The following is a 55,121-nucleotide window of genomic DNA, read 5'->3' on the forward strand; positions in this document are numbered from 1 at the left end:
GCCGATGGCTACGACCGCACCGGTTCCGCTACCTTCGCCGCTGATGGCTACGACCGCACCGGTTCCGCCAGCATCAGCTGATTGATGCACCTGACACCACAGCCCGGCCTTGGCCGGGCTTAGTCGTTTCTGGCCAGGGGAAAACACCCACAGCGTGGAACGCTCAAGGGCCAGGACGCTGGAATTGGGCGATTGCGCACTGCACTATGACGCCCTTAACCCGCCCCAAGCAGGAACCTTGAGCCATGCCCGACGATATCCACTTTTACCAACCTGCCCTGGGCCACGGCCTGCCCCACGACCCGTTCAATGCCATCGTCGGCCCGCGCCCCATCGGCTGGATCTCTTCCCAGGATCGCGAGGGGCGCCTGAACCTGGCGCCCTACAGCTTCTTCAACGCCTTCAACTACATTCCACCGATCATCGGTTTCTCCAGCGTCGGGCGCAAAGACAGCCTGAACAATATCGAGCAGACCGGCGAGTTCGCTTGGAACCTGGCCACCCGACCTCTAGCCGAGCAGATGAACCAGAGCTGCGCCGCAGTCCCGGCCGAGGTAAACGAGTTCGAACTGGCCGGCCTGACCCCCGTGGCGTCGAAAGTCATCAGCGTGCCCCGGGTAGCCGAGAGCCCGGTGTCCTTCGAGTGCAAGGTCACCCAGATCATTCAATTGCAGCGGGCGGACAAGGAACTGGTGCCGAGCTGGCTGATCCTCGGCGAAGTGGTCGCCGTGCATATCGCCAAGTGGCTGCTCAAGGACGGGATCTACGACACCGCCGCGGCAGAGCCGATTCTGCGCGGCGGCGGGCCGGCGGATTACTTCCAACTGGGGCCAGAGGCTCTGTTCAGGATGCACCGCCCGGGGGCAGTCAAATAGCGCTTGGACTCAGTAGCTCTTCCAGCTCAATTCGCCGTCCTGATCGACGTCGGTCAACTGTTCGAGTTGTTGTGCGGCAGCCTGGTCGGCGTCATGCGCCGTCTTGAATTTCTGCTCATCCAGGACTTTATGAAAGCGTGGTGCGCTTGATGCGCCGAGAGCCTTGACGGCGATGGCGGCGCTGTATCCCCCCTCCCCTGGAACCACAGCGGAAACTGCTTCGTAGTGTGCAAACTCTTTGCGTGCCATGTTGCGAGTCCTGGCCAATGAAAAGTCGGCCATTCTAAACCTTCAACTGGCCAGCTTGTGCACCGGCGCCTGCTGTAGTTGCGGATATTCGCCATGGGCTTGCAGCGCCGACACGGTACTGAAGGTATGAAAATCCAGGCTGTTGACCACCAGGTCCTGCACCAGCTCGGCAAAGATCGCCATGGCCGGGGAATTGAAATAGGCCGTCATCGCCTGCTGGCTGCTCCAGAAACCGGACACCAGCCACAGGTCGGCATCGCACTGCGAATGCTGCAGGGCAAAATGCAGGCAACCACAGGCCTGGCGGGACGGTTCGATCAGGCTGCTCAAGCGCGCACCCAGCTCCTTGGAACGCCCGGCCCGGGCTCGGACAAAGGCCATGTGACTGACGGGAATATGCGTGGACATGTGCGACCCTCCCAGGGTGTTGTCGAGGCAGCCATGGGACGGGCTGCGACAGGATCAACGATACGGGGCAGGCCCTCGCGCGCGTTAGTCGATTTCTGCCGTTGATTTGCCCAATCCTGCGACAAGCCCTTTGCTCCCTCCCCGACTCCGCGCCATTGGGCAAAAGCATGACAACGGTGTTTCAAGCAAGTGAAGCTCAGGAGCATCGGCTGATCTTGCCTATCGCGCGCGCAAGCAGCAGGATCAGGCAAGTTTTACGCAGGATTCGCCTACCCGCGCTTCTTGCACAAACTTAAGCTGTGCCGACTGCAAACACTCGGAGGCTGCCCCATGCCATCACTGGAAACCCCGCCACCGCCCCTGGCCCCGGAGATGGAACGGCAGCGCGTGGAACTGGCCGCGATCATTGCACGCAACACCGCCGAGGACGGCAGCTACGCCACGGCCATCGACTCGTTGTTCGTCTCGCGCCACAGCAGCTCTCATCAATTCGGTTCGGTGCTGGCACAGCCGGCGCTGTGCATCATGGCCCAGGGCCGCAAGGAAGTACGCCTGGCCGATGAAAGCTACAACTACGACCCCTTGAATTACCTGGTGGTCTCGGTTTCCGTCCCCCTGAGCGGCAAGGTGGCGATCGTTTCACCAGAGGAGCCGATCCTGGCCCTGCGCCTGGACATCGACCCCGGGGAAATCAATGCATTGATTGCCGATGCCGGCCCCATCGGCGTACCCGCCCGGCCTACCGGGCGCGGCCTGTACGTGGAGCGCCTGGACCCGGCGATGCTCGACGCGGTGTTGCGCCTGACCCGCCTGCTGGACACCCCGAAAGACATCGCCATGCTCGCGCCGCTGGTACGCCGGGAAATTCTCTATCGCCTGCTGCGCAGCCCCCAGGGCCACCGCCTGTATGAGATCGCCACCGCCAACAGCCAGGGCCACCGGGTCAACCAGGCCATCAAGTGGCTCAACGGTAATTTCGTGCACCCGTTGCGCATCGATGATCTGGCCCGGGAGGTGAACCTGAGCGTCTCGACCCTGCACCACCGCTTCAAGGCCATGACCGCCATGAGCCCGCTGCAGTACCAGAAACAGTTGCGCCTGCAAGAAGCCCGGCGGCTGATGCTGGCCGAGGGGCTGGAGGCTTCGGTAGCGGGCTATCGGGTGGGTTATGAAAGCCCGTCGCAGTTCAGCCGCGAGTACAGCCGCTTGTTCGGCGCGCCGCCGTTGCGGGATATGGCGCGCCTGCGGGTGAGCAACTGAGGCCTGCCTAACGAGCGCGGATCACATGCTTGATTTCCTGAAAGGCCTGTAGCCCCCAGGGCCCCAGTTCACGACCGATGCTGCTCTGCTTGTAGCCGCCCCACGCCGTCTGGGGAAAGATCACCTGGGGCGCATTGATCCACACCAGACCGGCCTGCAGGGCATTGGCCACTTGCTCGGCATGCGCTGCATCCGCTCCCACTACGCTGGCCACCAGGCCGAACTCGCTGTCATTGGCCATTTCGATGGCCTGCTGCTCGTTGCTGAAACTGCGCACGCAGAGCACCGGGCCAAAGATCTCCTCACGCCATAGCGCACTGTCCAGCGGCACCTCGGTGAACACCGTGGGCTGGATGAAATACCCCTGCTGCAAGCCGGCCGGGCGGCCACCGCCGCAGACCAGCTTGGCCCCCACATTCAAGCCTTCCTCGATATGGGCCTGCACCCGCCGGTATTGCGCCTGATTGACCAGCGCGCCCATTTCCACCTCCGGGTCGAACGGGTCGGCCACACGAATGGCTTCGGCCCGGACCTTGAGGCGCAACAGGAACTCATCGGCCAACTCATCGGCCACCAGCACCCGGCTGGTGGCCGAGCACATTTGCCCGGCGTTGAAGAAGCCGCCGCCACAGGCCAGCTCCACCGCCAGATCCAGATCGGCATCCGCCAGCACCAGCAACGACGACTTGCCCCCCAGCTCCAGGCTCACGCCCTTGACGGTTTCCGCCGCGCGTTGCATCACCTGGACCCCCACGGCGTTGCTGCCGGTGAAGGAGATTTTCGCCACTCGCGGGTCGGCTGCCAGGGGCGCGCCCACCGCCAGGCCGGTGCCGCAGACCAGGTTGAACACGCCCCGGGGCAAGCCGCTGCCGGCGATGATTGCCGCCAGTTCCAGCTCCGGCAAAGGGGTGACTTCGGAGGGCTTGAGCACCACGCTGCAACCGGCGGCCAGGGCCGGAGCGAGCTTCCAGGCGGTGGTGACCATGGGGAAGTTCCACGGCACGATCAGCCCGACGATGCCACAGGGCTCGCGGCGCAGACGGGCACTGAAGGCCTCGCTGGGCAGTGCCACGTTGGCGTCCTGAGCGGCATCCAGGCCTTCGGCCAGCCCTGCGTAGTACTCGAAGGTGGCAATCACATCGTCCACATCCATGGCGGCCTCGAACTGCGGCTTGCCGTTGTTGCTCGACTGCAGGTGCATCAGTCGCTCCCGGCGTTCGGCCACCCCGGCAGCAATCCGCCGCAGGACCGCGGCACGTTCAGCCCCGCTGCTGTGCGACCAACGCGCAAGGCCGGCGCTGGCAGCGCACAGCGCCTGCTCCACGGCCTCGGGACCGCCACCGGCAACCTGGGCCAGTACGCCCTCGGTGCTGGGGTTGATCACCTGCAGATGCTCGCTGCCCGCCAACCATTGGCCGTCGATGTACAGCCCGTTCAACAGGGGGTGCGCGCTCATGCCTGTACTCCTTGGGTCCAGCGGTTCTGATCGACCTCTATCAGGGTCGGGCCCTGGCGATCCGCCGCCGAGCGCAGCGCCGCGCGCAGTTGCTCGACGCTGTCGATGCGCTCGGCGGCGCAACCCAGGCCCTTGGCCACGGCAATGAAATCCGGGGTGTAGATGTCGACGCCCACCGGCTCGATGGCGCGATTGACCATGTATTTCTTGATCTCTTCGTAGCCCTGGTTATTCCACAGCAGGACGATGATCGGGGTGCGAGCCTCCACCGCGCAGGCCAGTTCCGAAAGGGTGAACTGCAAGCCGCCATCGCCGATCAGGCAGGCCACCGGCCGTCGCTGGCTGGCGTGCGAACCGCCGCCGAGCCAGGCGCCAATGGCCGCCGGCAAGGCATAACCCAGGGTGCCGTACCCGGTGGAGGAGTTGAACCAGCGTCGTGGCTGCTCGGGGTTGAAGGTCAGGTTGCCGCTGTACACCGGCTGGGTGGAATCGCCCACCAGGACAATCTCCGGCAGTTCCTGGACCACGGTCTGCAGAAACAGGGTCTGGGCCTGGGTCGGGCCGTCCCAGAGCTGGCTCAGCTCACTGCGCAAGGCGGCGGCGCGGACCTGGCCCCAGTCGCTGCGACGCGCTGCCAATTCCAGCCCGGCAAGTTGCGCCAGCAGCGCTTCGGCAGCGATCCGGGCGTCGGCCACCAGTGCCACTTTCGGCGGATAGTTGCGCACGGTCTGGTCGGCATCGATATCGATACGCAGCAGGGTAGCGGGAATCTCGAAACCACCGGCGAAGGTCACGTCGTAATCGGTTTCCGCCAGCTCGGTGCCAATGGCCAAGACCACATCGGCCTCGGCCACCAGGGCCCGGGTCGCCACCATGGACTGGGTGGAACCGATCAGCAGCGGATGCGCCGAAGGCAGCATGCCCTTGGCATTGATGGTCAGGGCCACCGGCGCTTGCAACAGCTCGGCCAGGCGGGTCAGGGCCGGGGCGGCATCGATGGCGCCCCCGCCCGCGAGAATCAGCGGCCGCTTGGCACTGGCCAGCAGTTGGCTCATCTGCGCGACAGCGGCCGGGGCGGCGCCGGCGCGGGCGATCTGCACCGGCTCGCTGGTCAACAGGTGGTCGGCGTCCTGGACCAGCACATCGAGGGGAATCTCGATATGCACGGGGCGTGGGCGCCCGGCCTGGAACAGGGCAAAGGCCCGGGCCAGCACCGCTGGCAACTCGTCGGCACACATCAGGGTGTGGGAAAACGCCGCCACGCCACTGACCAGCGCACTCTGGTTGGGCAGCTCGTGGAGCTTGCCGCGCCCGCCCCCCAACTGGCTGCGGGCCTGCACGCTGGAGATCACCAGCATGGGAATCGAATCGGCGTAGGCCTGGCCCATGGCGGTGGTGATGTTGGTCATGCCGGGGCCGGTGATGATGAAGCACACACCGGGCTTGCCGCTGGTTCGGGCGTAGCCGTCGGCCATGAAGCCGGCGCCTTGCTCATGGCGCGGAGTCACATGATGGATGGGCGAACGGGCCAGGCCGCGATACAACTCCACAGTGTGTACCCCGGGAATGCCGAACACCTGCTCGACGCCATAACCTTCCAGTAGCTTGACCAGTACTTCACCGCACGTCGCCATCTCATCGCCCTTCTTATTGGAGGAAAACCGCACGTCGGCCACAGGCTGGAAAACGCCTGCGGGCGCCGATATAGGGGCTATTGGAACGGTGGGCCTGTAGCCGCAACAATGGATAAAAAGTCATACTAGCCATGTCCCCACGTCATGCCTCGGCCAGCCATGAAACGCCTTCCTCCCTTGCCCGCGCTGCACACTTTTCTGATCACCGCCCAGTGCTGCAACTTCACTCGCGCCGCCGAGCAGTTGCACATCACCCAGGGAGCGGTAAGCCGGCAGATCGCCGGGCTGGAAAGTCACCTGGGCTATCCGTTGTTCCTGCGCCAGGCCCGGGGCCTGAGCCTCACCGCCGAGGGGCTGGAATGGCTGCCACGGGTGCAGCAGGTGTTCGAAATGATCAATGGCGCGGTGGACGAGATCGGCGGCCAGAAGCGCAACCTGCGGCTCAAGGCCCCGACCTGCGTGATGCGCTGGCTGCTGCCGCGGTTGCTGCAGTGGCAGAAGGAGCGCCCCGATGTGCCAGTGCAACTGACCACCACCATTGCCCATGGCGTGGATTTCGGCCGCGAGCCGTTCGACGCCGCGGTCATGTACGGCGCGCCACCGGCACCGACCCTGGGCTCGCGACACCTGTTCAATGAACAGCTGACTCCGGTCTGTTCCCGGCCCCTGCTGGAAGGCCCGGTGCCGCTGACGAGCCCCAGAGACCTGCAACAGCACCTGCTGCTGCACCCCTCCCATGATCAGCGGGACTGGCAGACCTGGCTCAAGGCCGCTGGCACGCCCCTGGACACCCTGGGCAAGGGCCAGCACTTCGAGACCCTGGACCTGGCGATGTCCGTGGCCTCCCAGGGCACAGGCGTGGCGATTGGCGACTGGGCATTGATTGGCGATGACCTGAGTGCCGGGCGGCTGGTCATGCCCTTTGAATTGAAGGTGCCGACAGGGCAGGCGTATTACCTGGTTTACCCGGAGCGCCCGGGGCCTTCGCCGGCCCTGCAGGAACTGCTGGACTGGCTGGTGGAACAGGCCCGGCAGCGCTGAAATACCGGCAGGCAGCGAAAAGCCCCGCGAGGGGCCTTCAACGCTTGCCGGAACAACCCGGTAGCCGCCTGCAGCAGGCGGCTAACGGGTCAATCGGCCAGTGATCAGTAGCCGACGGTGAAACGCTGACGGCTATGGGCGGGCTTTTCCACCTCGTCGAGCATGGCGATGGCGTAGTCGGCAAAAGTGATCCAGCTACGGCCCTCTGCGCTGACCAGCAGGTCGTCCTGGCCCAGGCGGAAGTGCCCGGTACGCTCACCCTCGACGAACTCCGCCGATGGCGAAAGAAAGGTCCAGTCCAGGTCCTGCTCCTTGCGCAGGGTCTCCAGGTACACCCCGCCGGCGCTGGCTTCGGCCTTGTATTCCTCCGGGAAGCCCGGGCTATCGATAACCTTGCTGCCACCCGGCAGCAACAGCGAACCGGCACCGCCTACCACCAGCAGGCGCTTGACCCCGGCCTTTTTCACCGGGTCGATGATGGCATTGGCAGCGATGCTGGAAAAATGCGCCGCGCTGATCACCACATCGTGACCGGCCACCGCCGCTTGCAGCGCGGCACTGTCGGCCACATCCACATCGCGGCTGACCACGCCGACACGCGAACCGATCTTCGCCGTGTTGCGGGCGATGGCGGTCACGCTGTGGCCGCGACGCAGGGCTTCTTCCAGCAGTTGGCTACCGGCACGGCCGGTGGCACCAATGATTGCGATCTTGCTCATGACATGTCTCCAGTTGGCTAAGAGAGTACAGAGGCATCCGCCCCCACAAGGGAGTGGGTCAAACCGTTTTCACCACTTCATTTCGCCCTTGGCGACCTTGGCGCTCAGCTCCAGGGAGCTGTCCTCGCCCAGGTCCGGGTAACGCTTTTTCATGGCCGCGATCAGCTCGGCGGAATCCTTGGCCTTGGCGGTTTCCTCGTCGAAGGCCTTGATGTAGTCCGCGGTGAAGTGCACCGGGGCCAGGGAACGCGCGCTGTCACCGAGGAAGTGCCCGGGAATCACGGTCTTGGGTTGCAGGCTGTCGATGGTCTTGAGGGTAGCCAGCCAGTCCGCATGGGACTGCGGGGTCTGGGTATCGGCCATCCACACGTGGATGTTTTCCGCGACCACCACGCCACCGACCACCGCCTTGATCGACGGGATCCACACAAAGCTGCGGTCCGGCTGCTTGCCGTCCAGGCCAATGACGTCGAGCTTCTGCCCTTCCAGGGTCAGGCTGTGGCCCTTGAGCACGCCCGGCACGATGGTCTTGGCCGGTACGTCGGCGCCCATTTTCGGGCCCCAGAACGCCAGCTTGCCATCCACCGTGGCCTTGATGTGATCCACGGTCGGCTGCGAAGCCACCACCTTGGCGTCGGGGAAGGCGGCGGTCAGGGTGTCGAGGCCGAAGTAGTAGTCTGGGTCACCATGACTGATGTAGATGGTGGTCAAGTGCTTGCCGCTGGCGCGGATCTTGTCCACCAGTTGCTGTGCCTGGGACTTGCCGAACTGGGCGTCCACCAGGATCGCGTCCTTCTTGCCGCTGACCAGCACCGAGGTCACCGGGAAGATTGCGTTGGCGCCCGGGTTGTAGACATCCAGGCTCAGGGTCGGCTCGGCGGCCGCGGCATGGGCGGCAAAGCCCAGGGTGGCAGTGGCCAGCAGCAAGCGTTTGAGTGAAGTGAATCCGATCATGAGGGCAGCTCCGGCATCTGTTGGCTGGGTTGGGATGGACAGAGCTTAGTTGCCAGACTCGTTACAAAAAATGCGATGCTTGAACATAGTTTGTTTCTGAAAGCGGGCAAATCATGGATCGTCTCCAAGCAATGCGGGTCTTCGTCACCGTCGTCGACCTGGGCAGCCAGTCGGCCGCCGCCGATCACCTGGACCTGTCGCGTCCGGTGGTGTCACGTTATCTGGCGGAATTGGAGGACTGGGTCGGCGCCCGGCTGATGCACCGAACCACGCGCAAGCTCAGCCTGACCGCCGCCGGCGGTGAGATCCTGCCCCGCTGCCGGCAGATGCTGGAGCTGTCCAGCGACATGCAGGCCGCGGTCGGCGAGCCGGACGATGCACCCCGCGGCCTGCTGCGCATCAGCGTCAGTACCTCGTTCGGCCAGTCGCAACTGGCGGATGCCGTGGCCGACTACGTCAAGCGCTACCCGGGGGTCAGCATCGACCTGCAGATGCTCGATCGCACGGTAAACCTGGTGGATGAACGCATTGACCTGGCGATCCGTACCAGCAATGACCTGGACCCGAACCTGATCGCCCGGCGCCTGACGGTCTGCCGCTCGGTGATCTGCGCCTCGCCGGCCTATCTGCGAGAGCACACCGCGCCCCAGCGGGTGGAGGAACTGAACCGGCACAACTGCCTGACCCACTCCTACTTCGGCAAGAGCCTGTGGCATTTCGAACAGGATGGCGAACAGGTATCGGTGCCGGTGCAGGGCAACATCAGCGCCAACGAGGCCAGCACGCTGCTGCGCACCACCATGGCCGGCGCCGGGATCGCCATGCTGCCCAGCTACCAGGCCGGTGAGTACATCAAGCGTGGAGAGCTGGTACGCCTGCTGCCCCACGCCGAACCGCGCACGATGAACATGTACGCGGTCTATGCCTCGCGCAAGCACATGCCGGCGACCTTGCGCAGCATGCTCGACTTCCTGGTCCTCAGGTTTCCCCAGCAACCGCTCTGGGATGACGGTTTGTAGATAGATGCACGGCGCTGGCCGGGCTGCTCGATCCAGCTGCTGAATACCCTGCCAAACAGGCCGGGCAAGCCCCCGCAACTGACCTATGCTGATAACAGTACCCCTTTAAACCAAAGGGGTATGGGTTCAGAGGTCGTTGCCATGAACGTCAAGACAAGAAGGTACCTGGCCATCTTCATGACCTGCACCGTGACCCTGGCGCTATACGGTACTGCCGCTTATCGCGTGGAGCAGGCGCGCATGCAACCGCGCAACTACGCCAGTTGCAACCTGGAACGCTGCATGCCCCACAACGCCACCTTGAACGCCCTCAGGTGAGCGTCAGCGAATCGGCGTCCCCGGCCTGATCGGCCTTCAGGCGGTCGCGAAATACCTTGGGCGAGATCCCCTCCCGGCGCCGAAACAGCCGGGTGAAGTTGGTGGGGTCGGAAAACCCCAGGTCCGCGGAAATCTCGTAGATGGTCATCCCGGTGTAGGTCAGCAGCCGCTTGGCTTCCAGTAGCTGGCGTTCGTGCATGATCTGCAGCGCCGGCTGCCCTGCCAGTTCACGGCAGGTGCCGTTGAGGTGCGACACTGAAATGCCCAGCTTGTGGGCCAGGTCCTCGACCTTCACATGCTCGCGGTAATGGGCTTCCACCAACTGGATGAAGCCATTGAAATACTCACGGGCCCGCTGGGGACGCCGGCTGGCACTGCTGCGCTGCAACGCCTGGCGCCCGACCCAGACCACAATCATGCTGACCAGCGCATGCATGAGCATTTCCCGAGCCGGCTGCTGCCCCTGGTACTCCTGCTGCAAGGCGGCGAACAAACCGTTCAGGTACGCCTCGTCTGCCCCCGTCGGATATCCCTCGGGCCTGGCCAGGGTATTTTGCCCCTGCCCCAGTTGGGTTTGCAGATGGCTTACCAGCGGCGCTGCCAGCGTTACCACATAACCTTCTATGTCTTCGGAAAACCGGAAGCCATGGACCGACAGCGGCGGCAGGACCTGGACCATCGATTTGTCCAGCAGGGTACGCTGGCCTTCGATCTCCAGTTCCGCCTGCCCACGGTATACAAACAGCAACTGGCAGAGGTCGGCATGCCGATGGGGCTTGATTTCCCAATGGTGCTCGCGGCTGCGCTGGCTGATGGGCTCGCAATGAAGCAGGTCCGGGGTGGGCCAGTCCAGGCTCTCGCCATAGAGCTTGAACACCGGAATCGACGCAAGGGCAGGCTTGTTCATCACTACAGTCCAGGCCTCAGTGTGACGGGCGACGGGGGCGCCAGCGGGCGAACCATCAGACAACCGCCAGGGCTCTTCGATAAACGAATACGCCCAGGCGAAATACAAGCAACAGCAACATCAATGGACATTGACCGGGCCGGTGTTCAGAGCACCAGCCCAGTGCCGGGCACTATACAGAATGCGTCCCATTACCAGCTAATTCCCGCCGAATAATCTGCGTTTTCGTCTGGCCGCCCAGGTCTTCACAGAGCATCGTTCCCATCAGTTAAGCCCAGATGAAAAATCCCCGGAGACTTCCTTGTATGGCTATCTAGTAGGCTCCTATCTAGTACACTGAAGCGCACTTCCACCGGCCTTGCTCCGCCGGGTCAATCTCTGCCCGCAGGTTCTTTCGTGACCCACTTCCAACAGCCCGTCTCGCCCAAACCGGCCATTCGCAGCGTGCTGATCGCCCTGATGCTGGCGATCTTTCTCGGTGCCCTGGACCAGACCATCGTCGCCGTCTCCATGCCGGCCATTTCCGCCCAGTTCAAGGACGTCGGCCTGCTGGCCTGGGTGATCTCCGGCTACATGGTGGCGATGACCGTGGCAGTGCCCATCTACGGCAAGCTCGGCGACCTCTACGGCCGCCGCCGCTTGATGCTGTTCGGCATGGGGCTGTTCACCCTGGCCTCGCTGTTCTGCGGCCTGGCACAGAACATGGAGCAACTGGTGCTGGCGCGGATTATTCAGGGTATCGGCGCCGGCGGCATGATCTCAGTGAGCCAGGCCATCATTGGCGACATAGTTCCGCCTCGGGAGCGCGGTCGCTACCAGGGCTACTTCAGCAGCATGTACGCAGTGGCCAGCGTCGCCGGCCCGGTGCTGGGCGGCTACATGACCGAATTCCTTTCCTGGCGCTGGGTGTTCCTGATCAACCTGCCTCTGGGCCTGGGCGCCTGGTGGGTGGCGCATCGCACTCTGATCGGGCTGCCGGTGCCCCAGCGCAAGCCGATCATCGACTACCTCGGTACCGTGCTGATGATCATCGGCCTGACCGCCCTGCTGCTGGGTATCACCCAGGTAGGCCAGGGCTATTCCTGGCGCAGCGCCGAAGTGCTCGATCTGCTGGCCATCGCGGTTATCGTCCTGGCGCTGTTCGTCTGGCATGAGCGCCGGGCCCGGGAACCCCTGCTGCCGATGCACCTGTTCACCAACCGCAACGCGCTGCTGTGCTGGTGCACGATCTTCTTCACCAGCTTCCAGGCCATTTCCCTGATCGTGCTGATGCCGCTGCGCTTCCAGAGCATCACCGGCGCCGGGGCCGACAGTGCCGCCCTGCACCTGCTGCCGCTGGCCATGGGTCTGCCAATGGGCGCCTATTGTGCCGGGCGCCTGACCTCGGTCACCGGGCGCTACAAGCCGATGATCCTCAGTGGCGCGCTGCTGATGCCGCTGTCGATCCTCGGCATGGCCCTGGTGCCGCCGCAGTCGGAGCTGCTCAGCGGCCTGTTCATGCTGCTCTGCGGGATCGCCGGCGGCATGCAGTTCCCCACCTCCCTGGTGGGCACGCAGAACTCGGTGGAGCAACGGGATATCGGCGTGGCCACCAGCACCACCAACCTGTTCCGCGCCCTCGGCGGGGCGGTGGGCGTGGCGCTGATGTCGGCGTTGCTGCTGGCCTTGCTCCAGGATTCCAGCCTGGCCCATCTCGGTGGCGCCGGGCTGATGGTTGAAGGGCACTCCGGCAATGCCCTGCTGGAAGGCCTGAACGCCGCCCCCGGCCCGGCGCGGGACGCCTTGCGAGCCGAGTTGCTGACGACCTTCAAGCATCTGTTGCTGGTCAGTGCCGGGGTATCCCTGCTGGGGCTGGCAGCGGCGATCGCCATGCCCAATCGCCTGCTGCGCGGTCGTGAAGACAAGGCGCGTTAACCCGCCCCGGGTCCTGTAGCCGCTTTGGTCGAAGCGCTCCAGCCTTTGCTGAAGCAGCCTGCGGCAGCGGCTGCAGGGCAGCATGATCAAGGGCTGTAGTAGCCCACCGCAACCAGCAGATTCCCTACCTTGCGCAGGTAGGCGTGCTTGTCCTCCACCTTGCCGGTCACCGGGTTCTTCCAGCGGTATTGGTATTCGCCCTGATCCTCGCGAGCCATGAGCGCCAGCATCGGCTCGCCCACCGGCTTGCCTTCGGGATCCCTGATCTTGGCGAAGTCGGTGTTGAGCAAACGCAGGTTGGTGCCATGGGCCAGGTAGCGCCGGCTGTCCATGTCCACCACGAACACGTACAGATCGTCTTCAAGAAAACCGCCCTGCAACTGGTTGATCGCCTTGAGCGTGCCGTTGCGGTCCGTGCTCAGGGCCGTGGCTGCCCTCTCCAGCAATGCCCTGGCCTGCTCGGCCGACGCCCGGGGCTGGTAGTAACCCACCGCCAGGATGCGTTCGCCGACCCGCTGGAAATACACATGCTTGCGCTCGATCTTGCCGTCGGCCCAGTTCTGCCAGCGGTACTCGGCCTGCTGGATGCCATTGCCCTCGGGCGTCTTCAACGCTTGCTTGAACGCCTTGCGCAGGTCCGGCCCCAGGACTTGCGACACATCACGGCCAATCAACGCCGACGAGGGACCGCCACTGGCCAGCATCACGCCTTGGGTATCCACCACGAACACATAGCGGTCGTGGTCGACGAACTCGCCCTGGCGGCTGAAGGCAGCGAATGCCTTGTCGCCCTGATCGTGGTAGTAGCCCAGGGCCTTTTCCAGCAGCGCCCGGGCCGCCGCGCCATCATCCACCGACGGCGCCGCCTGCAGCGGGCCCAAGCACAACAGCAGCAGCCAGGTATTTCCAAGCCACAGTCTCATCGCCCGCTCCTCGTTCGTGTTGGCGTTCGAAGAGCGTAGACGGCTGCAGGATATGCGGAAACATTCAGCACACGGGGGGTGAACCGACGCCTTCCCACGCCAGGCGTGGGAAGGCGGCCCCCATCAAGGGCGGGTGTTGATCTGCTGCTGCAGGTTCTGGATCTGGCTTTGCAGCGTGTTGATGTTGCGGGTCACCTGGCCGCGAAAGGCGTCGAACTCGGCAGTGCTGGCACCGTTTTGCGCAGCGGCGGGACGGTTGTCCTGCTGGCTCTTGAGCACGATCAGGTCCTGTTCCAGACGCTCGATGGCGGCGCTCGGATTGCCCTGTTTCTTCAGCGTGGCCAGGTCGGCGCCCAGGCTCTTGAGCTGGGCATCGACCTTGCCGTTGTCGGTCTGGGCGCTTTTCAGGCTCGCCAGTTCACCGCTCAAGGCTTTCACCTGGGCCTGCAACTGGCTGTTGGCTGCTTGCTGCTCGGCGGTCTGCGCGCTCATCTGCGCCAGGCGCTTGTCCAGATCGGTGGCCTGCCCCGCCACGCCCTGCTGCTGTCGGCTCTGGTCCTGCAGGCGGCTCTCCAGTTGCTTGATCTGCAGCTTCAGCGCTTCGCTGTCGGTGGTGACATTGGTCTGGCTGGCCACCACCTTGCCGGAGATGTCCTGCAGGCGTCCGGCCGCTTCCTCACTGATCCTGGCGAAGCTTTCCTGGGTCGCCACCAATTGCTGTTCCATCAGCGAAATCTGCTGGAAGCTCCACCAGGCAAGGCCGATGAAGGCAAAGAACAAGGCGCCCACCAATGCCCAGAGCGGGCCGGTGCTGGGGCTCTTGACCTTGACTACCGGCGTGCCGCGCGAATGCACGGAGGTACGCTCGCGGGCAGCGCTGGTGGTGGGGAAGACATCGTCGTCGAGAGGATCGGCGCGCAGACTGGGAACGTCGTCGAAGTCATCGTTTGCATCGTTACGCATGGGGCAACCTTTGTGAAACGCGGTGGTGGCTGAGTGCGGCGAGTATAAACCGCTAATCCGCCCGGCCAATGGACCGGGCCGGGCAAACTCGGTTCAGTCTTTGGTTTCAGCTTATGTCCTGGGCTTTCCACCAGGCGCAGAACTCATCCAGGGCCGCCCACAGGCTGACCTTGGGCTCATAGCCGAGATAATGCCGGGCACGGCTGATATCCAGGGTGAAATTCTTGTTCATGACCTGCATTCCCAGGCGCGACAGAGTCGGCTCCGGCCGCCCCGGCCAGAGCTTGCAGACACCTTCGTTGAGCGCCGCCACGCCATAAGCCAGGCCGAAGGAGCGATAACGGGTGACTTGCGGCACCTGCATCTGGCGCATCACATAATTGACCACATCCCACAAAGGCACCGGTGTGCCGTTGCTGATGTTGTAGGCCTTGCCCAAGGCCGAGCCGCTGGCGTGCAGGCTGCTGAACAACGCCTCGTTGAGGTTGTGCACACTGGTGAAATCGACCTTGTTCAGGCCGTTGCCGACAATGGCCAGGCGGCCCTTGCGCTGCATCTTCAACAGCCGCGGGAAGATGCTCATGTCGCCGGCGCCGGTGACGAAGCGCGGGCGCAGGGCAAGCACTTCAAGGCCGAACTCCTGGGCGCCGAAGACCTTTTGCTCGGCCAGGTACTTGGTGGCCGCATAAGGATGCCGGAAGCGCTTGGGCACTTGTTCCTCGGTCAACCCCAGGTGATCCCGGCCGTCGAAGTAGATCGAGGGCGAAGACAGGTGCACCAGCCGCTGCACCCGCTGCTTGAGGCAGGCTTCGACCACGTTCTCGGTGACCAGCACATTGCCCTGGTGGAAGTCCTGGTAGCGCCCCCACAAGCCCACGGCACCGGCGCAATGCACCACGCTGTCGACGTCGCGGCACAGCTCGCGCACCAGATCGGCATCGCTCAGGTCACCCTGAACGAACTCAGCGCCACGGCGCACCAGATGCTCCACAGCTTCGGCGCGACGGCCATTGACCCGCACCTCCAGGCCCTGCTCAAGGGCAAAGCGGGCGAAGCGCCCGCCGATGAAGCCGCTTGCGCCGGTAACCAGAATCTTCATGAAATATTCCTAAGAAAGCAGTGACGAGCTACGAGCTACGAGCTACAAGCTGCAAGTTAAAAATCAGTGCGCAAGCTGTCTACTTGCAGCTTGTCGCTTGACGCTTACGGCTGCTCCCAGGGCACCAGCCATTGTGCCGACAAACGTGCCAAGTGCTCGGTGAGCAGCCCCAGCAATTGGCCGCCGTTGCGCCAATGATGCCAGTACAGCGGCACATCGATGGGTTTATCCGGCAACAGCTCCAACAGCAGGCCTCGCTCGAGCTGCTCGCGGACCTGCAACTCGGGCACCAGCCCCCAGCCCAGGCCGGCCTCGGTCAGGCGAATGAAGCCCTCGGAAGACGGGCACAGATGATGCTCGAAAGCACCGTCCACGCCCAGGGAAGCCAGGTAGCGATGCTGCAGGAAATCGTCGGGGCCAAACACCAGCGCCGGTGTGCGCGGCAACTGCTCGGCACGCACGCCCTGGGGAAAATGCCGGGCGATGAATTCCGGGCTGGCCATGGCCCGGTAGCGCATGGCCCCCAGCAGCAGGCTGCGGGCCCCGGCCACCGGGCGCTCGCTGGCACAGACGCAGGCCGCCACTTCCCCGGCGCGCATGCGCTTGAGGCCGACGGTCTGGTCTTCCACCACCAGGTCCAGGAGCAGATGGTGCTCGGCGCAAAAATCGCCCACTGCGCCAGCCCACCAGGTGGCCAGGCTGTCGGCGTTGAGGGCGATGCGCAAGCGCTCCGGCAGGCCCTCCTCGTCCAGGGCCGGCACCAGGCTTTGCAGGTCGCGCTCCAGCAGGCGCACCTGCTGCACATGGTTGAGCAGGCGCCGGCCGATTTCCGTCGGCGCTGGCGGCGTCACCCGCACCAACACTGGCTGGCCGACCCGGGCCTCCAGCAGTTTGATCCGCTGGGAAATCGCCGACTGTGACAAACCCAGCACCTGGGCCGCCCGCTCGAACCCTGCCTGCTCGATCACTGCGGCCAAGGCCGAGAGCAACTTGTAGTCGAACATCAGTTTTCCTAATGAGAGATCAGTAATATTGGTTTTTCTTATACAACCTGGGCCGGGAAAATAGCCAGCGTAAAGCCTCAGCAATGCCTCTTCGTTCAAGGATTCCGTTCATGGCCGGTGAAACCTCCCTCGCAACCCTGCTGCGCAGCATGAGCCCGCAGCTCAATGACGGCGAGTACGTGTTCTGCTCCCTCTCCGACCGCAGCCTGCTGCAGGACTGCGAAGTGCTGGGCAGTTTTCGCGAGCGCGAAGGCCTGACCGTGATTCTCCCGCGCCAGCAGGCCGAGCGCCTGGGCTTGGGCTTCGACTATGTAGCCGCCTGGATCACCCTCAACGTGCATTCGGCGCTCGAAGCCGTGGGCCTGACCGCTGCCTTCGCCGGGGCCCTGGGCAAGGCCGGGATCAGTTGCAACGTGATCGCCGGCTACTACCACGACCACCTGTTTGTCGGCCAGGCGGATGCCGGGCGGGCCATGCAGGTATTGCAACAACTGGCCGCCGGCGAGGAGCAATAACCATGTGGCAAAGCTATGTGAATGGCCTGTTGGTGGCCTTCGGCCTGATCATGGCCATCGGTACTCAGAACGCTTTCGTCCTGGCCCAGAGCCTGCGCCGCGAGCACCACCTGCCGGTGGCGGCACTGTGCGTCACCTGTGATGCGCTGCTTGTGGCGGCCGGCGTGTTCGGCCTGGCCACCGTGCTCACCCAGAGCCCGATGCTGCTGGCGGTGGCACGCTGGGGCGGCGCGGCATTCCTGATCTGGTATGGCGCCCAGGCATTGCGCCGGGCCTGCTCGAAACAGAGCCTGCAGCAGGGCGAAGGACAGACCGTGCGTTCGCTGCGGGCGGTGATGCTCAGCGCCCTGGCGGTGACCCTGCTCAACCCCCATGTGTACCTGGACACGGTGCTGCTGATCGGCTCGCTGGGGGCCCAGCAGACCGAACCGGGCGCCTATGTGGTGGGGGCCGCGAGCGCTTCGCTGCTGTGGTTCTTCACCCTGGCGCTGGGCGCCGCCTGGCTGGCTCCGTGGCTGGCGCGCCCGAGCACCTGGAGGATACTCGACCTGCTGGTGGCGGTGATGATGTTCAGCGTCGCCCTGCAGTTGATCAGCGCCGCGTGACTTATTCCAAAAGGCTCTGGAACCTCTATCCCACACAGTTGTTGCGTGGTTAAGCCGCACCCCCGGTGCTATGATCCGAACCCTGCGCCGCAAAGAGTACAAACTCCCCGGCGCTTGTCTGGCCGCCCGTGATCGGCCTTGCGCTCACCGCAACTGACCTGATTAGGAGAATCATCATGGCTTTCGAATTGCCGCCGCTGCCCTATGCACACGACGCTCTGCAGCCGCACATTTCCAAGGAAACCCTGGAATACCACCACGACAAGCACCACAACACCTACGTCGTGAACCTGAACAACCTGGTGCCAGGCACCGAGTTCGAAGGCAAGACTCTGGAAGAGATCGTCAAAACCTCTTCGGGCGGCATCTTCAACAACGCGGCCCAGGTCTGGAACCACACTTTCTACTGGAACTGCCTGGCGCCAAACGCCGGCGGCCAACCTACCGGCGCCCTGGCTGAAGCCATCAACGCTGCGTTCGGTTCGTTCGACAAGTTCAAAGAAGAATTCACCAAGACTTCGGTTGGCACCTTCGGTTCCGGCTGGGGCTGGCTGGTGAAAAAGGCTGACGGTTCCCTGGCCCTGGCCAGCACCATCGGCGCCGGCAACCCGCTGACCAGCGGCGACACCCCGCTGCTGACCTGCGACGTCTGGGAACACGCCTACTACATCGACTACCGCAACGTTCGTCCAAAATACGTCGAAGCGTTCTGGAACCTGGTCAACTGGAAATTCGTGGCTGAGCAGTTCGAAGGCAAGAACTTCGTCGCTTAAGTCCGTTTGCAGTGTAAAAAACCCGGCCTGGCCGGGTTTTTTTTGCCTGTGGCAAAGCCGGGATCTTGTCCCGCCCACCTGAAGCGCTAAGATTCATGGCAGGTAAAAAACAACGCCGCCCCTCAAGTTGCAAGGCGTCGCTACCGACACACTATCCACAGCACGAGCAATCCTGATTCTGATCACCCGGGCCTGGCCCGCAGACATCCTGTTCTCGGCACTAATGTCACTTTGACGGCCATCACGGGATTGCCAATACTCATGGCAACTTGACGCTACACGCACGGAACAAGGAATAGCCCTTTGAAGCTGGAACTCAAAAACAGCTTGTCGGTGAAGTTGCTCCGGGTTGTGCTGCTGTCGGCACTCATAGTGGGCGTGGTCCTGAGCTGCGCCCAGATCGTCTTCGATGCCTACAAGACTCGGCAGGCGGTAGCTAGCGATGCCCAGCGCATTCTCGACATGTTTCGCGACCCATCGACACAGGCGGTCTACAGCCTGGACCGGGAAATGGGCATGCAAGTCATTGAAGGCCTGTTCCAGGATGACGCGGTGCGCATGGCCTCCATTGGCCACCCGAACGAAACCATGCTCGCGGAGAAATCCCGCGACCTGCAGAAATCCTCCAGCCGCTGGCTGACCGACCTGATCCTCGGTCAGGAACGCACCTTCACTACGCAATTGGTGGGCCGTGGCCCCTACAGCGAATATTACGGCGACCTGAGCATCACCCTCGACACCGCCACTTATGGCCAGGGTTTCATCGTCAGTTCGGTGATCATCTTCATTTCCGGAGTCCTGCGGGCCCTGGCCATGGGCCTGGTGCTGTACCTGGTCTATCACTGGCTGCTGACCAAGCCGCTGTCGCGAATCATCGAGCACCTGACCACCATCAACCCCGACCGCCCCAGCGAACACCAGTTGCCCCTGCTCAAGGGCCACGAGAAGAACGAGCTGGGGATCTGGATCAATACCGCCAACCAGTTGCTGGCCTCCATCGAGCGCAACACCCACTTGCGTCACGAGGCGGAAAACAGCCTGTTGCGCATGGCCCAGTACGACTTCCTCACCGGCTTGCCAAACCGCCAGCAGCTGCAACAGCAACTGGACAAGATCCTGGTGGACGCCGGGCGCCTGCAACGCCGGGTGGCGGTGCTCTGTGTCGGCCTGGATGATTTCAAGGGCATCAACGAACAGTTCAGCTACCAGACCGGCGACCAACTATTGCTGGCCCTGGCCGACCGCCTGCGCGGCCACAGCGGCCGGCTTGGCGCCCTGGCGCGCCTGGGGGGCGATCAGTTCGCCCTGGTCCAGGCCGATATCGAACAGCCTTACGAAGCTGCGGAACTGGCCCAGAGCATCCTCGATGACCTGGAGGCCACCTTCGCCCTGGATCACCAGGAAATCCGCCTGCGTGCCACCATCGGTATCACCCTGTTCCCGGAGGACGGCGACAGCACGGAAAAGCTCCTGCAAAAAGCCGAACAGACCATGACCCTGGCCAAGACCCGGTCACGCAATCGGTATCAGTTCTATATCGCCAGCGTCGACAGCGAGATGCGTCGCCGCCGCGAGCTGGAAAAAGACCTGCGCGAGGCCCTGGCCCGGGATCAGTTCTTCCTCGTCTACCAACCGCAGATCAGCTATCGCGACCACCGTGTGGTGGGCGTCGAAGCGCTGATCCGCTGGCAGCACCCCGAGCATGGCCTGGTGCCGCCAGACCTGTTCATTCCCCTGGCGGAACAGAACGGCACCATCATCGCCATCGGCGAATGGGTGCTGGACCAGGCCTGCCGCCAGCTGCGGGAATGGCACGACATGGGCTTCAGCGACCTGCGCATGGCGGTCAACCTGTCCACCGTGCAACTGCACCACGCCGAGTTGCCACGGGTGGTCAACAATCTGTTGCAGATCTACCGCCTGCCCCCCCGCAGCCTGGAGCTGGAAGTCACCGAAACCGGCCTGATGGAAGACATCAGCACCGCCGCCCAGCACCTGCTGAGCCTGCGCCGCTCCGGCGCCCTGATTGCCATCGACGACTTCGGTACTGGCTACTCGTCCCTGAGCTACCTCAAGAGCCTGCCCCTGGACAAGATCAAGATCGACAAGAGCTTCGTCCAGGACCTGCTGGATGACGATGACGATGCCACCATCGTGCGCGCGATCATCCAGCTGGGTAAGAGCCTGGGCATGCAGGTGATCGCCGAGGGCGTGGAAACTGCCGAGCAGGAGGCCTACATCATCTCCGAAGGCTGCCACGAAGGTCAGGGCTACCACTACAGCAAACCCCTGCCCGCCCGGGAGCTGGGGGCCTACCTGAAACAGGCCCAGCGCAGCAATGCGGCAATCCTCTGAGCCAGGCACGGCGCTGGCGAACCTGACCCAGCGCAATCCCCTGTTGAATAAGAAATATTTCCAGGCACAACCCTTTACACATAATGCAAATCTTTCGCATTATGTCGCAGCTTTTGCGCGCGCCCGCGCCGTCCACTCCCCTCTCGAAGCAGGATGTTCGCCATGATTCGTATGCCTCTGGCTACCGCCAGTCTGTTGGCCATCGCAATTTCCCTCGCCGGCTGCGGCGAAGGCAAAGACGACAAGGCTGCCGCCCAAGCGCCGACCCCGGCCACCAGCACTGCAACCCCAGCGGCCGATGCAGCCGGCAAGGTCGACGAAGCGGCTGCCAAGGCCGTGGTCGCGCATTACGCCGACATGGTCTTCGCCGTGTACAGCGACTCCGAATCCACCGCGAAAACCCTGCAGACCGCCATCGATGCCTTCCTCGCCAAGCCCAACGACGACACTCTGAAAGCCGCCAAGGCTGCCTGGGTCGCCGCTCGCGTGCCTTACCTGCAGAGCGAAGTGTTCCGCTTCGGCAACACCATCATCGATGACTGGGAAGGTCAGGTGAACGCCTGGCCCCTGGACGAAGGCCTGATCGACTACGTCGACAAGAGCTACGAGCACGCACTGGGCAACCCGGGTGCCACCGCCAACATCATCGCCAACACCGAGATCCAGGTCGGCGAAGACAAGGTCGACGTGAAAGACATCACCCCGGAAAAACTCGCCAGCCTGAACGAGCTGGGCGGTGCCGAGGCCAACGTCGCCACCGGCTACCACGCCATCGAATTCCTGCTCTGGGGCCAGGACCTCAACGGCACCGGCCCTGGCGCCGGGGCCCGCCCTGCTTCGGACTACCTGGAAGGTGCCGGTGCCACCGGCGGCCATAACGACCGTCGTCGTGCCTACCTGAAGGCCGTGACCCAACTGCTGGTCAACGACCTGGAGGAAATGGTCGGCAACTGGAAGCCGGACGTGGCCGACAACTACCGCGCCACCCTGGAAGCCGAGCCGGCCGAGACCGGCCTGCGCAAGATGCTGTTCGGCATGGGCAGCCTGTCCCTGGGTGAACTGGCTGGCGAGCGGATGAAGGTTTCCCTGGAAGCCAACTCCCCTGAAGACGAGCAGGACTGCTTCAGCGACAACACCCACAACTCGCACTTCTACGACGCCAAGGGCATCCGCAACGTCTACCTGGGCGAGTACACCCGTACCGACGGCACCAAGATGAGCGGCGCCAGCCTGTCGTCCCTGGTGGCCAAGGCCGACCCGGCCGCCGACGCGGCCCTGAAAGCCGACCTGGCGGCCACCGAAGCCAAGATCCAGGTCATGGTCGACCACGCCAACAAGGGCGAGCACTACGACCAGCTGATTGCGGCGGGCAACGAGTCCGGCAACCAGATCGTGCGTGACGCCATCGCCGCCCTGGTCAAGCAGACCGGCTCGATCGAGCAGGCCGCCGGCAAGCTGGGCATCAGCGACCTGAACCCGGACAACGCCGATCACGAATTCTGATCCGCATTGCGCCAGGCAGAAAGGCGACCCTCGGGTCGCCTTTTTTGTGCCCGCCGCAGCCGTTTGCACAACCTGCAACATCGTTGCCTGCGCCCCGGCCAGCTTGTCCTGGGTCAAACCAAACGATAATTCCTCTTATTCAATCCAGGCCGCCCTGTTAGACTTTGCGCCCTTGTTTTGCTCGTCTTGCAGGATGTCCGATGCCCTCGTTGCCGCTTCGCTGGTCCGCTCTGTTCATGGCCCTGAGCCTGAGTGCCTGCGATGACGCGCCGCGCTTTACCCAGGCCGAACCTGGAGAAGCCCGGGCGGGCGGCGCGACCACGGTCAACAAGAGCGATCGCAATGCCTTCTCCCTGCCGTCGGCCAACCTGCCACCCACCCGGCGCCTGGACTTCAGCGTCGGCAACAGTTTCTTCCGCAGCCCCTGGGTCATCGCCCCCTCCACCACCACCGCCCGCGACGGCCTCGGCCCGTTGTTCAACACCAACGCCTGCCAGAACTGCCACGTCAAGGACGGGCGCGGCCATCCCCCGGCGCCGAATGCGCTGAACGCGGTGTCGATGCTGGTGCGCCTGTCGATCCCCGACGATCCGGCCTTTGCCAGGCTCATCGAACAGGCAGGCATCGTTCCGGAGCCGGTGTACGGCGGCCAGTTGCAGGACATGGCCATTCCCGGGGTCGCTCCCGAAGGCCGGTTACGGGTGGACTACGATCCCCTGCCGGTACGTTTCCAGGACGGCACTCAAGTGGAGCTGCGCAAACCCAAGCTGCAGATCACCGACCTGGGCTACGGGCCTATGCACCCGGACACGCGTTTTTCCGCCCGGGTGGCGCCACCGATGATCGGCCTGGGGCTGCTGGAAGCCATTCCCGAAGAGGCGATCCTGGCCAATGCCAGGCCGGCGAATAAAAATGCCATCGCCGGCCGGCCCAACTGGGTCTGGGATGACGCCCTGCAAAAGACCGTACTCGGGCGTTTTGGCTGGAAAGCCGGGCAACCCAACCTCAATCAACAAAATGTTCACGCGTTTTCTGGTGATATGGGCCTGACCACCCGCCTGAGACCCTTCGATGACTGCACCGACGCGCAAACCGCCTGCAAGCAGGCCCCCAATGGCAACGGCCCGGATGGCGAGCCGGAGGTCAGCGACAACATCCTGCGCCTGGTGCTGTTCTATACCCGCAACCTGGCGGTGCCGGCACGTCGCGATGTCGACTCGCCCCAAGTCCTGGCCGGCAAGAACCTGTTCTTCCAGGCCGGCTGCCAGTCCTGCCATACCCCAAGTTTCACCACCGCGACCAACGCCGCCGAACCCGAGCTGGCCAACCAGGTGATACGCCCCTACAGCGACCTGCTGCTGCATGACATGGGCGAAGGCCTGGCGGACCACCGCACGGAGTTCAAGGCCAGTGGCCGCGACTGGCGCACCGCGCCGCTGTGGGGCATCGGCCTTACCGAAACCGTCAGCGGCCACACCCAGTTCCTGCATGACGGCCGCGCCCGCAACCTGATGGAGGCGGTGCTCTGGCACGGCGGCGAAGCCGAAGGCGCGAAACAACAGGTCTTGACCTTCAATGCCCAGCAGCGCGCCGCGTTGCTGGCATTCCTGAATTCTCTGTAACGCTCGACTCACACGTTTTCTCCACAATAAAGGGAGCCCGAACATGTTCCGCCCCAAACTGCTGTTCACCAGCCTTGCCGCACTCGCCCTGGGCGCCTGCTCGCCCCAGGACCCACAAGCCGTGACCTCGGCGGCCATCGCCAAGCAGGTCATCCTGCCGACCTACAGTCGCTGGGTCGACGCCGACCGCCAGCTGGCCATTAGTGCCCTGGCCTTCTGTGAAGGCAAGGAAAGCCTGGACACCGCCCGGGCCGACTTCCTCCATGCGCAAAAAGCCTGGGCCGAGCTCCAGCCGTTGCTGATCGGCCCACTGGCCGAGGGCAACCGCTCCTGGCAGGTCCAGTTCTGGCCGGACAAGAAGAACCTGGTGGGCCGTCAGGTGGAGCAACTGGTCACCGCCAACCCGCAGATCGATGCCGCCGCCCTGGCCAAGTCCAGCGTCGTGGTGCAGGGGCTGTCGGCCTACGAATACATCCTCTTCGACAGCAAGATCGACATGGCCGACAGCGCGCAGAAAGCCCGCTACTGCCCGCTGCTGACTGCCATCGGTGAGCGCCAGAAACAACTGGCCGAAGAAATCCTGTCGAGCTGGAACACCAACGACGGCATGCTCGCGCAGATGAGCAAGTTCCCCAACCAGCGGTACGCCGATTCCCACGAGGCCATCGCCGACCTGCTGCGGGTCCAGGTCACGGCTCTGGATACTCTGAAGAAGAAGCTCGGCACGCCGATGGGCCGTCAGACCAAGGGCATCCCGCAGCCGTTCCAGGCCGATGCCTGGCGCAGCCAGTCGTCCCTGCAGGGCCTGGAAGCCAGCCTCAGCGCTGCCCAGACGGTCTGGGCCGGGGTCGACAACAAGGGCTTGCGCGGCCTGTTGCCTGCCGATCAGAAGCCTCTGGCCGACAAGATCGACGCCGCCTACGCCGCCTCGCTGAAACTCTTCGCCAGCACCCAGCGCTCGCTGACCGAAATGCTCAGTGACGACGCTGGCCGCCAGCAACTCAACGACCTGTATGACAGCCTCAACGTGGTCCACCGCCTGCATGAAGGCGAATTGGCCAAGGCGCTGGGGATCCAACTGGGCTTCAACGCCAACGACGGTGACTGATGATGCTGCGACGTCAGGCTTTGGCGCTGGGCAGCCTGCTGCTCAGTGCGGTGACCTTGGGCGGCTGGACGCTGTTCAAGCAAAAGGGCAAGCAGCCCCTGCTGCTTTCGGCCAGGGATGATGGTGACGGCAAGCACTACGCCGTCGGTTATCAACTGGACGGTAAACAGGTGTTTGCCACCCAGGTCGGCCAACGTTGCCATGACATCATCAACCACCCACAACTGCCCATCGCCCTGTTCGTGGCGCGGCGCCCGGGCACCGAAAGCTACCTGATCGACCTGCGCAACGGCGCGCTCCTGCAGACCCTGACCGCGCAACCGGACCGGCATTTCTACGGACATGCGGTGATCCACAAGAGCGGCGAATGGCTGTACGCCACCGAGAACGATACCCGGGACCCGGGCCGGGGCCTGCTGGGTGTCTACCGCTTCGAGGGTGAGCGCCTGGTGCACAGCGGCGAGCTGTCCACCCATGGCATCGGCCCTCACCAGGTGTCATGGATGCCCGACGGGGAAACCCTGGTGGTGGCCAACGGCGGTATCCGTACCGAAGCCGAAAGCCGGGTGGAAATGAACCTCGACGCCATGGAACCGAGCCTGGTCCTGATGCAGCGCGATGGCACCCTGCTGAGCAAGGAAACCCTGGCCCAGCAGATGAACAGCGTGCGCCACATGGGCATTGCCGGCGACGGCACCATAGTCACCGGCCAGCAGTTCATGGGCGCCGCCCACGAATCCTCGGAACTGTTGGCGATCAAGCGTCCCGGCCAGCCTTTCGCCCCCTTCCCGGTAGCCCAGGAACAATTGCAGGCCATGGGGCACTACACCGCCAGCGTGGCAGTGCACAGCGACCTGCGGCTGGTGGCCCTGACCGCTCCCCGCGGCAACCGCTTCTTTATCTGGGACCTGGACAGCGGTGCCGTGCGGGTCGACGCCCCACTGCCCGATTGCGCCGGTGTCGGAGCGGTAGCCGATGGCTTCGTGGTGACCTCGGGACAAGGTCGCTGCCGCTTCTACGACTGCCGCCAGACGCAGATCGTGGCCAAGCCCCTGGACCTTCCAGCGGGCCTGTGGGACAACCACCTGCATCTGATCTGATCATTTCCGGGCAAACAAAAGGCCTCGCATTGCGAGGCCTTTTTCTAGGGGCTGAACAAGCTTCAACTCTGGGGTTTCAATCCTTGAGCCATGCCGAACATGAACAACAAGAGGTCATGATCGGGCTTGACCGCCACAGAGGCTTTGGCCACCCGCGGCAACGGGCAATGGGCGTCTCCCTGGGCGCTCAGGACCTGCGTGCGCGGCTGCTCCCAGGCAGCTACGGCCAAAGAAGCGACTGCCAAGGCTCCTGCCAGGAACAAACCTCGTGCAATTTCTAGCTTCATCGCTATAAACCTTTGATGGGGCTGCCAAACACCGTCTTGTAAAAGTAGTAGAGCTTTTGCCAGTCCGTGTCATTCCACGACGAATGGCGACGTAGTTGCTTGAGGTCATGGGCCGCAGCCCGGCGGCTGCTCAAGCGCTGGCGACATTTCTCGAAGTCCAGCAGTGCGACTCGCACCTGAGCCTGCTCGCCCTCGCCGTCCACCCGTACGAAAACGTGCTTGGCGTACAGGCAACCATGTTGCCAACGCCCCTTGTGCATGCGCGCCAGGGTCGCAGCCACCGCCTGCAACAAACGATCATGAAAGGCTTCACCATGGCGCTCACGCCCACCGGCGGCATACCAGTTGTCGACCTCCATGAAGCCCTCTAGCGCTGCGGTGACCAGCAACGCCTGCCATTGTCGCTCCGGGCCACGCCGGGCCCCGCAGAACACCAGTTCCGGGACCTCTACGTCCAGCAGGCGCAGGCCTTGCAGAGCCTCGCGCTCACGCAGGACCGTCGGTCGCCCGAAAGGGTGCAACCAACTGCGATGAATGTGCCCGATCTGCCGCTTGGCATAGAGCAGGCCGCCATTACTGCTTTGAATGCGTTGGACGCCGCTCTCGCCGCCTCGACGCTGATTGGGTTCCTCGACCCATTCACCCTGTTTGTTCCAGAAGTATTCGAAGCAATCTGTGGGCGCGGCATCCAGTTCCGAAGCACATTCAACAGCCATCCTCTTACCTCTTGCGTAATACGTAGACCCGCCACATGGCGTAGAGCGGAAAGAAGTCCAGGTGTTCCTGGACACGAAAGCCGGCTTGCCTGAATTCTTCTTCGACCGTGGCCACCGGTAACACAAAACGATTCTGGTAACCCTCCTGCCCAACTTCAGCCTGACGCTTGCGCTCCATGCGCTTGCGTTTCCAGGCCTTGAAGTTGCCATCGACCCACAACGAGATGATCACGCTGTCACGGCTGACCCGCTGAAACTCCCGTAGCAGCGCCATGCGGTGCTCCGCCTGGCCTATGTGGTGCAATAAACGCATGGAGAAAATGCAGTCCACAGCGTTGTCCGGCAAATCAATGGCAAACGCAGAGGTCTGCAAGGGCCGTACCCGTTTTACCACGTCGGCCGGCTGGGCCACCGTGGCGGTACTCAGCATAGCCGCTGAATTGTCAGCGCCAATGATCACTCGATTGGTTTTTTCTGCCAGCAGCGGCCAGAAACGACCGGCACCGCAGGGCAGGTCCAGTACCAGCCCGGGTTCTCCCGCCAGGGCCAGCGCAGTACGGGCCAATTGTTCGTCACGCCTGTGGGACAACTGCCGCGCCAGACCATCCTGGTGCTTGAGCAGGTATTCCTGGGCGTGTTGGGCATCGTATTTTTCGGAAAATTCCAGCTTGATCGGCGTAGCCATCATCAAAGTCTCCTGCAACTGATGGCGCCACCTTAAGCAGCGACGTGTCAGCGACAGGTCATCCCTTTGTGAAAACTTCGTACCGTCCAACGAGGAAATATTTCAGGGTTTTACAGGCTGAGGACAGTGGCCTGGGGCCACTTAAGAGGAGAAAACGACAAGTGACCGGCCCCGTAAAACAGGGCCGGGAAAGAACAATCAGGTCTTGGCCGAGTTCAGTTGAACGAAAAAACGACAGCCACTGGGCGTCATGGTAGTGAGGCTGACAGTCCAGCCCTGGTTCTCGCAGATCCGCTGTACCAGGGACAGCCCCAGCCCCAGCCCTTCCCCACGCTTTTCATCACCCCGCACAAACGGCTGGAACATCGCCTCGCGCTTCTCCTCGGGAATGCCCACGCCGCTGTCCTCCACCACGAATCCATCGGGCACCAGGCTCAGGCGGATGAAACCCTGTTCGGTGTAGTGCAAGGCATTGCGCAGCAGATTGCCCATCACCGCATGCAGGAAGGTGGCGTTGTAGCGATTGTCACCTGGGGTTCCGGGCTCGAAGATCAGCTCGAGCCCCTTGGCCTCGATGGCTTCTCGCCAGATACCGGTCAAGTCACTGGCCGCCTGGCTCAGGCTCAGCTGCGGCGACATGCTGGCATCTTCACGCTGGGCTCGGGCCAGCATCAGGAAGGTCTGCACCAGCTCGCGCATCTCGTCGCAAGCGCGAGCGATGCGTTCGACCTGGGCTCGCCCACGAGGGTCCAGCCGTGGATTCTCCAGCAGCAGCTCGCAGGAGGTGGCCAGAACCATCAATGGCGTGCGCAGTTCGTGACTGACGTCGCTGGTGAACAGCCGCTCGCGGCTCAAGGCCTGGCGCAAGCGGCCCAGGGTTGCATCGAAGGCAATGGCCAGCTCTCCCACCTCGTCCGCCGCGTAGTCCGGCGCCAGAGGCGGAGCCAGGCCCAGCAGTTGATCCCGGTGGCGCACCTGCCGGGCAAGACGCACCACCGGCGCCATCACCCGGCGAGCCAGGACCCAGCCGAGAAACACCGCCAGCGCCAGGCTCAGGACAAAACCTACCAGCACCACGGCGAACAGCACCCGCTCGCGCTCTTCGAAATCGCTCTGGTCCTGCAGCAGCACATAGCGCCGACCGTCCACCACCTCGACCATGGCGTGATAGGACAACTCCTCGCGGAACACCTCGTGGAACCCCGGATCCAGATGGCGCAAATCCTTGGGCAGCTCGAAGTCGCCGCGCCCGCCACTGTAGTAGAACAACTGGTCGGGCTCGGGACGGTGGCTCCAGTCGCCGACGTTATCCATCAGCAACAGGCGTTGCAGGTCACCGCCCAGGCCTGCGGAGATGAGCTTCTCCTCCACCAGGTGCACCGTCGCCACGATGCCCATGGCGAACGCCCCCGCCACCAGTGCGCTCATCAACGCAAAGGCGATGATGATGCGCTGGGCAAGGCTCTGCTTAAACTCCATCTCGGCCCTCGGCCAGGCGATACCCGACACCGTGCACGGTGTGCAGCAGCGGCTTGGCGAACGGCTTGTCGATCACCTGGCGCAATTGGTGAACGTGGCTGCGCAGGCTGTCGCTGTCCGGGCAATCGTCGCCCCACAGGGCTTCTTCGAGGATCTCCCGACGCAGCACATGGGGGCTTTTCTGCATCAGCACCGCCAGCAGCTTGAGGCCCACGGGGTTGAGCTTGAGCAAGCGGCCTTCGCGGGTGACCTCCAGGGTATCGAGGTCGTAGCTCAGGTCGCCAACCTGCAGCGACCGACGGCCACCACCCTGGGAACGGCGCATCACCGCCTCGATACGCGCCGCCAGTTCCGAGAGAGCGAAGGGTTTGAGCAGGTAGTCATCCGCCCCGGACTTGAAGCCCTGAAGGCGGTCGTCGAGCTGATCGCGGGCGGTGAGCATGATCACCGGAGTATCACGCCGGGCGTCTTCGCGCAGGCGCTTGCACAGGGTATAGCCATCGATTCCCGGCAGCATGATATCGAGCACGATCAGGTCGTAATGCTCGGTGGCCGCCAGGTGCAACCCGGACAGGCCATCCTGGGCGCAATCCACGGTATAGCCCTTGAGCCCCAGGTAGTCAGCCAGGTTGGCGAGAATATCGCGGTTATCTTCAACCAGTAGAATTCGCATCGGCACTCTCTCCGTGCAGGGTTACGGCCATCTTGGCTCGCGCAGCTTAAGGCCAAGTCCGGCTCGCCGCCAGCCTTGTCGGCCGGTGCCTGGCAGAGTTTTCCCGGGCCTGGGGGCTTAACAATATTTTCACCAGCGGTTCACAAGCTGACTACAGGGACAACCTCAGACTGCGGGCCATTTGCCCCCAAGGAACACCCTCTGATGGATCTTCTCAAGACAGCTCCGGCGCGTTTCGTGCTGCTGCTGACCAGCACCTGGCTGGCGATTTTCCTGCTGACCCGCGGCATTTTGCTGCTCACCCACCTCGACGAAGCCGGTAGCGGCTGGCTGCCGCTGTTTGGCGTCGGCCTGCTCTACGACCTGGGTTTCCTGGCCTATGCCGCCCTGCCCCTGGGCCTGTACCTGGTGCTCTGCCCACCCGCCCTGTGGCGTCGGCGCGGCCACCGCTGGCTGTTGCAGGGCCTATTCAGCCTGAGCCTGTTCGCCATGCTGTTCACGGCCGTGGCGGAGTGGCTGTTCTGGGATGAATTCGGCGTGCGCTTCAACTTCATCGCCGTCGATTACCTGGTGTACTCCGACGAGGTTCTCAACAACATTCTCGAGTCCTACCCGATCGGCCTGTACATGAGCCTGCTGGCCCTGGCGGCAATCGCCCTGAGCCTGGCCCTGTGCAAGCCCCTGACGGCTGCGCTGGATGCGCCCTTGCCGCCTCTGCGTGGCCGCCTGCTCAGTGCCCTCGGCCTGCTGCTGGTGGCCGGCGCCAGCCTGCAACTGCTCAGCCAGGACAGCCCGCGCAGCCAGGGCGGCAACGCCTATCAGAACGAACTGGCGAGCAACGGCCCCTATCAGTTCTTTGCCGCCTTTCGTAACAACGAGCTGGACTACCAGCAGTTCTATCGCAGCCTGCCCGCCGATGTGGTGGCCCGCCAGATGCGCGCCGAACTGAATGAACCCAATGCTCGCTTCATCGGCAAGGACCCGCTGGATATCCGGCGCGCCATCGACAACCCGGGGGCTCCACGCACCCCCAACATCGTCCTGGTGACCATAGAAAGCTTCAGCGCGAAATACATGGGCAGCAACGGCGACGACCGCAACCTGACCCCGAACCTGGATGCGTTGCGCGCACAGAGCCTGTACTTCAACAACTTTTACGCCACCGGCACCCGCACCGACCGCGGCCTGGAAGCCATCACCCTGGCGATTCCCCCCACCCCGGGGCGCTCCATCGTCAAGCGCATCGGTCGTGAAAGTGGTTTCGCCAGCCTTGGCCAGCAACTGCGGTCGGTGGGTTACGACAGTGTGTTTGTCTATGGCGGCCGGGGTTACTTCGACAACATGAACGCCTTCTTCAGCGGCAACGGCTACCGCGTGGTGGACCAGAGCAGCGTCGAGGAGTCCGAGATCCACTTCAAGAACGCCTGGGGCATGGCCGACGAAGACCTTTACACCCAGACCCTGAAGCTGGCGGACGCCGACTACGCACAGCAGCGGCCCTTCCTGTTGCAACTGATGACCACCTCCAACCATCGCCCTTACACCTATCCCGATGGCCGGATCGACATCAAGTCCGGCAAGGGCCGGGACGGCGCGGTGAAATACACCGACTACGCCATTGGCGAGTTCCTCAAGGCCGCCCGCCAGAAGCCCTGGTTCGACAACACCATTTTCGTGTTTGTCGCCGACCACACCGCAGGCAGCGCGGGCAAGGAAGACCTGCCCATCAGCAACTATCAGATTCCGTTGTTCATCTATGCGCCCAAGCTGATTCCGGCGCAGGAAAATGCACAGCTGGCCAGCCAGATCGACCTGGCGCCAACCCTGCTGGGCCTGTTGAACCTGGACTACGAGTCGACCTTCTTCGGACGCAACTTGCTGCAGGACAACCCCCTGCCTCCCCGGGTGCTGGTGGGCAACTATCAGCACCTGGGCCTGTTCGACGGCCAGGACCTGGCGATTCTCAGCCCGCGCCAGGGGTTGCGCCGGCATGACCAGGCCCTGGGCGCCAGCCAGGAATCCCGGGTAGCGGACAGCGATCCGTTGATCCAGCGCGGCATCAGCTACTACCAGAGCGCCAGTTATGGCTTCAAGCAGCAATTGCTGGGCTGGAAGGCGCCCAAGGCAGCGGCGGATGAACTGAGCCAGCGCTGAAGTCGTTCGCGGGCAAGCCCGCTCCTACAGAAGTGGGGCAGGCTTGCCCGCGAAGATCCAGGCGCCCCCCATATCCGGGGCATAAAAAAGCCCCGCCGGCTTTCACCGGCGGGGCTTTTTCAGTACAGGGGTAAGGCTGGCTTACATCATGCCGCCCATGCCACCCATGCCACCCATGTCTGGCATGCCGCCAGCTGCAGGCTTGTCTTCCACGATTTCAGCAACAGCGGCTTCGGTGGTCAGGATCAGACCGCCGATGGACGAAGCTGCTTGCAGCGCGGAACGGGTTACCTTGGTTGGATCCAGGATGCCCATTTCGATCATGTCGCCGTATTCGCTGGTAGCAGCGTTGTAGCCGAAGTTGCCGGCACCCTGCTTGACCTTGTCCACAACAACGCTTGGCTCGTCACCGGAGTTGGCAACGATCTGGCGCAGTGGAGCTTCGATAGCGCGACGCAGAACAGCGATACCCACGTCCTGGTCGGCGTTGTCGCCTTTCAGGTCGTTGATGCCTTGCAGAGCACGGATCAGGGCTACGCCACCGCCAGGTACCACGCCTTCTTCAACGGCTGCACGGGTAGCGTGCAGGGCGTCTTCAACGCGGGCCTTCTTCTCTTTCATTTCAACTTCGGAACCAGCGCCAACCTTGATCACTGCAACGCCGCCGGACAGCTTGGCCAGACGCTCTTGCAGTTTTTCACGGTCGTAGTCGGACGAAGTGTCGGCGACTTGCTGACGGATCTGAGTCACACGAGCCTGGATGTCCGCTTCAACGCCAGCACCGTCGATGATGGTGGTGTTTTCTTTGGACAGGATCACGCGCTTGGCGTTACCCAGGTGCTCCAGGGTGGTGCTTTCCAGGCTCAGGCCGATCTCTTCGGAGATCACGGTACCGCCGGTCAGAACGGCGATGTCCTGCAGCATGGCCTTGCGACGGTCGCCGAAGCCAGGTGCCTTGACGGCAGCGACTTTGACGATGCCACGCATGTTGTTCACAACCAGAGTCGCCAGGGCTTCGCCTTCAACGTCTTCAGCCACGATCAGCAGTGGGCGGCCGGCTTTGGCAACGGCTTCCAGCACTGGCAGCATTTCGCGGATGTTGGAGATCTTCTTGTCCACCAGCAGGATCAGCGGGCCGTCGAGTTCGGCGACCATGGTGTCCGGCTTGTTGATGAAGTAAGGGGACAGGTAGCCGCGGTCGAATTGCATGCCTTCTACGACAGACAGTTCGTTTTCCAGGCCCGAGCCTTCTTCAACGGTGATCACGCCTTCTTTACCGACTTTTTCCATGGCTTCGGCAATGATGTCGCCGATGGAGCTGTCGGAGTTGGCGGAGATGGTGCCGACCTGAGCGATGGCCTTGGAGTCAGCGCATGGCTTGGACAGACCCTTCAGTTCTTTGACGATGGCGATGGTCGCCTTGTCGATACCGCGTTTCAGGTCCATCGGGTTCATGCCGGCAGCGACGGCTTTCAGGCCTTCGTTGACGATCGACTGAGCCAGAACGGTAGCGGTGGTGGTGCCGTCGCCAGCGTCATCGTTGGCACGGGAGGCAACGTCTTTGACCAGCTGCGCGCCCATGTTTTCGAAGCGATCTTTCAGCTCGATTTCTTTGGCAACGGAAACGCCGTCCTTGGTGATGGTCGGAGCGCCGAAGCTCTTCTCGATGATCACGTTACGGCCTTTCGGGCCCAGGGTCGCTTTTACTGCGTCAGCCAGAACGTTGACACCAGTGAGCATTTTCTTGCGGGCGGAATCGCCGAATTTAACTTCTTTAGCAGCCATGATCGATATTCCTTAAATACTGTGTAGTAGCGGGAAAATACGCGGGAAATCAGCCTTCGATAACAGCGAGAATCTCGTTCTCGGCCATTACCAGCAGATCTTCGCCATCGACTTTCACGGTGTTGCTGCCGGAGTACGGGCCAAACACCACTTTGTCACCCACTTTCACGGCCAGCGCACGTACTTCACCGTTGTCCAGCACACGGCCGGTACCTACAGCGACGATTTCGCCACGGTTAGGTTTTTCAGCAGCCGAACCAGGCAGAACGATACCGCCGGCAGTTTTCGATTCTTCTTCGCTGCGACGGATGACGACGCGGTCATGCAGAGGACGAAGCTTCATTGTCGATCTCTCCTAATTGTGGTTTTCAACGGCCGGTGTCGATACCGGCGGGTTAGCAAATCCGGCTTTGCCGGGTGCGGCTCGACAAGCGAGCCGCGGAAGTCTGTCTGGTGTCAGCACCAGAAACCTTGCGGTGACCGTTACATAAGGGCGCATAAGGTTATTACAAGGGCTGGCCGATGAAATTTTTTACATCGCTGGCGCCAAAACGAACACGGCACCCGAAGGTGCCGTGAGACGTGAGCTTCTGACTCAGGAGTCGCGGTGCTCGAATTCGCCTTCGATCACGTTGGGCTCGCGGCCCAGCGGCTGCTGGGGCGCAGGACCGCCACGGGCGGCACGCATGTCGTCGGCAAAGGCGCGCTGGCGCAGGGCCTGCTCCTCGGCACGCTGGCGCATTTTATTGGCCAGCAGGCGACGGCTGATCGGCAACAGCATCAGCAGGCCGAACACATCGCTGATGAAACCCGGCAGGATCAGCAAACCACCACCCAGGGCCAGCATCAGGCCCTCGAGCATTTGCTGGGCCGGCAGCTCACCACGATTAAGGCTTTCACGGGCACGCAGTGCCGTGGCCAGACCGGCCACGCGCAACACCAGCACACCGAGCATCGAACCGAGAATGATCAGCAGCAGCGCCGGGAAAAACCCGATGGCCGCGCTGACCTTGACGAAGACGAACAGCTCGAGCACCGGGAAAAGTAAAAAGAGCAACAGAAAAGGGCGCATCAAATGGTTTCCTCTGCGGAAGAATGCCTTCCAGTAGACCGTAAATGACGTCGCCAATTCGTGAATTCAAGCACCCAGGGGCGGATTTTTCGGCCATTGATCAGCTCGGGCCAGGAAAACCAGGGCCTCGCGTACTTGTGTCGGCGTATTGCAAGGCGCCTGGAAGGGCAGCCAATACAACGCCTGGCCGATGCGCAGGTGCATGCCTTCGGTATCGATCCCGGCCATCTGCGCAGGCGCGTTGTCCGGCAACCCGGTCAACTGGACATAGTGGGCAATGGCCTTGGCATGGTCGCTGTTCATGTGTTCCACCATGCTCAGTTCGGCCTTTCCGGCGAAGGGGTTGGCCAGGGTCAGTTGGTCGACCCAGTGGATCGCCCCGAAGCCGCCGATGTAGCGGTGGCGTACCGGCTTGAGCACCCAGAAATCGAAGTCATGGGCCTTGTGGTAGTTCTGTGACTCGGGAAAGTAACGGTAGTAACGCTCGGCTGCGGCTTCGATGGCGGCCTCATCCTCGAGCTTCTCAGCCTCGGCCAGGTAGGTCAGGCGACCGACTGCCTGCACGTCATCGGCATCGCGCTCACCCACCAGCAGCGAGCACTTGGGATCCTTCTGCAGGTTGTGGGTGTGCTGGGCGATACGGCTGATCAGGATCAGCGGCCGGCCCTCGGCGTCCAGGCAATAGGGCACCACGGACCCGAAGGGAAATCCCGGCATGGCCTTGGAGTGAGTGGACAGCACCCCGCGATATTCCTTGAGCAGCAGTTCTCGTGCATTCTTGGCAGCTTCAACGCTCACTTTATGACTCCTTATGTAGAATCCGTCGAAAACGGACGGGCGCCTGGAGCATTGTTCCAGCTACGCCAACAGGGCAATTCTCATCTGCAGCCAGGCCAGGTCCGGCCGCCGAACGAGGGTTCCCGAAAAGGACTCCCCTCAAGACCAGCTAGCGGGACATGCGAATGCAACTCACTGACAAAGTAATCATTATCACCGGCGGTTGCCAAGGTCTGGGCCGCTCCATGGCTGAGTATTTCGCAGCCAGGGGCGCGCGGCTGGCATTGGTCGATCTGAACCAGGAAAAGCTCGACCAGGCTGTCGCGGCGTGCAAGACCCACGGCGTCGAAGCCCGTGCCTATCTGTGCAACGTCGCCGATGAAGAGCAGGTGAACCACATGGTGGCCCAGGTCGCCGAGGACTTTGGCGCCATCCACGGCCTGATCAACAACGCCGGGATCCTGCGCGACGGCCTGCTGGTCAAGGTCAAGGACGGCCAGATGACCAAGATGAGCCTGGCCCAGTGGCAGGCGGTGATCGACGTCAACCTGACCGGGGTCTTCCTCTGTACCCGGGAAGTGGCGGCGAAGATGATCGAGCTCGGAAACAACGGCGCGATCATCAACATTTCTTCGATCTCCCGCGCCGGCAATATCGGCCAGACCAACTATTCCGCGGCCAAGGCCGGGGTCGCGGCAGCCACGGTCACCTGGGCCAAGGAGCTCGCGCGTTACGGTATCCGCGTGGCGGGCATTGCCCCGGGCTTTATCGAAACCGAGATGACCCTGGGCATGAAACCCGAGGCCCTGGAAAAAATGACCGCCGGTATTCCCCTCAAGCGCATGGGCAAGCCGGAAGAGATCGCCCACTCGGCGGCCTATATCTTCGAGAACGACTACTACACCGGGCGCATCCTGGAAATGGACGGCGGCCTGCGGGTCTGACCCTGCCGTCGCAACGGTAGGAGCCGGCTTGCTGGCGAAAGCGATCTTGAGGACGCCTTCGCCGGCAAGCCGGCTCCTACATGACTCACCCGCCTGGGGCTTCAGTCGTCGCTGATGGTGATGTTGGGCATCGCCGGGGCGGCCGCTTCTTGCAAGACAATGCGCGCGCCCACATGCCGCGCCAACTCCTGGTAGACCATGGCGATCTGGCTTTCCGGCTCGGCGATCACCGTCGGCTTGCCGCCGTCGGCCTGCTCGCGGATCAGCATCGACAGCGGTAGCGAGGCCAGCAGCTCGACGTCGTACTGGCTGGCCAGCTTCTCGCCGCCGCCTTCGCCAAACAGGTGCTCGGCATGGCCACAGTTGGAGCAGATGTGCACCGCCATGTTCTCCACCACGCCCAGCACCGGGATATTGACCTTGCGGAACATCTCCACGCCCTTGCGAGCATCCAGCAGAGCCAGGTCCTGGGGCGTGGTGACGATCACCGCACCGGCCACCGGGACTTTCTGCGCCAGGGTCAGCTGGATGTCGCCGGTGCCTGGCGGCATGTCGATCACCAGGTAGTCCAGGTTGCCCCAGTCGGTCTGGGTCACCAGTTGCAGCAAGGCCCCGGAGACCATAGGGCCGCGCCAGACCATCGGCGTGTTGTCATCGGTGAGGAAGGCCATGGACATGACCTCCACGCCGTGGGACTCGATCGGCACGAACCACTTCTGGTCCTTGATCTTCGGCCGGGTGCCTTCGGCGATGCCGAACATGATGCCCTGGCTCGGGCCATAGATGTCGGCGTCGAGAATCCCCACCTTGGCGCCTTCGCGAGCCAGGGCCAGGGCCAGGTTGGCCGCGGTGGTGGACTTGCCAACACCGCCCTTGCCGGAAGCCACCGCCACCACGTTCTTGACGTTGGCCAGGCCCGGGATCTGCGCCTGGGCCTTGTGCGCGGCAATGACGCTGCTGATCTCGACCTTGGCCGAGCTCACGCCGTCCAGGCCCTCGATGGCCAGTTGCAGCATCTGCGCCCAGCCACTCTTGAACAGGCCGGCGGCATAACCCAGTTCCATGCGGACCGTGACCCGGTCGCCCTGGACCTCGATGTCCCGTACGCAGCCGGCGCTGACCGGGTCCTGGTTCAGGTAAGGGTCGGTGTATTGACGAAGGACGGCTTCCACCGCTGCGCGATTGACGGCGCTCATGGGCAACTCCGATAACAAGACAGGAAAATCAGCCGGCTATCCTACGCCGCCGACTCCTTCGTGGCGAGAAAGCTTGCTGCGCACAATGTGCCTGGAAGGGTGAAAATTCCGCTCCGGCGCTTTATAGTGGCCGACCTCCGTTTCATCAAGTAGCCGAGCCCCATGTCCGAGCCACGCAAGATCCTCGTCACCAGCGCCCTGCCCTATGCCAATGGTTCCATCCACCTTGGCCACATGCTTGAGTACATCCAGACCGACATGTGGGTGCGCTTCCAGAAGCTACGCGGCAACCAATGCATCTATGTCTGCGCGGACGACGCACACGGCTCGGCCATCATGTTGCGCGCGGAGAAGGAAGGCATCACCCCGGAGCAGTTGATCGCCAACGTGCAGGCTGAACACTGCGCCGACTTTGCCGAGTTCCTGGTGGATTTCGACAACTTCCACTCCACTCACGCTGAAGAAAACCGTGAGCTGTCGAGCCAGATCTACCTCAAGCTGCGGGACGCCGGGCACATCGCCACGCGCTCCATCACCCAGTATTTCGACCCGGAAAAGAAAATGTTCCTGGCCGACCGCTTCATCAAGGGCACCTGCCCGAAATGCGGCACCGAGGACCAGTACGGCGACAACTGCGAAAAATGCGGTGCCACCTATGCCCCGACCGACCTGAAGGATCCTAAGTCGGCGATCTCCGGCGCCACTCCGGTGCTCAAGGACTCCCAGCACTTCTTCTTCAAGCTGCCGGACTTCCAGCAGATGCTGCAGAGCTGGACCCGCAGCGGCACCCTGCAGGACGCCGTGGCCAACAAGATCGCCGAGTGGCTGGACGCCGGCCTGCAGCAGTGGGACATCTCCCGCGATGCACCGTACTTCGGCTTCGAGATCCCGGATGAGCCGGGCAAGTACTTCTATGTGTGGCTGGACGCGCCGATCGGCTACATGGCCAGCTTCAAGAACCTCTGCAGCCGTCGTCCGGAACTGGATTTCGACGCCTTCTGGGGCAAGGACTCCACCGCCGAGCTGTATCACTTCATCGGCAAGGACATCGTCAACTTCCACGCCCTGTTCTGGCCCGCCATGCTCGAAGGCGCCGGCTATCGCAAGCCGACCGGCATCAACGTCCACGGCTACCTGACGGTCAATGGCCAGAAGATGTCCAAGTCCCGTGGCACCTTCATCAAGGCCCGTACCTACCTGGAGCACCTGTCGCCGGAATACCTGCGCTACTACTACGCGTCCAAGCTGGGCCGTGGTGTCGACGACCTGGACCTGAACCTCGAAGACTTCGTGCAGAAGGTCAACTCCGACCTGGTGGGCAAGGTGGTGAACATCGCCAGCCGTTGCGCCGGCTTCATCCACAAGGGCAATGCCGGGGTGATGGTGGACAGCAATGCCGCCCCCGAGCTGACCGAGGCCTTCCTGGCCGCGGCGCCAAGCATCGCCGACGCCTATGAAGCCCGTGACTTCGCCCGAGCCATGCGCGAGATCATGGGCCTGGCCGACCGTGCCAACGCCTGGATCGCCGACAAGGCTCCATGGTCGCTGAACAAGCAGGAAGGCAAGCAGGATGAAGTCCAGGCCATCTGCGCCACTGGCATCAACCTGTTCCGCCAGTTGGTGATCTTCCTCAAACCGGTGCTGCCACTGCTGGCTGCCGATGCCGAGGCCTTCCTCAACGTGGCCCCGCTGACCTGGAACGACCACCAGCAACTGCTGGCCAACCATCAGCTCAACGAATTCAAGCCGCTGATGACGCGGATCGACCCGGTAAAAGTGCAAGCCATGACCGATGCCTCCAAGGAAGACCTGGCCGCCAGCCAGACCGACACCGGTGGCCCTAAAGGCAACGGTGAACTGGTGAAGGACCCGCTGTCCGCGGAAATCGACTTCGATGCCTTTGCTGCCATCGACCTGCGTGTCGCCCTGATCGTCAAGGCCGAAGCCGTGGAAGGTGCCGACAAGCTGCTGCGCCTGACCCTGGATATCGGCGACGAACAGCGCAACGTGTTCTCCGGCATCAAGAGCGCCTACCCTGATCCGTCCAAGCTCGATGGCCGCCTGACCATGATGATCGCCAACCTCAAGCCACGGAAAATGAAGTTCGGCATCTCCGAAGGCATGGTGATGGCTGCCGGCCCTGGCGGTGAAGAAATCTACCTGCTGAGCCCGGACAGCGGCGCCAAGCCCGGCCAGCGGATCAAGTAAGGCTGCAGGCTGGACCCCATCCCCCCGTTGCGCCCGGCGCAGCGGGGGGATTTGCATATCTGGCGGGCCCTGCGCCGACGCTGGAGTTTGCCTACTCTTGAAGGACAGCCTGCCCGTACCGGCCCCGACCATGACCGACTTCCTCCTCGCCCTTGTCAGCACTGCCCTGATCAACAACTTCGTGTTGCAGTGGCCGCTGGGCGTCGACCCGCTGCTGCAGGCCCCAGCCGATGGCGCTCGGCTTCGGATCCATGCGCTGGGCCTGGCAACGACGGTCTTGATACTGGTCAGTTGCGTACTCGGCCATGTCCTCTATCGTGGCGTGCTGGTGCCCTCGGGGCTGCAGTCCTTGCAGCTGTTTACCTGGCTGTCCCTGAGCGTGCTGCTGATCAGGCCGACGCTACACTGGCTGCCCCGGGCCCTGCCCGGCTTGCCATTCGATGGCCTCTGGCCCTTGTTGCTGGCCAATGCCGGGATGCTCGGCCTGCTGTTGATCGCCAGCGGGGAAAACCTCGGGCTGGCGACCCTCGGCGCCATGAGCCTGGGTGCCGGGCTGGGCTTCTGGTTGGTACTGTGCCTGTTCAATGACCTGCGCCAGCGTATTTCCACCAACGATATTCCCCTGCCCTGGCAAGGCCTGCCGATCGACCTGATCAGCGCCGGCCTACTGGCAGTGGCGTTTTTCGGCTTCAACGGACTGCTCAAGACATGAGTCTGATTCAACGCATCGACGCCCTTTTGCCCCAGACCCAATGCGGCAAGTGCGGCCACGCCGGATGCAAACCCTACGCCCAGGGCATCGCCAGTGGCGAGGCCATCAACAAGTGTCCGCCAGGGGGCCAGGAAACCATCGCCGGCCTGGCACAACTGCTCCAGCTGCCGGTGGTAGAACTGGACCACAGCCGTGGCGAAGCCCCGGCGCAGATCGCCCATATCCGCGAGGCCGAATGCATCGGCTGCACCAAGTGCATCCAGGCCTGCCCGGTGGACGCCATCGTCGGCGCGGCGAAGCTCATGCACAGCGTATTGATCGACGAATGCACCGGCTGCGACCTCTGTGTGGCGCCCTGCCCGGTGGATTGCATCGACATGCTGCCGTTGCCCATGGCCCGAGTGCTGCCCATTGTCGGCGGCCTGGCCAGCAGCCCCGAGCAGCTGCAGGCTCGCACCGCCAAACGCGATCACGCCCGGCGCCGCTTCGAGCAGCGCAATGATCGCTTGCAGCGCGAAGAGGCCCGGCGCCTGGCCGAACGTCAGGCCAGGGCCCAGCGCGCCACCCAGGCCAGCGACGCCAGCCAGGATCCGGTTCAGTCGGCTATCGAGCGGGTCCGCGCACAGAAAGCCGCGGCGGCCGATGCTGCCTTGAAAAAGGCCAAGATCGAGCTGGCCATGAGTCGCGCCCAATTGCACAAATCCCTCAAGGCCTTCGGTCATCCACCGACCTTCGAGCAGCAATCGCAGTTGATCGTCCTGCAGCGCCAGTTCGAAGTGGCCGAGCAGGCACTGGCCCAACTGGAAGCCCAGGCGCCTACACCGACCGCGCCGGTGGCCCGGGATGCCGACCTAAAGCGAGCCAAGATCCAGTTGGCGATGCGCCGCGCCGAACTGAAAAAGGCCCAGGCCGCAGCAGCCCCCGAAGCCGAACTGCAAACCCTGGCCGCGGCCCTGGCGGCGGCCGAACAGGCGCTGCACGCCGCGGAAGACGCCAGTGGCAAACCGGCTCCAGTACTGGAGCGGATCGAGAAACGCCCGATCGCCCCACAACTGCGACAACTGAAGACCGAACTGGCCTACGCCCGAGCCGAACTGAGCAAACTGCAACGCCAGACCGATACCAGCAGCGAACAACTGGCCCAGGCCCAAGCCCGCCTGAGCGAAGCCGAGCGCCAGGTAAACGCCCATGACGTGCCCTGAAACAGTCGACCCGCGCCTGCGCCAGGCCATGCAGCGCGTGCTGCTGGCCGCGCTGCCAGGGCTGCTGGTACTGCTGTGGTTGTATGCCTGGGGGCCGCTGCTGAATCTACTGCTGGCAGCCAGTGGGGCCCTGGCCATGGAAGCCTTGGTGCTGTTCCTGCGGCGGCGTCCGCTGCAACCTGCCCTCAGCGATGGCAGCGCGTTGGTCAGTGCCACCTTGTTGGCCCTGGCCCTGCCACCCTATTGCCCCTGGTGGCTGCCGCTGAGCGCTGCCGCCAGCGCCGTGCTCTTGGGCAAGCAGGTGTACGGCGGTGTCGGCCAGAACCCCTTCAACCCGGCCATGCTGGGCTATGCGCTGGCCCTGCTGTGCTTCCCGCCATCCATGACTCACTGGCCCGCGCCCCATGCCCTGGACCTGCTCGGCGGGCTGCAACAGGTATTCGGCCTGGGAGGCAACTCGCCCCCGGACGCCTGGGCCCAGGCCACGGCGCTGGACAGCCTGCGGATCAACAAGAGCCTGACCGTCGATGAACTCTTTGCCGGCAACCCCGCCTTCGGTCACTTCGGCGGCCGTGGTGCCGAATGGGTCAACCTCGGATTTCTGGCTGGCGGCCTGTTTCTGCTGCAACAACGGGTCATCGGCTGGCAGGCGCCCGTGGGCATGCTTGGCAGCCTGCTGCTGATCAGCCTACTGTGCTGGAACGGCAGCGGCTCCGACTCCCACGGTTCGCCGCTGTTCCATTTGTTCAGCGGCGCCAGCATGCTCGGTGCGTTCTTTATCGTCACCGAGCCGGTGTCCGGCCCCAAGGCCGCCAAGGCGCGCCTGCTGTTTGGCGTTGGCGTTGGCCTGCTCACCTACCTGATCCGCAGCTGGGGTGGCTACCCCGACGGGCTCGCATTCGCCGTGCTGCTGATGAACCTGGCGGTACCGGCCCTGGAGCGCCTGAGCTCCGAAAAACCGCTGGAGCGCCCATCATGAAAGGGGCTCGCAGCCTGTTGCTGCTGATGCTGCTCGGCTCCCTGGGCATCGGTGCCACCCTGTGGCTGCAATATGCCGCCACTCCACGCATAGAAGCCGAACAACGGGCCTTGCAGGCACGCAAGCTGTTGGATGTGCTGCCCGCCGGCAGCTATGACAACCAGCCTCTGGACCAGCCATTGCCCTTGGCCGATGGGCAACTGAGCAACAGTCGCCTGCTCGATGGCTACCTGGCCACCCGCAATGGCCGGCCCAGCGCCGTACTGCTGCGCAGCCAGGTCACAGGCTACGCCGGCCCCATCGAGTTGCTGATCGCTATCGACAGCCAGGGGCGCCTGCTGGGCAGCAAGACCCTCCGGCAGGATGAGACTCCGGGGCTGGGAGCACGTATCGCCAGCTGGCCCAATGCCTGGCTCCAGGGGTTTTCAGGAAAATCCCGCAATGATCCGGGCGACAGCGCCTGGGCCTTGAAAAAGGACAACGGGCAGTTCGATCAGATTGCCGGCGCCACCATCACTTCCCGTGCGGTGATCAGTGCCTTGCATGATGCCTTGCGCTACTTCGACGAACACCGCGGACAACTGCTCCCTGGAACGCCTCATGAATAAGCCGTTGTCATTGCCGGGGCTGCTGATGCTGCCACCCCTGATCGGGGCTACGGACTCCTGGGTCAAGGCAATCGGCCTGGCCCTGGCCTGGGTATTGCTGATCGGCCTCTACGGCGCCGGCATGCGCTTGCTGCGTCCGCCCATCGAGGCCCGCCACCACTGGCTGGCCAGCCTGCTGCTCAGCGCCAGCCTCGGCAGTTGCCTGTGGCTGGCGCTGCAGGCCTGGAGTTATGAGCTGCACCAGCAATTGAGCCTGTACCTGGGCCTGCTGCCCCTGCAATGCGTGGTACTGGAACAGGCGGGCTTCTTCCAGCACCGCAACCGACTGCGCCTGACCGGCGCTTTCTGTGTGGCCCTGATCGGCCTGGGTGCCCTGCGCGAGCTGCTGGGCGCTGGTACGCTGGGCAGCCATCTGGGCTGGCTTGTCGGCCAGTCGGATGCAGGCAACGGCTGGGTCGTGCTGCCACATGGGGGGCTACGCCTGCTGACCCTCGCCCCCGGCGGTTTTATCCTGCTGGGTGCACTGCTGGCCGCAAAACGAGCCTGGGCCGGCTCCTGGACCTTAAACCGACCGCCTTCGAGGAAATGAATCACCCATGAATGCCGCCAAACGCCTGGAAATCTTTCGCCGGCTACACGAAGACAACCCCGAACCGAAAACCGAGCTGGCCTATTCCTCGCCGTTCGAGCTGCTGATCGCGGTGATTCTCTCGGCGCAATCGACCGACGTCGGGGTCAACAAGGCGACTGCCAGGCTCTTCCCCGTAGCCAATACCCCAGCGGCAATCTACGCCCTGGGTGTCGAAGGCCTGTCCGAATACATCAAGACCATCGGCCTGTACAACAGCAAGGCCAAGAACGTCATCGAGACCTGCCGCCTGCTGGTGGAACGCCATAACAGCGAAGTGCCACAGACCCGGGAAGAGCTGGAGGCTCTGCCCGGGGTGGGCCGCAAGACCGCCAACGTGGTCCTCAACACCGCTTTCCGGCAACTGACCATGGCGGTGGACACCCATATCTTCCGGGTCAGCAACCGAACCGGGCTGGCCCCGGGAAAGAACGTGGTCGAGGTCGAAAAGAAACTCATGAAGTTCGTGCCCAAGGAGTTTCTGCTGGACTCCCATCACTGGCTGATCCTCCACGGCCGCTACGTTTGCCTGGCACGCAAGCCACGCTGTGGCAGCTGTCGAATCGAAGACCTGTGCGAATACAAGCAAAAGACTTCCGACGATTGAGCAAGCATTGATTTTGCCGATAGATCGATTGAAAAAATCTTTTTTACCCGCCAGGAGAATATCGATATAAGGAGCGCCAATGGCAGTCCTAGCCTGGAGTCGACCTTATGAGTACTGGCAAAGAACAACTGGACGTAGAAGACGATTTCGTCGCAGCTGAAACAGATGACGCAGAACCGGTGGTCGAAGTGGCGAAAACCAATCTGAGCAAGCGCCGGACCATCGACAATCTCCTCGAGGAACGGCGCCTGCAAAAACAGTTGGCCGATTACGACTTTGACCTCTAGTCACAAAAGAACCTCCCCATGGAGGTTTTTTTGTACCTGTGCCCAGCCGCTAATCTGGCCGGTCAGCCTCCCCGACTGACCGGCTGCGTCGGCACTCAAGCGAACCCATCCAGCAACACCGTCTCAATGCGCATGTGCTCTAAAGGCTCATATCAACCGATGCCGTTGAGCGAACTCGATCAGATCAACCAGTGAACGAGCATTGAGCTTGGCCAGTAGCCGGCGCTTGTAGGTACTGATGGTCTTGTTGCTCAAGCACAACCCCTCGGCAATTTCCTTGTTACTCATGCCGTTGGTGAGTTGTTTCAATACGATCAATTCGCGCCCTGAAAGCAGCTCGATCATCTGCTGCTCACTGCTGATGCCCTGGCTTGAGCGAAAAGTATGCAAGGCCTCGTTGGGGAAGTAGCTGTATCCCGCCAGCACCGCACGCACGGCACTCAACAACTCGGTGATGTCCTGCTGCTTGCACACATAACCGGCAGCACCGGCCTGCATGCAGCGCATGGAGAAAGGCCCCGGAACTTGCAGGGTCAATACCAGAATCTTGATCGACATACCTCTGGACATCAGCCGGTTTATAACTTCGAGCCCATCAAGTTGCGGAATTCCAATATCCAGAATCAAGATGTCTGGAACATATTCAAGAGCCAACTTCAATGCATCCGTGCCGTTATCTGCTTCCGCTACTACTTCAAGGCCATGGCGCTCCATCAACATGCGCACAGCCAAACGGACAACAGGGTGATCATCCACGATCAATACTCTTTTCATAGGTCCATCTCAGTCCTGAGAGTTTTTTTAGAGCCCGCACAATACCCCAGAGAATTGACTCTGACACCGTGCTACAGAGGGCTACGACCTTACGAGGACGATCCTTACAAACAATACCGAATTGCCTTACAAAACGACCTAGATAAAAGTGGTTCAATATCCAAACCGCCTAGGATCAATCGTCAAATCAGCTACTTTTCGTACTAATAAAACTCCAACCTACAAGCACTCTCAGTAGCGGTACTTGGTACTTCGCCCATCAAGAAGTGGCTCACCTTGCCCAACAGACATTTGCTGATCTGAATTAGGCCCCGACGCTCACTGCAATTAGCCCGGGCAAAAAAAAGCCCCGCTTATCGCGGGGCTTTCTTCAACCACTCAAAGCATCAGACCAGGGTCCGACCCTTGTTCGCGGCAATGCGCATGCGCAGGGCGTTGAGCTTGATGAAGCCAGCTGCGTCCGCCTGGTTGTAGGCACCGCCGTCCTCTTCGAAGGTAGCGATGTTGGCGTCGAACAGCGACTCGTCAGACTTGCGACCGGTCACGATCACGTTGCCCTTGTACAGCTTCAGGCGTACCACGCCATTCACGTGGGCCTGGGAGGCGTCGATCATCTGTTGCAGCATCAGACGCTCAGGGCTCCACCAGTAGCCGGTGTAGATCAGGCTGGCGTACTTGGGCATCAGCTCGTCTTTGAGGTGAGCCACTTCGCGGTCCAGGGTGATGGACTCGATGGCGCGGTGGGCACGCAGCATGATGGTGCCGCCAGGAGTCTCGTAGCAGCCGCGGGACTTCATGCCCACGTAACGGTTCTCGACGATGTCCAGACGACCGATACCGTGTTCGCCACCAATGCGGTTCAGGGTCGCCAGCACGGTGGCCGGGGTCATCTCGACGCCGTCCAGTGCCACGATATCGCCGTTGCGGTAGGTCAGTTCCAGGTATTGCGGGGTATCTGGGGCCTTCTCCGGGGAGACAGTCCAGCGCCACATGTCTTCTTCGTGCTCGGTCCAGGTGTCTTCCAGCACGCCACCTTCATAGGAGATGTGCAGCAGGTTGGCATCCATCGAGTACGGGGATTTCTTCTTGCCGTGACGCTCGATCGGGATCCCGTGCTTCTCGGCGTAGTCCATCAGCTTCTCGCGGGACAGCAGGTCCCACTCGCGCCAAGGGGCAATCACCTTCACACCCGGCTTGAGGGCGTAGGCGCCCAGTTCGAAACGCACCTGATCGTTGCCCTTGCCGGTGGCGCCATGGGAAATGGCGTCGGCGCCGGTTTCGTTGGCGATTTCGATCAGGCGCTTGGCGATCAACGGACGAGCGATGGAAGTACCCAGCAGGTACTCGCCTTCGTAGACGGTGTTGGCGCGGAACATCGGGAAGACGAAATCACGCACGAACTCTTCGCGCAGATCGTCGATGTAGATCTCTTTGACGCCCATGGCTTGCGCCTTGGCGCGGGCCGGCTCGACCTCTTCGCCTTGGCCCAGGTCAGCAGTGAAAGTCACTACTTCACAGTTGTAAGTATCCTGCAGCCACTTGAGGATCACCGAAGTGTCCAGGCCGCCCGAATACGCCAGAACGACCTTGTTAACGTCCGCCATGCCATCACTCCACGGGGTTGTACGGAAAGCCGCCAAGTCTACCGATCCACGCGGATAATTTACAGAGGCGCGACAGCTTATGACGACCAAGCGACAGATTATGTCGAGCGAGCGACGACGACAGCCGTATCAGGAAGTCGCCGCTGCGCTGGATCCGGAAGCCGCCTGAGGCGCTGGGGCCGGCTTTTCGACAGGAGCGACCCGTTCCAGATGCACATTGACCCGCCGGTTCTTCGCCCGGTTGGCCGCATTGGTGTTGGGGGCCAGGGGATAGCGCTCGCCATGGAAGCGCACCACGATCTGGTTTTCCGCCAGGCCATTGGCCTTGAAGAACTCCATGACCGCCAGCGCACGACGGCGCGACAGGTCACGGTTGGTCAGGCGGTTGCCACTGTTATCAGAGTGCCCGTCCAATTCGACATGATTGACCGTGGGGTCGGCCTTGATGAAGTCCACCATCACTTGCAGCTTGGCCTTGGCCCGGGCGTCCAAGTCGATGCCCCCCCCGGGGAAACCGATCTCGGCCTGCTTGACCTGTTCATAGTTCATCGGCAACAGCTTGGCCATGCAGCTTTGATAGTCGCCATAGGCCTTGCTGAACTTCACCGGCAACAGGCGCACCTCGGACACTCCGCCTTCGCGGGAGAAGTGCCGGACCACCGGGCTGCGCCCCTCCAGCAAACCGACGATCAGACGTCCGGCCTGCATCTGGTTGCTGTTGAACAGCACCCCATCGGTACCGGCCTTGACCGCCCCGAGGTTGATGTCGCCACGCCCCGGCTGCCAGGGGGCGGCGGCCGCAAGCAGGGTCGCGGAACCACCGGCCTGCATGGGGTTGAAACTCTTGAGGCGGAAAATCGCCTGCTCGCCGGCGCGACGAACGAATTCGCCGGAACCGAAATCGGTAACCGGTTGGATCAGGCGGCACTCGAACTTGTCACCTTCGACCGTCCACTCAATGCTCTCCAGGCGAGTCTGGAAAGTGAGAGCCATCGCAGGCAGGCTGGCAAACACACTGAGCAAGGCTAGATAACGCTGGCGCACGGGAGGCTCCACTGACGTGTACAACAGAAAAATCGACAGGCGTTAATACGCCATACCTTCGGGATATCGGTTGCTCGTCGCAAAACTTGATAGCGAGTGCCTGGAAGAGTCTTTTCCGGTAGCATTCCCCCGAGTTTTACCCGCCTGGAACCTCCAATGTCCGACCGCCTGACCCTGCTGCGTCCCGACGACTGGCATATTCATCTTCGCGATGGGGCCGTGTTGCCCAATACAGTCGCAGATGTCGCGCGCACCTTTGGCCGCGCCATCATCATGCCCAACCTGGTACCTCCGGTGCGCAACGCCGCGGAAGCCGACGCCTATCGCCAGCGCATTCTAGCTGCGCGCCCGGCCGGCAGCCGCTTCGAGCCACTGATGGTGCTCTACCTGACCGACCGTACCCAGCCGGAGGAAATCCGCGCGGCCAAGGCCTGCGGTTTCGTCCACGCCGCCAAGCTGTACCCGGCCGGCGCGACCACCAACTCGGATTCGGGCGTGACCAGCATCGACAAGATTTTCCCGGTGCTTGAAGCCATGGCCGAAGTCGGCCTGCCGCTGTTGATCCACGGCGAGGTAACCCGCGGCGACGTCGACGTCTTCGACCGCGAGAAGATCTTCATCGACGAGCACATGCGGCGTGTGGTTGAACGCTTCCCCAGCCTGAAAGTGGTGTTCGAACACATCACCACCGCTGAAGCCGTGCAGTTCGTCAAGGAGGCTTCGGCTAACGTCGGCGCCACCATCACCGCGCATCACCTGCTGTACAACCGCAACCACATGCTGGTGGGCGGTATTCGTCCGCACTTCTATTGCCTGCCGATCCTCAAGCGCAACACCCACCAGGAAGCCCTGCTGGATGCGGCCACCAGCGGCAACGCGAAGTTCTTCCTCGGCACCGACTCGGCACCTCACGCCCAGCACGCCAAGGAAGCCGCTTGCGGTTGCGCCGGCTGCTACAGCGCCTACGCCGCCATCGAGCTGTACGCCGAAGCGTTCGAACAACGCAATGCCCTGGATCAGCTGGAAGCTTTCGCCAGCCTCAACGGCCCGCGCTTCTACGGCCTGCCGGCCAACACCGACAGCATCACCCTGGTCCGTGAAGAATGGACCGCTCCTGCCAGCCTGCCGTTTGGCGAGCTGACTGTCATTCCGCTGCGCGCCGGTGAAAAACTGCGCTGGCGCCTGCTGGAGGATCACTCGTGAGTGACGACCATTTCGACGACGAACAAGAAGGTAGCAGCGGCGGTCCTCGCCATCCGATGGCGGCACGCTTTCGCGGTTACCTGCCGGTAGTCGTCGATGTTGAAACCGGTGGCTTCAACTCGGCCACCGACGCCCTGCTGGAAATTGCCGCAACCACCATCGGCATGGACGAAAAAGGCTTCGTGTTCCCCGAACACACCTACTTCTTCCGGGTCGAGCCTTTCGAAGGCGCGAACATCGAAGCTGCAGCCCTGGAATTCACCGGGATCAAGCTTGATCATCCCCTGCGCATGGCTGTGAGCGAAGAAACCGCCCTCACCGATATTTTCCGCGGGGTGCGCAAGGCGCTGAAGGCCAATGGCTGCAAGCGCGCCATCCTGGTAGGCCACAACAGCAGCTTCGACCTGGGCTTCCTGAATGCCGCCGTGGCGCGCCTGGACATGAAGCGCAATCCGTTCCACCCGTTCTCCAGCTTCGATACCGCCACTCTGGCTGGCCTGGCATATGGCCAGACCGTGCTGGCCAAGGCCTGTCAGAGCGCAGACATCGACTTCGACGGTCGCGAGGCCCACTCGGCTCGCTACGACACCGAGAAGACCGCCGAGCTGTTCTGCGGCATCGTCAACCGCTGGAAACAGATGGGCGGCTGGCAGGATTTCGACGACTGAATAGTCGCTTTCCTTTGCCCCATAAAAAAACCGGCCCTAAGGCCGGTTTTTTTATGCGTGACGCCAAGCCTTACAGCTTGCCGGCGTTCTCGCTCAGGTAAGCAGCAACGCCTTCTGGCGAAGCGGTCATGCCCTTGTCGCCTTTCTTCCAGTTGGCAGGGCAGACTTCGCCGTGCTCTTCGTGGAACTGCAGAGCGTCGACCAGACGGATCAGCTCTTCCATGTTGCGGCCCAGTGGCAGGTCGTTGACGATCTGCGAGCGGACAACGCCTTTGTCGTCGATCAGGAACGCGCCACGGAAAGCCACGCCGCCTTCGGACTCAACGTCGTAGGCCTTGGCGATGTCGTGCTTCATGTCAGCAGCCATGATGTATTGAACCTGACCGATGCCGCCGGCATTGATCGGGGTGTTACGCCAGGCGTTGTGAGTGAAGTGCGAGTCGATGGACACAGCGATCACTTCAACGTTGCGTGCCTTGAAGTCGGCCATGCGGTGATCCAGAGCGATCAGCTCGGACGGGCACACGAAGGTGAAGTCCAGTGGGTAGAAGAACACCAGGCCGTATTTGCCTTTGATGGCCGAGGACAGGGTGAAGCTGTCGACGATTTCGCCATTGCCGAGAACGGCCGGAACGGTGAAGTCAGGGGCTTGTTTGCCTACGAGTACGCTCATTGGATATCTCCTGGTGTGGACGTAGTAATGAAGAAGAAGGGTTGGCCCCGAGCCTGCCATGCTGATGCGACAGCCCCGTGACGTGCGCCCTCTTCGCAAGGACCGACCATCATACACGGCGTTTTTAAGCTGTCCTTAGTGGTTTTTCCTCTGGCCGGCCTCCAACGCGAAAAATGCTAATGATCTGTCATTAATGCCAAGAAAAGCCGTTCGTCACTCAAGCAAGAATCAGCAACAAAGGGCGTCGAAACAACTTTGACAATCATTCTCGTTAACATTAAGATCCATCGCAATTGAGCCCTAACCAGCGACGGTTCTCATCTTATGTATGTCTGCCTCTGCACCGGTGTCACCGACGGACAAATTCGCGAAGCGATCTACGAAGGTTGCTGCAGCTACCGCGAAGTACGCCAGGCCACCGGCGTTGCCAGCCAGTGCGGCAAATGTGCCTGCCTGGCCAAGCAAGTGGTTCGCGAAACCCTGACCGAATTGCAGAGCAGCCAAGCGGCAATCCCCTACCCTGTGGAATTTAATGTCGCCTGATTTAATCAATAATTAGCGGCGTTACAAACAACCGGACCTGGCGTCCGGTTTTTTTATGCCTGTAATTCAATCGCTTAGAGACAAAACGCGGAACACAAACATTCTTATTCCGATTAATTTTCATATATTATTCAATAACTTAGGTTTGACAGTAATGTTCATGCAGCTCAGACTCTGCCCATGTTCCACTAAATACAGGGCAGGACCCCATCATGAAAGGCGACATTACAGTCATCCAGCATCTCAATAAAATCCTTGCCAATGAACTGGTCGCGATCAATCAGTACTTCCTGCATGCGCGCATGTATGAAGACTGGGGCCTGAACAAGCTGGGCAAGCACGAGTACCACGAGTCCATCGACGAGATGAAGCATGCGGACAAGCTGATCAAGCGCATCCTCTTCCTCGAAGGCCTGCCCAACGTCCAGGACCTGGGCAAGTTGCATATTGGTGAGCACACCAAGGAAATGCTCGAATGCGACCTGCGTATCGAGCGCACCGGCCATGCCGACCTCAAGGCCGCGATCGCCCATTGCGAATCGGTTGGTGACTTCGGCAGCCGTGAACTGCTGGAAGATATTCTGGAATCCGAAGAAGAGCATATCGACTGGCTGGAAACCCAATTGGGCCTGATCGATAAAGTGGGTATCGAGAACTATCTGCAATCGCAAATGGGTGACGAGTAACTCAACTCGTAATACCCGAAGAATAAAAAAGCCCCGCTTCTCTTATGAGAGCGGGGCTTTTTTTATTACGCGGATATGTTCGCGTAACAAACCGAAGCAGAGTGCTTACCGCAAGTTTCCGAGAATCACACGAGTAGCATGTCGACTCCCGGAAACCCTCGCGAGCAGGCGCGCTTTTACGCTTCGGTCTTGGCAGCGGCTTTTTCGGCAGCGGCCTTGATCAGGCTCTGCAATTCACCGTTGGCGAACATTTCAGCCATGATGTCGCTGCCGCCGACCAGCTCACCGGCCACCCACAGTTGTGGGAAGGTTGGCCAATTGGCGTACTTGGGCAGGTTGGCGCGAATTTCCGGGTTCTGCAGGATGTCCACGTAAGCGAACTTCTCACCACAGCCCATTACGGCCTGAGCGGCTTTGGCAGAGAAGCCGCACTGCGGGGCATTCGGCGAGCCTTTCATGTAAAGCAGAATGGTGTTGTTGGCAATCTGCTCTTTAATAGTTTCGATGATATCCATGGAACACCTCGGCTGAACTTTCCGACTCTGTTGTCGGCACGGTGGCGCATTGTAACGGAATCCTGAGCACCCTGCTCGGCCTCTCCGACAGACATCTCAGGCCGCCTGCACCCTGACCGGCACCCCGTTCAACGCCGCATTTCCCGACAGCACATCGAGCTGGCGCTCGTCGGTCAGGTCATTGGCGCTGCAACCCGGCTGCTCCGTGGCTATGTTCATCTGCACGCCCGGACGCCCATGCCCCCAGCCATGGGGCAGGCTCACCACCCCCGGCATCATCTCGGCACTGGCCAGCACTTCGACTTCCACCGCACCGACCCGTGAACTGATGCGTACCCGTTGACCGTCCTGCAAACCCCGGTGAGCCAGATCCTGCGGATGCATCAGCAGTTGGTGACGAGGCTTGCCCTTCACCAGGCGGTGATAGTTGTGCATCCAGGAGTTGTTACTGCGCACATGCCTGCGGCCGATCAACAACAATTCCCCCTCCTGCGGCGCCTTCAGGGCCGCAAAACGCTCCAGGTCGGCCATGATCGCCGGCGGCGCAGCCTGGATCCGCCGGTTTTCGGTTTTCAGGCGCCCGGCCAGATTCGGCTGCAGCGGCCCCAGATCGATGCCATGGGGATACTCGGCCAGCGTCGCCAATGACAGCTTGAACGGCGAGGCGTCGCCATAAGGCCCGGCACGCAGCCCCATATCAATCATTTGCGCCGGCGCGATGGTCGGCTTGAGCGAGCTTTCGGTGCGCTCGGCAAAGACCTTGGCCAGGCCGACGAAGATCTCCCAGTCGTGCAGTGCACCTTCGGGCTTGGGCAGGATCGCCCGGTTGAAACGGCTGACATTGCGCACCGCGAACAGATTGAACGTGGTGTCGTAGTGATCATTTTCCAGGGCCGAGGTGGACGGCAGGATCAAGTCGGCATAGCGGGTGGTTTCGTTGATGTACAGGTCGATGCTGAGCATGAACTCCAAGCCATCCAGCGCCTGCTCCAGCTGCCGGCCATTGGGCGTGGACAGCACCGGGTTGCCCGCCACCGTGATCAGCGCCCGTACCTGCCCCTCCCCTTCGGTGAGTATCTCTTCTGCCAGGGCCGACACCGGCAACTCGCCGCCGTATTCCGGAAGCCCGGAAACCCGGCTCTGCCAGGCATTGAAGTGGCCGCCCGAAGTCGCCGCTACCAGATCCACCGCGGGGCTGGTACACAAGGCGCCACCCACGCGGTCGAGGTTACCGGTGACCAGGTTGAGCAATTGCAGCAACCAATGGCACAGCGTGCCGAAGGCCTGGGTCGAGACGCCCATGCGCCCGTAGCAGACCGCTCTGTCGGCCGAGGCGAAATCCCTGGCCAGTTGGCGGATCTGTGGCGCCGCAATGGCGCACAGGGGGCTCATGGCCTCCGCCGTGAACCGGGATATGGCCTGGCGCACCTCGGCCAGCCCATCCACCTGCAAGTGGCTGTCGCGGGTCGGCCCCTCTTCGAAGATGCTGTTGAGCAGGCCAAACAGCAGCGCGACATCGCCCCCCGGGCGGACAAACAGATGCTGGTCGGCCATGGCCGCGGTTTCGCTGCGCCGCGGATCGACCACCACTACCTTGCCGCCACGGGCCTGGATCGCTTTCAAGCGCTTTTCCACATCCGGAACGGTCATGATGCTGCCGTTGGACGCCAGGGGATTGCCGCCAAGAATCAACATGAAATCGGTGTGATCGATATCCGGAATCGGCAACAGCAAGCCGTGGCCATACATCAGGTAGCTGGTCAGGTGCTGAGGCAATTGGTCGACCGAGGTAGCCGAGAAGCGATTGCGCGTCTTGAGCTGGCCGAGAAAGTAGTTGCTGTGGGTCATCAGCCCATAGTTGTGCACGCTGGGATTGCCCTGGTAGGTCGCCACCGCGTTGTTGCCATGACGCTGCTGAATACTCGCCAGCCGCTCGGCCACCAGGGCAAAGGCCTCGTCCCATTCGATCGGTTGCCACTCATTGCCAACCCGGCGCACCGGCTGGCGCAGGCGGTCCGGGTCATTCTGGATATCCTGCAAGGCCACGGCCTTGGGGCAGATATGACCGCGGCTGAAACTGTCCTGAGG

55 protein-coding genes (1 of these 55 running past the window's edge) are annotated in these 55,121 nt (G+C 62.4%); 28 read left to right on the forward strand and 27 right to left on the reverse strand.

What is annotated here, in order from left to right:
* The first annotated feature begins 245 nt into the window (after positions 1-245).
* Entirely contained in the window at positions 246-875 is a 630-nt protein-coding gene (locus BLS75_RS10660; protein WP_011063061.1) for a flavin reductase family protein, read from the forward strand.
* A gap of 9 nt (positions 876-884) precedes the next feature.
* Here BLS75_RS10660 and BLS75_RS10665 read toward each other — a convergent pair whose 3' ends face one another.
* Together BLS75_RS10665 and BLS75_RS10670 are read right to left on the reverse strand one after the other, a co-directional pair.
* Positions 885-1,157 (reverse strand): hypothetical protein, encoded by a 273-nt coding sequence (locus BLS75_RS10665; protein ID WP_072450819.1) that lies wholly within the window; start codon positions 1,155-1,157, stop codon positions 885-887.
* Between the two features lie 9 nt (positions 1,158-1,166).
* Positions 1,167-1,532, reverse strand: a complete 366-nt coding sequence (locus BLS75_RS10670; RefSeq protein ID WP_011063063.1) for a putative quinol monooxygenase — start codon at positions 1,530-1,532, stop codon at positions 1,167-1,169.
* Positions 1,533-1,862: 330 nt separating this feature from the next.
* Here BLS75_RS10670 and BLS75_RS10675 point away from each other — a divergent pair, with 330 nt between their 5' ends.
* Positions 1,863-2,792 (forward strand): AraC family transcriptional regulator, encoded by a 930-nt coding sequence (locus BLS75_RS10675; protein WP_015636791.1) that lies wholly within the window; start codon positions 1,863-1,865, stop codon positions 2,790-2,792.
* A 7-nt stretch (positions 2,793-2,799) separates the two neighbouring features.
* Here BLS75_RS10675 and BLS75_RS10680 read toward each other — a convergent pair whose 3' ends face one another.
* Positions 2,800-4,248, reverse strand: coding sequence for an aldehyde dehydrogenase family protein (locus tag BLS75_RS10680; RefSeq protein ID WP_072450820.1), 1,449 nt, complete (start codon positions 4,246-4,248; stop codon positions 2,800-2,802).
* Positions 4,245-5,882, reverse strand: coding sequence for a 5-guanidino-2-oxopentanoate decarboxylase (locus BLS75_RS10685; protein ID WP_011063066.1), 1,638 nt, complete (start codon positions 5,880-5,882; stop codon positions 4,245-4,247). The genes BLS75_RS10680 and BLS75_RS10685 overlap by 4 nt, the downstream gene beginning before the upstream one ends.
* A 159-nt stretch (positions 5,883-6,041) precedes the next feature.
* On the opposite strand from BLS75_RS10685, the gene BLS75_RS10690 reads away from it, so the two are divergent.
* Entirely contained in the window at positions 6,042-6,923 is an 882-nt protein-coding gene (locus BLS75_RS10690) for a LysR substrate-binding domain-containing protein (RefSeq protein ID WP_011063067.1), read from the forward strand.
* A 104-nt stretch (positions 6,924-7,027) separates the two neighbouring features.
* Here BLS75_RS10690 and BLS75_RS10695 read toward each other — a convergent pair whose 3' ends face one another.
* Together BLS75_RS10695 and BLS75_RS10700 are read right to left on the reverse strand one after the other, a co-directional pair.
* Positions 7,028-7,642: an NAD(P)-dependent oxidoreductase gene (locus tag BLS75_RS10695; protein ID WP_072450821.1), complete on the reverse strand. Its 615-nt coding sequence runs from the start codon at positions 7,640-7,642 to the stop codon at positions 7,028-7,030.
* Positions 7,643-7,711: 69 nt separating this feature from the next.
* Positions 7,712-8,596 (reverse strand): MBL fold metallo-hydrolase, encoded by an 885-nt coding sequence (locus tag BLS75_RS10700; RefSeq protein ID WP_011063069.1) that lies wholly within the window; start codon positions 8,594-8,596, stop codon positions 7,712-7,714.
* Between the two features lie 113 nt (positions 8,597-8,709).
* Between BLS75_RS10700 and BLS75_RS10705 the strand changes: the two genes are divergently transcribed.
* Together BLS75_RS10705 and BLS75_RS32400 are read left to right on the forward strand one after the other, a co-directional pair.
* A complete protein-coding gene (locus BLS75_RS10705) occupies positions 8,710-9,615 on the forward strand; it encodes a LysR family transcriptional regulator (RefSeq protein ID WP_072450822.1) in 906 nt (301 codons plus the stop codon).
* Between the two features lie 141 nt (positions 9,616-9,756).
* Entirely contained in the window at positions 9,757-9,933 is a 177-nt protein-coding gene (locus tag BLS75_RS32400; RefSeq protein WP_015636796.1) for a hypothetical protein, read from the forward strand.
* Here the strand turns inward: BLS75_RS32400 and BLS75_RS10715 are convergent.
* Positions 9,926-10,840 carry a helix-turn-helix domain-containing protein gene (locus BLS75_RS10715; RefSeq protein ID WP_011063072.1) on the reverse strand — a complete coding sequence of 305 codons (915 nt, stop codon included), beginning with the start codon at positions 10,838-10,840 and terminating at the stop codon, positions 9,926-9,928. The two genes, BLS75_RS32400 and BLS75_RS10715, sit on opposite strands and share 8 nt — an antisense overlap.
* Positions 10,841-11,236: 396 nt before the next feature.
* Between BLS75_RS10715 and BLS75_RS10720 the strand changes: the two genes are divergently transcribed.
* On the forward strand, positions 11,237-12,754 hold the full coding sequence (locus BLS75_RS10720; protein WP_072450823.1) for an MDR family MFS transporter: 1,518 nt from the start codon (positions 11,237-11,239) through the stop codon (positions 12,752-12,754).
* An 86-nt stretch (positions 12,755-12,840) separates the two neighbouring features.
* Here the strand turns inward: BLS75_RS10720 and BLS75_RS10725 are convergent, their stop codons facing one another.
* From BLS75_RS10725 to BLS75_RS10740, 4 genes are all read right to left on the reverse strand, one after another.
* Complete coding sequence (locus tag BLS75_RS10725) at positions 12,841-13,677, reverse strand: cache domain-containing protein (protein ID WP_072450824.1); 837 nt, start codon at positions 13,675-13,677, stop codon at positions 12,841-12,843.
* 123 nt (positions 13,678-13,800) lie between these two features.
* The gene (locus BLS75_RS10730) at positions 13,801-14,640 is read right to left on the reverse strand and encodes a coiled-coil domain-containing protein (RefSeq protein WP_011063075.1); all 840 of its coding nucleotides are present in this window, start codon (positions 14,638-14,640) and stop codon (positions 13,801-13,803) included.
* Between the two features lie 106 nt (positions 14,641-14,746).
* Positions 14,747-15,739 carry an NAD-dependent epimerase/dehydratase family protein gene (locus BLS75_RS10735; RefSeq protein ID WP_072450825.1) on the reverse strand — a complete coding sequence of 331 codons (993 nt, stop codon included), beginning with the start codon at positions 15,737-15,739 and terminating at the stop codon, positions 14,747-14,749.
* A 104-nt stretch (positions 15,740-15,843) separates the two neighbouring features.
* Positions 15,844-16,743 (reverse strand): LysR family transcriptional regulator ArgP, encoded by a 900-nt coding sequence (locus tag BLS75_RS10740; RefSeq protein ID WP_015636800.1) that lies wholly within the window; start codon positions 16,741-16,743, stop codon positions 15,844-15,846.
* 110 nt (positions 16,744-16,853) lie between these two features.
* Here BLS75_RS10740 and BLS75_RS10745 point away from each other — a divergent pair, with 110 nt between their 5' ends.
* From BLS75_RS10745 to BLS75_RS10780, 8 genes are all read left to right on the forward strand, one after another.
* Complete coding sequence (locus BLS75_RS10745) at positions 16,854-17,258, forward strand: ACT domain-containing protein (RefSeq protein WP_072450826.1); 405 nt, start codon at positions 16,854-16,856, stop codon at positions 17,256-17,258.
* 2 nt (positions 17,259-17,260) lie between these two features.
* A complete protein-coding gene (locus BLS75_RS10750; protein ID WP_011063079.1) occupies positions 17,261-17,863 on the forward strand; it encodes a LysE/ArgO family amino acid transporter in 603 nt (200 codons plus the stop codon).
* A 176-nt stretch (positions 17,864-18,039) separates the two neighbouring features.
* Positions 18,040-18,636, forward strand: a complete 597-nt coding sequence (locus BLS75_RS10755) for a superoxide dismutase (RefSeq protein WP_011063080.1) — start codon at positions 18,040-18,042, stop codon at positions 18,634-18,636.
* A 303-nt stretch (positions 18,637-18,939) separates the two neighbouring features.
* Positions 18,940-20,991 carry a putative bifunctional diguanylate cyclase/phosphodiesterase gene (locus tag BLS75_RS10760; RefSeq protein ID WP_011063081.1) on the forward strand — a complete coding sequence of 684 codons (2,052 nt, stop codon included), beginning with the start codon at positions 18,940-18,942 and terminating at the stop codon, positions 20,989-20,991.
* 162 nt (positions 20,992-21,153) lie between these two features.
* A complete protein-coding gene (locus tag BLS75_RS10765; protein ID WP_011063082.1) occupies positions 21,154-22,494 on the forward strand; it encodes an imelysin family protein in 1,341 nt (446 codons plus the stop codon).
* Between the two features lie 200 nt (positions 22,495-22,694).
* On the forward strand, positions 22,695-24,116 hold the full coding sequence (locus BLS75_RS10770) for a di-heme oxidoreductase family protein (RefSeq protein ID WP_072450827.1): 1,422 nt from the start codon (positions 22,695-22,697) through the stop codon (positions 24,114-24,116).
* A gap of 43 nt (positions 24,117-24,159) precedes the next feature.
* On the forward strand, positions 24,160-25,224 hold the full coding sequence (locus tag BLS75_RS10775; protein ID WP_011063084.1) for an imelysin family protein: 1,065 nt from the start codon (positions 24,160-24,162) through the stop codon (positions 25,222-25,224).
* 2 nt (positions 25,225-25,226) lie between these two features.
* The gene (locus BLS75_RS10780; protein WP_015636803.1) at positions 25,227-26,324 is read left to right on the forward strand and encodes a DUF1513 domain-containing protein; all 1,098 of its coding nucleotides are present in this window, start codon (positions 25,227-25,229) and stop codon (positions 26,322-26,324) included.
* A 62-nt stretch (positions 26,325-26,386) separates the two neighbouring features.
* Here the strand turns inward: BLS75_RS10780 and BLS75_RS10785 are convergent, their stop codons facing one another.
* From BLS75_RS10785 to colR, 5 genes are all read right to left on the reverse strand, one after another.
* A complete protein-coding gene (locus tag BLS75_RS10785) occupies positions 26,387-26,611 on the reverse strand; it encodes a hypothetical protein (RefSeq protein WP_041119677.1) in 225 nt (74 codons plus the stop codon).
* Positions 26,612-26,613: 2 nt separating this feature from the next.
* Positions 26,614-27,327: a lipopolysaccharide kinase InaA family protein gene (locus BLS75_RS10790; protein ID WP_072450828.1), complete on the reverse strand. Its 714-nt coding sequence runs from the start codon at positions 27,325-27,327 to the stop codon at positions 26,614-26,616.
* Between the two features lie 4 nt (positions 27,328-27,331).
* Entirely contained in the window at positions 27,332-28,015 is a 684-nt protein-coding gene (locus BLS75_RS10795) for a class I SAM-dependent methyltransferase (RefSeq protein WP_176876738.1), read from the reverse strand.
* 195 nt (positions 28,016-28,210) lie between these two features.
* Positions 28,211-29,491 carry a sensor histidine kinase gene (locus BLS75_RS10800; protein ID WP_072450829.1) on the reverse strand — a complete coding sequence of 427 codons (1,281 nt, stop codon included), beginning with the start codon at positions 29,489-29,491 and terminating at the stop codon, positions 28,211-28,213.
* The gene (colR, locus tag BLS75_RS10805; protein ID WP_011063090.1) at positions 29,481-30,164 is read right to left on the reverse strand and encodes a two-component system response regulator ColR; all 684 of its coding nucleotides are present in this window, start codon (positions 30,162-30,164) and stop codon (positions 29,481-29,483) included. The genes BLS75_RS10800 and colR overlap by 11 nt, the downstream gene beginning before the upstream one ends.
* Before the next feature lie 204 nt (positions 30,165-30,368).
* Between colR and BLS75_RS10810 the strand changes: the two genes are divergently transcribed.
* Positions 30,369-32,318 (forward strand): LTA synthase family protein, encoded by a 1,950-nt coding sequence (locus BLS75_RS10810; RefSeq protein WP_072450830.1) that lies wholly within the window; start codon positions 30,369-30,371, stop codon positions 32,316-32,318.
* Between the two features lie 141 nt (positions 32,319-32,459).
* Here BLS75_RS10810 and groL read toward each other — a convergent pair whose 3' ends face one another.
* The 4 genes from groL to BLS75_RS10830 form a co-directional block, all read right to left on the reverse strand.
* A complete protein-coding gene (gene groL, locus BLS75_RS10815) occupies positions 32,460-34,103 on the reverse strand; it encodes a chaperonin GroEL (RefSeq protein WP_072450831.1) in 1,644 nt (547 codons plus the stop codon).
* Between the two features lie 49 nt (positions 34,104-34,152).
* A complete protein-coding gene (locus BLS75_RS10820) occupies positions 34,153-34,446 on the reverse strand; it encodes a co-chaperone GroES (RefSeq protein WP_011063093.1) in 294 nt (97 codons plus the stop codon).
* A 252-nt stretch (positions 34,447-34,698) separates the two neighbouring features.
* The gene (locus BLS75_RS10825) at positions 34,699-35,175 is read right to left on the reverse strand and encodes an FxsA family protein (RefSeq protein ID WP_011063094.1); all 477 of its coding nucleotides are present in this window, start codon (positions 35,173-35,175) and stop codon (positions 34,699-34,701) included.
* Positions 35,176-35,241: 66 nt separating this feature from the next.
* Positions 35,242-35,973: a HugZ family pyridoxamine 5'-phosphate oxidase gene (locus BLS75_RS10830; protein ID WP_015636806.1), complete on the reverse strand. Its 732-nt coding sequence runs from the start codon at positions 35,971-35,973 to the stop codon at positions 35,242-35,244.
* 164 nt (positions 35,974-36,137) lie between these two features.
* On the opposite strand from BLS75_RS10830, the gene BLS75_RS10835 reads away from it, so the two are divergent.
* Positions 36,138-36,896, forward strand: coding sequence for an SDR family oxidoreductase (locus tag BLS75_RS10835; protein WP_011063096.1), 759 nt, complete (start codon positions 36,138-36,140; stop codon positions 36,894-36,896).
* Between the two features lie 101 nt (positions 36,897-36,997).
* Here BLS75_RS10835 and apbC read toward each other — a convergent pair whose 3' ends face one another.
* A complete protein-coding gene (gene apbC, locus BLS75_RS10840; protein WP_011063097.1) occupies positions 36,998-38,092 on the reverse strand; it encodes an iron-sulfur cluster carrier protein ApbC in 1,095 nt (364 codons plus the stop codon).
* 162 nt (positions 38,093-38,254) lie between these two features.
* On the opposite strand from apbC, the gene metG reads away from it, so the two are divergent.
* The 8 genes from metG to BLS75_RS10880 all read left to right on the forward strand — a co-directional run bounded on the left by metG (position 38,255) and on the right by BLS75_RS10880 (position 45,323).
* Positions 38,255-40,300, forward strand: a complete 2,046-nt coding sequence (gene metG / locus BLS75_RS10845; RefSeq protein ID WP_015636808.1) for a methionine--tRNA ligase — start codon at positions 38,255-38,257, stop codon at positions 40,298-40,300.
* A gap of 130 nt (positions 40,301-40,430) precedes the next feature.
* Entirely contained in the window at positions 40,431-41,012 is a 582-nt protein-coding gene (locus tag BLS75_RS10850) for an Rnf-Nqr domain containing protein (protein ID WP_072450990.1), read from the forward strand.
* On the forward strand, positions 41,009-42,214 hold the full coding sequence (locus BLS75_RS10855) for an RnfABCDGE type electron transport complex subunit B (protein ID WP_072450832.1): 1,206 nt from the start codon (positions 41,009-41,011) through the stop codon (positions 42,212-42,214). Before BLS75_RS10850 ends, BLS75_RS10855 begins: the two co-directional genes overlap by 4 nt.
* A complete protein-coding gene (locus BLS75_RS10860) occupies positions 42,201-43,193 on the forward strand; it encodes an RnfABCDGE type electron transport complex subunit D (RefSeq protein WP_072450833.1) in 993 nt (330 codons plus the stop codon). The genes BLS75_RS10855 and BLS75_RS10860 overlap by 14 nt, the downstream gene beginning before the upstream one ends.
* On the forward strand, positions 43,190-43,801 hold the full coding sequence (locus BLS75_RS10865) for an RnfABCDGE type electron transport complex subunit G (RefSeq protein WP_065365280.1): 612 nt from the start codon (positions 43,190-43,192) through the stop codon (positions 43,799-43,801). The genes BLS75_RS10860 and BLS75_RS10865 overlap by 4 nt, the downstream gene beginning before the upstream one ends.
* A complete protein-coding gene (locus BLS75_RS10870) occupies positions 43,794-44,390 on the forward strand; it encodes an Rnf-Nqr domain containing protein (protein WP_072450834.1) in 597 nt (198 codons plus the stop codon). Before BLS75_RS10865 ends, BLS75_RS10870 begins: the two co-directional genes overlap by 8 nt.
* A gap of 7 nt (positions 44,391-44,397) precedes the next feature.
* Positions 44,398-45,036, forward strand: coding sequence for an endonuclease III (nth, locus tag BLS75_RS10875; RefSeq protein ID WP_015636814.1), 639 nt, complete (start codon positions 44,398-44,400; stop codon positions 45,034-45,036).
* A 107-nt stretch (positions 45,037-45,143) separates the two neighbouring features.
* Positions 45,144-45,323 (forward strand): PA3496 family putative envelope integrity protein, encoded by a 180-nt coding sequence (locus BLS75_RS10880; protein WP_011063105.1) that lies wholly within the window; start codon positions 45,144-45,146, stop codon positions 45,321-45,323.
* 147 nt (positions 45,324-45,470) lie between these two features.
* Here BLS75_RS10880 and BLS75_RS10885 read toward each other — a convergent pair whose 3' ends face one another.
* From BLS75_RS10885 to BLS75_RS10895, 3 genes are all read right to left on the reverse strand, one after another.
* Positions 45,471-46,097: a response regulator transcription factor gene (locus tag BLS75_RS10885; RefSeq protein WP_011063106.1), complete on the reverse strand. Its 627-nt coding sequence runs from the start codon at positions 46,095-46,097 to the stop codon at positions 45,471-45,473.
* Between the two features lie 386 nt (positions 46,098-46,483).
* Positions 46,484-47,701 (reverse strand): argininosuccinate synthase, encoded by a 1,218-nt coding sequence (locus BLS75_RS10890; RefSeq protein WP_011063107.1) that lies wholly within the window; start codon positions 47,699-47,701, stop codon positions 46,484-46,486.
* Between the two features lie 129 nt (positions 47,702-47,830).
* On the reverse strand, positions 47,831-48,745 hold the full coding sequence (locus tag BLS75_RS10895) for a flagellar protein MotY (protein ID WP_072450835.1): 915 nt from the start codon (positions 48,743-48,745) through the stop codon (positions 47,831-47,833).
* Positions 48,746-48,901: 156 nt separating this feature from the next.
* Here BLS75_RS10895 and pyrC point away from each other — a divergent pair, with 156 nt between their 5' ends.
* Positions 48,902-49,948 carry a dihydroorotase gene (pyrC, locus tag BLS75_RS10900; protein WP_011063109.1) on the forward strand — a complete coding sequence of 349 codons (1,047 nt, stop codon included), beginning with the start codon at positions 48,902-48,904 and terminating at the stop codon, positions 49,946-49,948.
* Positions 49,945-50,616 carry a ribonuclease T gene (rnt, locus tag BLS75_RS10905; protein WP_011063110.1) on the forward strand — a complete coding sequence of 224 codons (672 nt, stop codon included), beginning with the start codon at positions 49,945-49,947 and terminating at the stop codon, positions 50,614-50,616. Before pyrC ends, rnt begins: the two co-directional genes overlap by 4 nt.
* A gap of 70 nt (positions 50,617-50,686) precedes the next feature.
* Here rnt and BLS75_RS10910 read toward each other — a convergent pair whose 3' ends face one another.
* The gene (locus BLS75_RS10910) at positions 50,687-51,289 is read right to left on the reverse strand and encodes a peroxiredoxin (protein ID WP_007922432.1); all 603 of its coding nucleotides are present in this window, start codon (positions 51,287-51,289) and stop codon (positions 50,687-50,689) included.
* A gap of 324 nt (positions 51,290-51,613) precedes the next feature.
* Between BLS75_RS10910 and BLS75_RS10915 the strand changes: the two genes are divergently transcribed.
* Together BLS75_RS10915 and bfr are read left to right on the forward strand one after the other, a co-directional pair.
* Complete coding sequence (locus BLS75_RS10915; protein ID WP_011063112.1) at positions 51,614-51,832, forward strand: bacterioferritin-associated ferredoxin; 219 nt, start codon at positions 51,614-51,616, stop codon at positions 51,830-51,832.
* Between the two features lie 212 nt (positions 51,833-52,044).
* Positions 52,045-52,518 carry a bacterioferritin gene (gene bfr / locus BLS75_RS10920; protein WP_011063113.1) on the forward strand — a complete coding sequence of 158 codons (474 nt, stop codon included), beginning with the start codon at positions 52,045-52,047 and terminating at the stop codon, positions 52,516-52,518.
* Positions 52,519-52,694: 176 nt separating this feature from the next.
* Here bfr and grxD read toward each other — a convergent pair whose 3' ends face one another.
* Entirely contained in the window at positions 52,695-53,033 is a 339-nt protein-coding gene (grxD, locus tag BLS75_RS10925; RefSeq protein WP_011063114.1) for a Grx4 family monothiol glutaredoxin, read from the reverse strand.
* 96 nt (positions 53,034-53,129) lie between these two features.
* A protein-coding gene (locus BLS75_RS10930) for a molybdopterin oxidoreductase family protein (RefSeq protein ID WP_072450836.1) crosses the window boundary here: on the reverse strand, positions 53,130-55,121 show its 3' portion. Its footprint extends 117 nt past the window's final position; only the last 1,992 of its 2,109 coding nucleotides appear in the window; the start codon falls outside the window, past its right edge; its stop codon occupies positions 53,130-53,132.

The sequence above is a fragment of the Pseudomonas sp. NFPP12 genome, from assembly GCF_900103205.1.
Classification (GTDB): domain Bacteria; phylum Pseudomonadota; class Gammaproteobacteria; order Pseudomonadales; family Pseudomonadaceae; genus Aquipseudomonas; species Aquipseudomonas protegens.

Excerpts from the sequence above, each read along its gene's own strand:
- BLS75_RS10800 (WP_072450829.1), bottom strand. The coding sequence starts at position 29,491 with ATGGAGTTTAAGCAGAGCCTTGCCCAGCGCATCATCATCGCCTTTGCG.
- BLS75_RS10890 (WP_011063107.1), bottom strand. The coding sequence starts at position 47,701 with ATGGCGGACGTTAACAAGGTCGTTCTGGCGTATTCGGGCGGCCTGGAC.
- BLS75_RS10740 (WP_015636800.1), bottom strand. The coding sequence starts at position 16,743 with ATGTTCGACTACAAGTTGCTCTCGGCCTTGGCCGCAGTGATCGAGCAG.
- BLS75_RS10715 (WP_011063072.1), bottom strand. The coding sequence starts at position 10,840 with ATGAACAAGCCTGCCCTTGCGTCGATTCCGGTGTTCAAGCTCTATGGC.
- grxD (WP_011063114.1), bottom strand. The coding sequence starts at position 53,033 with ATGGATATCATCGAAACTATTAAAGAGCAGATTGCCAACAACACCATT.
- BLS75_RS10860 (WP_072450833.1), top strand. The coding sequence starts at position 42,201 with ATGACGTGCCCTGAAACAGTCGACCCGCGCCTGCGCCAGGCCATGCAG.
- metG (WP_015636808.1), top strand. The coding sequence starts at position 38,255 with ATGTCCGAGCCACGCAAGATCCTCGTCACCAGCGCCCTGCCCTATGCC.
- BLS75_RS10750 (WP_011063079.1), top strand. The coding sequence starts at position 17,261 with ATGTGGCAAAGCTATGTGAATGGCCTGTTGGTGGCCTTCGGCCTGATC.
- BLS75_RS10680 (WP_072450820.1), bottom strand. The coding sequence starts at position 4,248 with ATGAGCGCGCACCCCCTGTTGAACGGGCTGTACATCGACGGCCAATGG.
- BLS75_RS10850 (WP_072450990.1), top strand. The coding sequence starts at position 40,431 with ATGACCGACTTCCTCCTCGCCCTTGTCAGCACTGCCCTGATCAACAAC.
- BLS75_RS10755 (WP_011063080.1), top strand. The coding sequence starts at position 18,040 with ATGGCTTTCGAATTGCCGCCGCTGCCCTATGCACACGACGCTCTGCAG.
- BLS75_RS10880 (WP_011063105.1), top strand. The coding sequence starts at position 45,144 with ATGAGTACTGGCAAAGAACAACTGGACGTAGAAGACGATTTCGTCGCA.
- BLS75_RS10795 (WP_176876738.1), bottom strand. The coding sequence starts at position 28,015 with ATGATGGCTACGCCGATCAAGCTGGAATTTTCCGAAAAATACGATGCC.
- apbC (WP_011063097.1), bottom strand. The coding sequence starts at position 38,092 with ATGAGCGCCGTCAATCGCGCAGCGGTGGAAGCCGTCCTTCGTCAATAC.
- BLS75_RS10885 (WP_011063106.1), bottom strand. The coding sequence starts at position 46,097 with ATGAAAAGAGTATTGATCGTGGATGATCACCCTGTTGTCCGTTTGGCT.
- BLS75_RS10675 (WP_015636791.1), top strand. The coding sequence starts at position 1,863 with ATGCCATCACTGGAAACCCCGCCACCGCCCCTGGCCCCGGAGATGGAA.
- BLS75_RS10870 (WP_072450834.1), top strand. The coding sequence starts at position 43,794 with ATGAATAAGCCGTTGTCATTGCCGGGGCTGCTGATGCTGCCACCCCTG.
- BLS75_RS10785 (WP_041119677.1), bottom strand. The coding sequence starts at position 26,611 with ATGAAGCTAGAAATTGCACGAGGTTTGTTCCTGGCAGGAGCCTTGGCA.
- BLS75_RS10665 (WP_072450819.1), bottom strand. The coding sequence starts at position 1,157 with ATGGCCGACTTTTCATTGGCCAGGACTCGCAACATGGCACGCAAAGAG.
- BLS75_RS10770 (WP_072450827.1), top strand. The coding sequence starts at position 22,695 with ATGCCCTCGTTGCCGCTTCGCTGGTCCGCTCTGTTCATGGCCCTGAGC.
- BLS75_RS10775 (WP_011063084.1), top strand. The coding sequence starts at position 24,160 with ATGTTCCGCCCCAAACTGCTGTTCACCAGCCTTGCCGCACTCGCCCTG.
- BLS75_RS10745 (WP_072450826.1), top strand. The coding sequence starts at position 16,854 with ATGGCCGGTGAAACCTCCCTCGCAACCCTGCTGCGCAGCATGAGCCCG.
- BLS75_RS10835 (WP_011063096.1), top strand. The coding sequence starts at position 36,138 with ATGCAACTCACTGACAAAGTAATCATTATCACCGGCGGTTGCCAAGGT.
- BLS75_RS10790 (WP_072450828.1), bottom strand. The coding sequence starts at position 27,327 with ATGGCTGTTGAATGTGCTTCGGAACTGGATGCCGCGCCCACAGATTGC.
- BLS75_RS10825 (WP_011063094.1), bottom strand. The coding sequence starts at position 35,175 with ATGCGCCCTTTTCTGTTGCTCTTTTTACTTTTCCCGGTGCTCGAGCTG.
- BLS75_RS10780 (WP_015636803.1), top strand. The coding sequence starts at position 25,227 with ATGCTGCGACGTCAGGCTTTGGCGCTGGGCAGCCTGCTGCTCAGTGCG.
- BLS75_RS10820 (WP_011063093.1), bottom strand. The coding sequence starts at position 34,446 with ATGAAGCTTCGTCCTCTGCATGACCGCGTCGTCATCCGTCGCAGCGAA.
- bfr (WP_011063113.1), top strand. The coding sequence starts at position 52,045 with ATGAAAGGCGACATTACAGTCATCCAGCATCTCAATAAAATCCTTGCC.
- BLS75_RS10855 (WP_072450832.1), top strand. The coding sequence starts at position 41,009 with ATGAGTCTGATTCAACGCATCGACGCCCTTTTGCCCCAGACCCAATGC.
- BLS75_RS10700 (WP_011063069.1), bottom strand. The coding sequence starts at position 8,596 with ATGATCGGATTCACTTCACTCAAACGCTTGCTGCTGGCCACTGCCACC.
- BLS75_RS10660 (WP_011063061.1), top strand. The coding sequence starts at position 246 with ATGCCCGACGATATCCACTTTTACCAACCTGCCCTGGGCCACGGCCTG.
- BLS75_RS10910 (WP_007922432.1), bottom strand. The coding sequence starts at position 51,289 with ATGAGCGTACTCGTAGGCAAACAAGCCCCTGACTTCACCGTTCCGGCC.
- nth (WP_015636814.1), top strand. The coding sequence starts at position 44,398 with ATGAATGCCGCCAAACGCCTGGAAATCTTTCGCCGGCTACACGAAGAC.
- BLS75_RS10725 (WP_072450824.1), bottom strand. The coding sequence starts at position 13,677 with ATGAGACTGTGGCTTGGAAATACCTGGCTGCTGCTGTTGTGCTTGGGC.
- BLS75_RS10915 (WP_011063112.1), top strand. The coding sequence starts at position 51,614 with ATGTATGTCTGCCTCTGCACCGGTGTCACCGACGGACAAATTCGCGAA.
- BLS75_RS10865 (WP_065365280.1), top strand. The coding sequence starts at position 43,190 with ATGAAAGGGGCTCGCAGCCTGTTGCTGCTGATGCTGCTCGGCTCCCTG.
- pyrC (WP_011063109.1), top strand. The coding sequence starts at position 48,902 with ATGTCCGACCGCCTGACCCTGCTGCGTCCCGACGACTGGCATATTCAT.
- BLS75_RS10685 (WP_011063066.1), bottom strand. The coding sequence starts at position 5,882 with ATGGCGACGTGCGGTGAAGTACTGGTCAAGCTACTGGAAGGTTATGGC.
- groL (WP_072450831.1), bottom strand. The coding sequence starts at position 34,103 with ATGGCTGCTAAAGAAGTTAAATTCGGCGATTCCGCCCGCAAGAAAATG.
- BLS75_RS10735 (WP_072450825.1), bottom strand. The coding sequence starts at position 15,739 with ATGAAGATTCTGGTTACCGGCGCAAGCGGCTTCATCGGCGGGCGCTTC.
- BLS75_RS10730 (WP_011063075.1), bottom strand. The coding sequence starts at position 14,640 with ATGCGTAACGATGCAAACGATGACTTCGACGACGTTCCCAGTCTGCGC.
- BLS75_RS10810 (WP_072450830.1), top strand. The coding sequence starts at position 30,369 with ATGGATCTTCTCAAGACAGCTCCGGCGCGTTTCGTGCTGCTGCTGACC.
- BLS75_RS10670 (WP_011063063.1), bottom strand. The coding sequence starts at position 1,532 with ATGTCCACGCATATTCCCGTCAGTCACATGGCCTTTGTCCGAGCCCGG.
- BLS75_RS10765 (WP_011063082.1), top strand. The coding sequence starts at position 21,154 with ATGATTCGTATGCCTCTGGCTACCGCCAGTCTGTTGGCCATCGCAATT.
- BLS75_RS10690 (WP_011063067.1), top strand. The coding sequence starts at position 6,042 with ATGAAACGCCTTCCTCCCTTGCCCGCGCTGCACACTTTTCTGATCACC.
- BLS75_RS10695 (WP_072450821.1), bottom strand. The coding sequence starts at position 7,642 with ATGAGCAAGATCGCAATCATTGGTGCCACCGGCCGTGCCGGTAGCCAA.
- BLS75_RS10705 (WP_072450822.1), top strand. The coding sequence starts at position 8,710 with ATGGATCGTCTCCAAGCAATGCGGGTCTTCGTCACCGTCGTCGACCTG.
- colR (WP_011063090.1), bottom strand. The coding sequence starts at position 30,164 with ATGCGAATTCTACTGGTTGAAGATAACCGCGATATTCTCGCCAACCTG.
- BLS75_RS32400 (WP_015636796.1), top strand. The coding sequence starts at position 9,757 with ATGAACGTCAAGACAAGAAGGTACCTGGCCATCTTCATGACCTGCACC.